46 protein-coding genes and 1 pseudogene are annotated in these 56,278 nt (G+C 64.1%); 8 read left to right on the plus strand and 39 right to left on the minus strand.

The genetic code is table 11. The features are described 5' to 3' along the window. Positions 1-125 precede the first annotated feature (125 nt). The 11 genes and pseudogenes from H3H37_RS25990 to H3H37_RS23635 all read right to left on the minus strand — a co-directional run. A pseudogene (locus H3H37_RS25990) lies at positions 126-391 on the minus strand (SDR family NAD(P)-dependent oxidoreductase); the annotation flags it as partial. A gap of 126 nt (positions 392-517) precedes the next feature. After that, positions 518-1,522, minus strand: coding sequence for an aldo/keto reductase (locus H3H37_RS23590; RefSeq protein ID WP_182167118.1), 1,005 nt, complete (start codon positions 1,520-1,522; stop codon positions 518-520). A 43-nt stretch (positions 1,523-1,565) separates the two neighbouring features. Next, positions 1,566-2,018: a MaoC family dehydratase gene (locus H3H37_RS23595; RefSeq protein ID WP_182167198.1), complete on the minus strand. Its 453-nt coding sequence runs from the start codon at positions 2,016-2,018 to the stop codon at positions 1,566-1,568. Positions 2,019-2,138: 120 nt separating this feature from the next. Beyond that, complete coding sequence (locus tag H3H37_RS23600; protein ID WP_182167120.1) at positions 2,139-2,699, minus strand: PaaI family thioesterase; 561 nt, start codon at positions 2,697-2,699, stop codon at positions 2,139-2,141. A 242-nt stretch (positions 2,700-2,941) separates the two neighbouring features. Then, complete coding sequence (locus H3H37_RS23605) at positions 2,942-4,081, minus strand: porin (RefSeq protein ID WP_182167122.1); 1,140 nt, start codon at positions 4,079-4,081, stop codon at positions 2,942-2,944. 56 nt (positions 4,082-4,137) lie between these two features. Further along, a complete protein-coding gene (locus H3H37_RS23610; RefSeq protein WP_182167124.1) occupies positions 4,138-5,166 on the minus strand; it encodes an alpha/beta fold hydrolase in 1,029 nt (342 codons plus the stop codon). Positions 5,167-5,178: 12 nt separating this feature from the next. Continuing rightward, entirely contained in the window at positions 5,179-6,135 is a 957-nt protein-coding gene (locus H3H37_RS23615; protein ID WP_182167200.1) for an alpha/beta fold hydrolase, read from the minus strand. 136 nt (positions 6,136-6,271) lie between these two features. Then, complete coding sequence (locus H3H37_RS23620) at positions 6,272-7,012, minus strand: haloacid dehalogenase type II (protein WP_229219011.1); 741 nt, start codon at positions 7,010-7,012, stop codon at positions 6,272-6,274. Then, positions 7,009-8,304, minus strand: coding sequence for an MFS transporter (locus H3H37_RS23625; RefSeq protein WP_182167126.1), 1,296 nt, complete (start codon positions 8,302-8,304; stop codon positions 7,009-7,011). Before H3H37_RS23625 ends, H3H37_RS23620 begins: the two co-directional genes overlap by 4 nt. Before the next feature lie 53 nt (positions 8,305-8,357). Next, a complete protein-coding gene (gene ilvD, locus H3H37_RS23630) occupies positions 8,358-9,998 on the minus strand; it encodes a dihydroxy-acid dehydratase (RefSeq protein WP_182167128.1) in 1,641 nt (546 codons plus the stop codon). 40 nt (positions 9,999-10,038) lie between these two features. Beyond that, on the minus strand, positions 10,039-13,539 hold the full coding sequence (locus H3H37_RS23635; protein WP_311197583.1) for an indolepyruvate ferredoxin oxidoreductase family protein: 3,501 nt from the start codon (positions 13,537-13,539) through the stop codon (positions 10,039-10,041). A gap of 145 nt (positions 13,540-13,684) precedes the next feature. Between H3H37_RS23635 and H3H37_RS23640 the strand changes: the two genes are divergently transcribed. Beyond that, entirely contained in the window at positions 13,685-14,629 is a 945-nt protein-coding gene (locus tag H3H37_RS23640) for a LysR family transcriptional regulator (protein ID WP_229219014.1), read from the plus strand. Between the two features lie 27 nt (positions 14,630-14,656). On the opposite strand, the gene pntB is transcribed toward H3H37_RS23640, so the two are convergent. The 4 genes from pntB to H3H37_RS23660 form a co-directional block, all read right to left on the minus strand. Continuing rightward, positions 14,657-16,087, minus strand: a complete 1,431-nt coding sequence (gene pntB, locus H3H37_RS23645) for a Re/Si-specific NAD(P)(+) transhydrogenase subunit beta (RefSeq protein ID WP_182167138.1) — start codon at positions 16,085-16,087, stop codon at positions 14,657-14,659. Between the two features lie 19 nt (positions 16,088-16,106). Continuing rightward, positions 16,107-17,690, minus strand: a complete 1,584-nt coding sequence (locus tag H3H37_RS23650) for a Re/Si-specific NAD(P)(+) transhydrogenase subunit alpha (protein WP_182167140.1) — start codon at positions 17,688-17,690, stop codon at positions 16,107-16,109. A 54-nt stretch (positions 17,691-17,744) separates the two neighbouring features. Beyond that, positions 17,745-19,382 (minus strand): AMP-binding protein, encoded by a 1,638-nt coding sequence (locus H3H37_RS23655; RefSeq protein WP_182167142.1) that lies wholly within the window; start codon positions 19,380-19,382, stop codon positions 17,745-17,747. Between the two features lie 81 nt (positions 19,383-19,463). Further along, positions 19,464-19,814, minus strand: coding sequence for a hypothetical protein (locus tag H3H37_RS23660; RefSeq protein ID WP_182167144.1), 351 nt, complete (start codon positions 19,812-19,814; stop codon positions 19,464-19,466). 287 nt (positions 19,815-20,101) lie between these two features. Between H3H37_RS23660 and H3H37_RS23665 the strand changes: the two genes are divergently transcribed. Next, entirely contained in the window at positions 20,102-21,352 is a 1,251-nt protein-coding gene (locus H3H37_RS23665; protein ID WP_182167146.1) for an NADH:flavin oxidoreductase/NADH oxidase family protein, read from the plus strand. 93 nt (positions 21,353-21,445) lie between these two features. After that, entirely contained in the window at positions 21,446-22,096 is a 651-nt protein-coding gene (locus H3H37_RS23670) for a winged helix-turn-helix transcriptional regulator (RefSeq protein WP_220456547.1), read from the plus strand. A 50-nt stretch (positions 22,097-22,146) separates the two neighbouring features. Here H3H37_RS23670 and H3H37_RS23675 read toward each other — a convergent pair whose 3' ends face one another. The 14 genes from H3H37_RS23675 to choxAB (H3H37_RS23740) form a co-directional block, all read right to left on the minus strand. Next, positions 22,147-23,148 carry an NADP-dependent oxidoreductase gene (locus H3H37_RS23675; RefSeq protein ID WP_182167148.1) on the minus strand — a complete coding sequence of 334 codons (1,002 nt, stop codon included), beginning with the start codon at positions 23,146-23,148 and terminating at the stop codon, positions 22,147-22,149. Positions 23,149-23,207: 59 nt separating this feature from the next. After that, positions 23,208-23,606 carry a hypothetical protein gene (locus tag H3H37_RS23680; RefSeq protein ID WP_182167150.1) on the minus strand — a complete coding sequence of 133 codons (399 nt, stop codon included), beginning with the start codon at positions 23,604-23,606 and terminating at the stop codon, positions 23,208-23,210. Positions 23,607-23,610: 4 nt separating this feature from the next. Beyond that, positions 23,611-24,687, minus strand: coding sequence for an alkene reductase (locus H3H37_RS23685; protein ID WP_182167152.1), 1,077 nt, complete (start codon positions 24,685-24,687; stop codon positions 23,611-23,613). A gap of 34 nt (positions 24,688-24,721) precedes the next feature. Next, the gene (locus H3H37_RS23690; RefSeq protein ID WP_182167154.1) at positions 24,722-25,519 is read right to left on the minus strand and encodes an SDR family NAD(P)-dependent oxidoreductase; all 798 of its coding nucleotides are present in this window, start codon (positions 25,517-25,519) and stop codon (positions 24,722-24,724) included. A gap of 80 nt (positions 25,520-25,599) precedes the next feature. Then, a complete protein-coding gene (locus H3H37_RS23695) occupies positions 25,600-26,208 on the minus strand; it encodes a TetR/AcrR family transcriptional regulator (protein ID WP_182167155.1) in 609 nt (202 codons plus the stop codon). Between the two features lie 33 nt (positions 26,209-26,241). Further along, positions 26,242-27,141 (minus strand): alpha/beta fold hydrolase, encoded by a 900-nt coding sequence (locus tag H3H37_RS23700; RefSeq protein WP_182167157.1) that lies wholly within the window; start codon positions 27,139-27,141, stop codon positions 26,242-26,244. Positions 27,142-27,271: 130 nt separating this feature from the next. Then, positions 27,272-28,987, minus strand: a complete 1,716-nt coding sequence (locus tag H3H37_RS23705; protein ID WP_182167159.1) for a methyl-accepting chemotaxis protein — start codon at positions 28,985-28,987, stop codon at positions 27,272-27,274. Between the two features lie 135 nt (positions 28,988-29,122). Next, positions 29,123-31,522, minus strand: a complete 2,400-nt coding sequence (locus H3H37_RS23710) for an efflux RND transporter permease subunit (protein WP_229219012.1) — start codon at positions 31,520-31,522, stop codon at positions 29,123-29,125. Further along, a complete protein-coding gene (locus H3H37_RS23715; RefSeq protein ID WP_182167161.1) occupies positions 31,519-32,658 on the minus strand; it encodes a WD40/YVTN/BNR-like repeat-containing protein in 1,140 nt (379 codons plus the stop codon). Before H3H37_RS23715 ends, H3H37_RS23710 begins: the two co-directional genes overlap by 4 nt. 86 nt (positions 32,659-32,744) lie before the next feature. After that, on the minus strand, positions 32,745-34,094 hold the full coding sequence (locus H3H37_RS23720) for a DUF1329 domain-containing protein (protein ID WP_182167162.1): 1,350 nt from the start codon (positions 34,092-34,094) through the stop codon (positions 32,745-32,747). A 17-nt stretch (positions 34,095-34,111) separates the two neighbouring features. After that, complete coding sequence (locus H3H37_RS23725; RefSeq protein ID WP_182167164.1) at positions 34,112-35,977, minus strand: DUF1302 domain-containing protein; 1,866 nt, start codon at positions 35,975-35,977, stop codon at positions 34,112-34,114. A 146-nt stretch (positions 35,978-36,123) separates the two neighbouring features. After that, entirely contained in the window at positions 36,124-37,308 is a 1,185-nt protein-coding gene (locus tag H3H37_RS23730; protein WP_182167166.1) for a thiolase family protein, read from the minus strand. A gap of 179 nt (positions 37,309-37,487) precedes the next feature. Continuing rightward, positions 37,488-39,095: a cholesterol oxidase gene (choxAB, locus tag H3H37_RS23735; RefSeq protein WP_182167168.1), complete on the minus strand. Its 1,608-nt coding sequence runs from the start codon at positions 39,093-39,095 to the stop codon at positions 37,488-37,490. Next, positions 39,079-40,722, minus strand: coding sequence for a cholesterol oxidase (gene choxAB, locus H3H37_RS23740; RefSeq protein WP_182167170.1), 1,644 nt, complete (start codon positions 40,720-40,722; stop codon positions 39,079-39,081). Before choxAB (H3H37_RS23740) ends, choxAB (H3H37_RS23735) begins: the two co-directional genes overlap by 17 nt. A 346-nt stretch (positions 40,723-41,068) precedes the next feature. Here choxAB (H3H37_RS23740) and H3H37_RS23745 point away from each other — a divergent pair, with 346 nt between their 5' ends. The 5 genes from H3H37_RS23745 (at position 41,069) to acuI (ending at position 44,982) form a co-directional block, all read left to right on the plus strand. Continuing rightward, complete coding sequence (locus H3H37_RS23745) at positions 41,069-42,028, plus strand: alpha/beta fold hydrolase (RefSeq protein WP_182167172.1); 960 nt, start codon at positions 41,069-41,071, stop codon at positions 42,026-42,028. Between the two features lie 76 nt (positions 42,029-42,104). Next, on the plus strand, positions 42,105-42,950 hold the full coding sequence (locus tag H3H37_RS23750; RefSeq protein ID WP_220456548.1) for an alpha/beta fold hydrolase: 846 nt from the start codon (positions 42,105-42,107) through the stop codon (positions 42,948-42,950). A 44-nt stretch (positions 42,951-42,994) separates the two neighbouring features. Continuing rightward, complete coding sequence (locus tag H3H37_RS23755) at positions 42,995-43,393, plus strand: helicase (protein WP_182167174.1); 399 nt, start codon at positions 42,995-42,997, stop codon at positions 43,391-43,393. A gap of 7 nt (positions 43,394-43,400) precedes the next feature. Continuing rightward, positions 43,401-43,979 carry a TetR/AcrR family transcriptional regulator gene (locus H3H37_RS23760; RefSeq protein WP_182167176.1) on the plus strand — a complete coding sequence of 193 codons (579 nt, stop codon included), beginning with the start codon at positions 43,401-43,403 and terminating at the stop codon, positions 43,977-43,979. Between the two features lie 16 nt (positions 43,980-43,995). Further along, positions 43,996-44,982, plus strand: coding sequence for an acrylyl-CoA reductase (NADPH) (gene acuI / locus H3H37_RS23765; protein WP_182167178.1), 987 nt, complete (start codon positions 43,996-43,998; stop codon positions 44,980-44,982). Between the two features lie 85 nt (positions 44,983-45,067). Here acuI and H3H37_RS23770 read toward each other — a convergent pair whose 3' ends face one another. The 10 genes from H3H37_RS23770 to H3H37_RS23815 all read right to left on the minus strand — a co-directional run bounded on the left by H3H37_RS23770 (position 45,068) and on the right by H3H37_RS23815 (position 55,213). Continuing rightward, complete coding sequence (locus H3H37_RS23770; protein WP_182167180.1) at positions 45,068-45,478, minus strand: type 2 periplasmic-binding domain-containing protein; 411 nt, start codon at positions 45,476-45,478, stop codon at positions 45,068-45,070. Between the two features lie 9 nt (positions 45,479-45,487). Continuing rightward, a complete protein-coding gene (locus tag H3H37_RS23775; protein WP_182167182.1) occupies positions 45,488-46,651 on the minus strand; it encodes a porin family protein in 1,164 nt (387 codons plus the stop codon). A 127-nt stretch (positions 46,652-46,778) separates the two neighbouring features. Next, a complete protein-coding gene (locus tag H3H37_RS23780; protein ID WP_182167184.1) occupies positions 46,779-47,783 on the minus strand; it encodes an NADP-dependent oxidoreductase in 1,005 nt (334 codons plus the stop codon). Between the two features lie 16 nt (positions 47,784-47,799). After that, a complete protein-coding gene (locus tag H3H37_RS23785) occupies positions 47,800-49,437 on the minus strand; it encodes a GMC oxidoreductase (protein ID WP_182167186.1) in 1,638 nt (545 codons plus the stop codon). Between the two features lie 3 nt (positions 49,438-49,440). Further along, a complete protein-coding gene (locus tag H3H37_RS23790; protein WP_182167188.1) occupies positions 49,441-50,133 on the minus strand; it encodes an OmpW/AlkL family protein in 693 nt (230 codons plus the stop codon). A 53-nt stretch (positions 50,134-50,186) separates the two neighbouring features. Further along, positions 50,187-50,996: an SDR family oxidoreductase gene (locus tag H3H37_RS23795; RefSeq protein WP_182167190.1), complete on the minus strand. Its 810-nt coding sequence runs from the start codon at positions 50,994-50,996 to the stop codon at positions 50,187-50,189. After that, positions 50,989-52,461: a class I adenylate-forming enzyme family protein gene (locus H3H37_RS23800; protein WP_182167192.1), complete on the minus strand. Its 1,473-nt coding sequence runs from the start codon at positions 52,459-52,461 to the stop codon at positions 50,989-50,991. The genes H3H37_RS23795 and H3H37_RS23800 overlap by 8 nt, the downstream gene beginning before the upstream one ends. Positions 52,462-52,499: 38 nt before the next feature. Beyond that, positions 52,500-53,408 (minus strand): alpha/beta hydrolase, encoded by a 909-nt coding sequence (locus H3H37_RS23805; protein WP_182167210.1) that lies wholly within the window; start codon positions 53,406-53,408, stop codon positions 52,500-52,502. 5 nt (positions 53,409-53,413) lie between these two features. Then, entirely contained in the window at positions 53,414-54,388 is a 975-nt protein-coding gene (locus H3H37_RS23810) for an enoyl-CoA hydratase/isomerase family protein (protein WP_182167194.1), read from the minus strand. Positions 54,389-54,505: 117 nt separating this feature from the next. After that, positions 54,506-55,213: a TetR/AcrR family transcriptional regulator gene (locus tag H3H37_RS23815; RefSeq protein WP_182167196.1), complete on the minus strand. Its 708-nt coding sequence runs from the start codon at positions 55,211-55,213 to the stop codon at positions 54,506-54,508. Positions 55,214-56,278 lie beyond the last annotated feature (1,065 nt).

Here is a 56,278-nt window from a genome sequence, read left to right on the forward strand (position 1 = left end):
AGTAAAGCCACGTCGATCACTCCGATCTCCTGTCGAAAGGACAGGAAGGATTGTGCTATGAACGTGGGTCAGATTCCGTTGCAAATTCGTGGGGAAGATGGGTCAATTTTCAATGCAAATTAACACTCTGCCCCTGCCGGGGCAACGCCGAGGCTGGCTGCATTCACCAACAAGTCGATACGCCCCTCGCGCCGGACCACGGTCGCGATGGCTGCCTGGACCGAAGCGTCGCTGGTGACATCCAACGCTAGCATTTCGTAGTTACTCAGATCAACCTTGATGCCAGGTGGCTGGCTCCATAGACCTTGTAGCCAGCCTGCCACAGTCGGGCCGCGATCGCCTCACCGGTGCCGGATGAAGCGCCGGTGACCAAGGCAATTTTTCCATTCATGGCGATTCCTTTCAAACATTGCGGGCACCTCAAAACGCGAACAGTCCAGGCCGACGGATCTCGCGGCGCGGCCTCCCTTCATGCGGTGCCCCCGTCCAGATCATGTCCTATCCATCACACCACGGCTCACGCCACAAAGCCGGAACCATCCGTGGCCAAGCGAATCGGCATCCTCCCGGGCCCAGCCGGTACCCGGCTGCCAGCGTTATCGAGACGGTTGATCTGTTCGGCAGAGAGCGCAATTGTCAAAGCGCCCAGGTTATCGCTCAACTGGCCCAGTGTGCGCGGTCCGATGATAGGCACAGCGCCATGCGTTCCAGCCCAGCTGATGGCGACCTGGCTGGCGCTGACGCCGAGCTCCGTGGCAACGGACAGCACCGTGTCCAAAATCTGCGTACGCTGTGGTGTGTCCTCGAACTGGAATACGCGCCCACCAAAGCCTTCGGCCCGGCCTTTTTCCCCCTGCCGATATTTGCCGGTCAGCATGCCTCCGCCCAATGGAGACCAAGTGACGATGCCAAGACCCAGCGCGTGCGCCGCCGGGAACAAATCGGCCTCCGACTCACGGTGCACCAGGCTATGCTCGAACTGCGCCGCCGCAATCGGCACCGCGTGGGTCAATTCAGCGAGGGTAACCGCGCGGGCCAGACGCCAGGCTGGGAAATTCGACAAACCGGCATAGAGAATTTTGCCAGCGCGCGCCAAATCCTCGAATCCGCGGACAATCTCCTCGACGGGCGTGACGCCATCCGGGTGATGCGCCCAATAAATGTCTATCCGGTCAGTCTTGAGTCGCTTCAGGCTGGCTTCAACGGAAGCGATCATCGCCTTGCGACTATTACCGGTCACTAGCCGGTTGGCATTGGGCGTAGCGCCGTTGCTGAACTTGGTGGCCAACACAAAATCCTCGCGTCGCCCCTGCAGAAGCGCCCCCAGCAATTCCTCCGATTGGCCGAACTGGTAAACATCCGCCGTATCGATAAAGTTGCCGCCGGCCTCGGCGTAGGCGTCAAAAACCGCCTTCGCCACATCCGGATCAGCCCCATAGCCCCAGCCTGTGCCGAAGTTGCCAGTGCCTAAGGCCACCTGCGACACCCTCAGGCCCGTCCTGCCAAAAACCACATATTGCATCAGTTACTCCCTTAATAAATTACATTCATCATATTAAGCGCGGCTACGAAGGGCGTCTTTGCACGATGAGATTGCCCACCGAAACCTGGACCGCCTCACCCCACTGGTTGAACGTAGAAGTGCGCATTTTGACCACTCCCTGCTCCGGCCGGGACTTCGATGGGCGAACTTCCAGCACCTCGCCTTCCACCCGCAACTCGTCGCCTGGCCGCACCGGCGTTGGCCAGCGCAGCTCCTCGAACCCTGCGCCGACTATGCCTCCCGCCGGCTGGAATTCGGTTTCAACGAGCAAGCGCATCGTCACCGCAGCGGTGTGCCAGCCACTGGCGGCCAGTCCCCGGAAAATCGAGACGCTGGCCGCGCCTTCATCGAGATGGAAGGGTTGAGGATCGAATTCCGCAGCAAATGCCTTGGCACGCTCGGACTCAATACGAATGCGCGTTCCGCCGGCAAAGCGCTGCCCCGGCGTGAAATCTTCAAGATAGAGGACTGTCATGATCGAACCTTTAAGCAAAGTAATGTGGCTGGCATCGCCAGCTTCTTGAAACACCGTGAAGGCGCCGACGCGCCACTTAAGCTCAACACGCCCCGGCGACACAGCGCCCATTAGGTGGCGTTAAGCCCGCTCATGCGCATACCTGGCGCTCGCGGCGGGATGGTCGAAGATCAGACAGGTCGTCGTCGCGTGCGCGTACAACTTGCCATCGGCGCCAACGATGCGGCCCTCGGCCGTGGCGACCTGGCGCCCGACATGGATCACCTTCCCCTCGGCCCGCACCAGCGGCACGCTATCGTCAAGCGCGCGTACCATGTTCACCTTGAGTTCCAACGTCGTATAGCCCTTCCCTGCAGCCAAGGTGGTGTGGATCGCGCAGCCAACGGCCGAATCCAACAGCGTCGCGAACCAGCCGCCATGTACCGTACCCAGCGGGTTATAGTGCCGCCGTTGCGGCCGCCCCTGGAACACTGCCGCGCCAGGCGCCATATGGATCGGCACGAAATCGAGCGTGTCGCCTATTGGCGCGGGAGGAAGTTCGCCGGCAAAGATCGCCTGGAAGACCTCCATGCCCGAGCGCCCGGCGAGCCGCTCCCTTGGCACCGCTTGGGGTTCCCGCAACCGTGCGCGCACTGCGGCCTCGTCCGCTTTCCAACCCGCGATAACCTGATCAACCGTCATCACAACCCTTTCTCCAAAATGCTGACATCTGTAACTGCCTTAACCACAATATAGCATATGATGAGAATAATATGACGATCATCATTGAATTTCGTGGGTACGCCAACTCCTCGAACTTCTTGCTTGCATTCAGACTATGCCCAGGGTTCCGCGCTGCAGAACATGCAACAGCTCGCAGCAAGGGCAACGGTCGCCCCGCCATGGTCGACCGTGCGGCCGCTGCCCTGCCCCCGGGCGCCGGATCAAAGGCTGTGATTAATGCCCAAGGTCAATGCACGGACGCGTGCGCCTACCGAAGTTGGTGCGACGGCGGTATCGTTTGAGACCAGCGCAAACGTGCCGGTGGCATTGTTGCGGGACTGGCCGTACGACGCGTAAAGCACGGAACGACGCGACAGGCGGTACAGATAGCTGAGGGAAAACACCGTTGACTTCGGCGCCACGCCAGCGGCCGCGTCCCGTGACATGCGCTGGACGTTAAGCTGCACCGTGCTGAGCCCCTTGGTTACTGCGCCCCCAAGCCAGACATCCTTGCTGTCGCTATCGGGCACGGGCTGTTTGGCATGGAAGTAACCACTGGCGACTGAGTAATCACCCACCGTATATTTTGCCCCCAGCACCAGATCCTTGCGCGTCCCGGTGGCGCCGGTGAACGCCAGCGGCGCTTGACTCACCACTGGCAACTCCAGTTCCTGGTAGGCCCCCGCCAGCAGCAGCGATTCGCCTTTATATTGCACGGAAACGGATTCCATGCGATTGGCAGCCTTGGGCGCGGCGCCCGGACCGCCGCTGCTTTCCGAACCCGCGCTGTACATGACGCGCGCCATGAAGCCTTGCAACGACGGACTGCTATAGAAGACCGCGTTGCTGGCCCGCCCGAAACGATCCGAGCCGGTGCCGGACAGCAGAATGGTTTGCTGCGCATTACCATACAACTGGAGCCGCAACGGGTCGGTCTCCAACAGCGCCCAGTACAGCGGCGTGTAGTCGCGGCCGATGGCGACCGTTCCCCAGCCCCCCTCCAGCGCGACGAACGAGCGGCGGTTGAACAGACCGCTCGCGGCGACTCCGCCAGGCGCGGCCGGCGTGGCCGAGGATGGATTCCCGGTGTAGCTCTTCATGGCCCCGGTGTCCGAGTCGAAGCCGGCCTCCAGCTGGAACCTGGCCTTCAATCCCCCCCCGAGGTCTTCCGTGCCAAGAAATCCAAGGCGGGAAGCGGACGCGACGCCGGATGTGACCGTGGTCGCTTTGGCGTTGCCGGTGTCGGAGTAACTCAGGCCGGCATCCACAGCGCCATAGAGCGTGACGTTCGATTGCGCCATGGCCGGTGCGGCCAAGGCCAGGCTGGCGGCAATGCCGGCGGTTTGCAGTACTGCTTTCATTGTTGTCTCCGTACGGAAGTAGTTAGTTTTGGTGGTTGAAAATGCGCTGCCGCTGATCAGGACGATGTTTTGCCCGTGCCCCGGATAAAGGCACCGATCTGTTTTGCCGCTGCTTGTGGCTGCTGCTGATGCGGACCATGGCCGGCGCTGGGATAGGTAATCAGGTTTAAGGTGGGGAGCTGGTTGTTCAATGCGTACCAGTTCTCGACCGGGAAGGCGAGGTCGTGATCGCCCCCCAGGTGCAGGATGGGGACGCCGGTATTCCTGAGCGCGGCGCCCACCGCGTCGGCCGGAAACACCGGATTACTGGGCAGCGTCGCCAGTTGGGCTAACGCCCACTCGAGCGGCACCTCGGGACTGCGGTCGCCCTTGCGTGCCGCGATGCGGGTGAACGATGCCTGCGCGGCGGCACGGCTGCCGGCGTCCGCCGGCTCAAAAAAGGAATGCGTGAACCAGTCCAGGTCACGGGTCGCTTGCTGCGCGAGGGAAAAGAACAACGGATCGGTGGTCTTGACCAGCGGGCCGGGCGGCGTGGTGCCGATCAACACAAGGTGCGAGATATCGGCGCCGTGGCCGGTCATGAAGATCTGCGCCACCATGCCGCCCAGGGACCAACCGCCAACGGCGAAGTCCTTCAAGCCCAGCGCGGTGACCAGATCCTGCACGTCCCCGGCCAACGACACGGCGTCGTAGGTGGCGGGCCCGGTCGACTGCCCCATGCCCGAGTAGTCGAAATAAATCACACGAAAGCCTTGCGCCGCGAGGCTATCGATGAAATCCGGGTCCCACCAGTCGAGCACCCCCATGAAACGGTGGCACAGCACGATGGGCTTGCCCTCGCCTACGGAACGGTAGGCCAACTTGCGTCCACCAACCGCCGCGAACCGCGTCGGTGTATCGCGCGCGCCCAAGGCTACGGTCCCGGCGATACCGCCGTCGCCGCCGCACCCAGCGAGGGCCAGCGCGCCGACCGCCGCAAGACCTTGGACGAAGGCACGCCGGCGCGCAGGCGCGCCTGCTGCCGCGGCGAACGGCCCCTTGGCGCGGACGTCGTCCTTGCCGTCATGAATTGTCTGCTCACGCATCCTGGTTCTCCTTCATTGCTGGCCGTTGATGAAGGCGGCGATTTGCTCCGCCGCCAGCGTCGGATACTGTTGGTGTGGACCGTGCCCGCTTCTCGGAAAGGTCATTTGCGTAACGGTGGGCAATTGACCGTTCAAGGCATACCAGTTCTCAACCGGAAAACCGAGGTCGTGGTCGGCACCCAGATGCAGGACGGGGACTGCGGTCGTCTTGAGCACCGCAAGCACCGCATCGGCCGGGAACACCGGGTTGCTGGGCAAGGTCGAAAGCTGGGCCAATGCCCAATTCAGGGGTATTTCCGGGCTGCGATCACCGCGACGGGCGGCGATGCGGGCGAACGAAGCCTGGGCGGCGGCGCGGCTGCCAGCATCATTCGGTTCGAAAAAGGAGCGGGTGAACCAATCGAGGTCATGCTCGGTCCGTTGCGCCAGGGAGAAGAACACAGGATCGGTGGTTTTAACCAGCGGCCCGGGCGGCGTGGTTCCGATCAGCAGCACATGGCTCACCTCGGCACTGTGGCTAGCCAGATAGATCTGCGCCGCCATGCCGCCTACCGACCAACCGCCGATCACGGTGTCCTTCAGCCCCAGCCCATCCACCAAATCCTTGGCGTCCCTGGCCAGCGAGACCACGTCGTACGTCGGACTGCCCGACGATTGCCCCATGCCGGTATAGTCGAAATAGATCACGCGGAAACCCTGTGCCGCCAGGGCGTCGATAAAGCCGGGGTCCCACCAGTCCATCACCCCTAGAAAGCGATGGCAAAGCACAATGGGCTTGCCCTGCCCGACCGAACGATAGGCCAGCTGACGCCCGCCGGTTTCGACGAAAAGGGTCGGCGTCGTGGCCGCGCCTGCCGCAGCGGCATTGGCCAGGCGCGGCAGAGCCAGGGTCGCGGCGCCTGACACACCGGCAAGCAGGATCTGGCGGCGCGATACCGGCCCCTTCACAGCCGCGTTGAGAGAATTCATGTGGTCCAAAGCATCACTCCTTCATACTAACAATATGATGACCGTCATATATAGAATTAAAAAACGCAAGGCGACGGGACTGCCGGGACGTTACCTTGGCGCCTGGTTGTTCAACGAATTTGACGAGGATGGGTACTCAACAGCGGAGCAAACCCGCCAGTTGCTCCAGATCCCTGGCATGGAAGGTGTTATCGGGATGCGGCGACACATCCTTGACCTGCGACGCGCCGTATTCCAGCGGACGTTCGATATAGGCGGTCTTCAAGCCGCACGCGCGGGCATGCGCCAGGTCATCCTGGTGGGCAGCGACCAGCATGACCTGGCCCGGTTCGACGTCGAAGATCTTCGCCACACCCAGATAGGTGGCCGGGTCCGGCTTATATTTTTGAAACACTTCAGCGGAGAGCACGCAATCCCACGGCAGCCCGGCCTGTTTAGCCATATTGGTCAGCAGACCGATATTGCCGTTTGAGAGCGTGCAAATGGTATAGCGTTGCTTCAGCCGCCGCAGTCCCGCCACCGTATCCGGCCAGGCGCCGAGCCGATGCCAAGCCTTATTCAAATGGCGCTTTTGTTCCTCGCTCAACTGCGTCACGCCGAATCGCACCAGCAGATCATCCAGTATCATGCGATGCAAATCGTCGATCAGCGTCCAGCCCAGTTCCCCAGACATGACCTTTTGCATAGCCGGCATGTAACCGGCCCGCCACGCCAAGGCGAATTGATCGGCATCCACATCCAGATGCATCGACCGCACCTCATCCATGATGCTCCGGTGCCAGTCAACGACGGTGCCAAAGACATCGAAGGCGAGGATCTTGATATCGTCGGCCATCGTCAGCGTCATGTTTTCCTCCCTGGACATATGTTGCATCATGCGGCCTCCCGCAACGTCACGGCGCTCCACACGGCGCCAAGCAGCAATAGTACGCCGATGATCCAGAAGCCCCCCGACAGGCTGCCGGTGGCGGCACTCACTTTACCCACCAGTACCGGCGCAGCGAACCCGCCCAGGTTGCCGACCGAGGCGACAATGGCGATACCGACCGCCGACGCGGCCGGACTCAGCATGCGTGTCGGAACCGTCCAGAAGATGGGCACGCCCGCCAGCACGCCGGCGTAAGCGATGGCGGCGCCGATCGCCATCCCCGCCACATTCCCGATCTGCATCGCAATCACGATGAAGCCCGCGCATCCGAGCGCAAATGCCGCCGTCAAGTGCCAACGGCGTTCCTGCATGAGGTCCGAACTGCGGCTCAGCAGTAGCATGGACACCAGCCCCGCGAAGTTGGTGGCGGACACCAACAAGCCGATCTTGGCGCTAGATCCGACGCCAGCCTGGCTGAACAAGGTTGGCATCCAGAACGAGATGCCGTAACCGCCGCAAATCAACAAGAAATACAGCCAGGCGCAGTTCCAACTCCAGACGCTGGCAAAACCCGCCTTCAGCGACGCGCTGGGGCGTTTGATTTTGCCAAGGCTGGCGATCAGGCGCTTGCGGTCGTTGGCGCTCAGCCATTCCGCCTGCTCAGGCGTATCGGACAGGCGCAGGTATATCCCCGCCGCCACCAGAATGCATGGCAGGCCGGTGGAGACAAGCAGCCACTGCCAACCGGCCAGTCCGTGGGCGCCATCGAGGAATTCCATGATGGCGCCGCATATCGGGCCACCGATCACACCCGAGATCGCCAATGCGGCCATGAACCACGACATGATGCGGCCCCGGTGCGAGAGCGGGAACCAATAGGTCAGAAACAACACCACGCCCGGGAAGAAGCCCGCCTCGGCGAAGCCGATCAGAAAGCGGATCAGGTAGAACTGAAAAGGCGTGGTCACATACGCCATCGCCGTGGTCGCGATCCCCCATGCGACCATGATGGTGGGCACCCAGCGGCGCGCGCCTATCCGTTCCAGGATCATGTTGCTGGGCACTTCAAACACGAAGAAGCCGATAAAGAACATCCCCGCCCCGACGCCAAAAGCGGCGTCGTCCATGGCCAGGGCCTTCCCCAGCTGAATCTTGGCGAACGAGATATTGATCCTGTCGATGAAATTGACGACGTAGGCAAGGAACAGGATAGGAATCAATCGCCAGGCGACCTTGCGGACCAAATGGTCGAGCGCTGCGTCCTGGGACGTGGGAATGGCATCTACTGCTAGGGTGGTCATGGTGTCTTCTCCTTTTGGATGATTTTTAATTGATATGATTGGTAAGGGCGTTGTTAGTCGATGACCGCCCCCTGACTCGCGGGCAACACGTGCTTACGGTAGCGCCGCATAAAGCCGTTCGGGACGGCGCGCACGTATGGCGTCCAAGCGGCGCGGCGGCGGGCCAGCGTGGCCTCGTCGACGTGCAGTGTGAGCGTACGGGCGGGGATATCGATTTCGACCAGGTCGCCGTCCTCGACCAGGGCGATCGGTCCGCCCGCGCTCGCTTCCGGGCAAACATGCCCGACACAGGGCCCTGAGGTTGCGCCGGAAAAGCGGCCGTCAGTGATCAGCGCCACCTTTTTCATGCCCGCCATCTTCAGCGCGACCGTCGCGCCCAGCATCTCGGGCATGCCTGGCGCGCCTTGTGGCCCCATGTAGCGCAGCACCACGACATGGTTGGCCGCGATGCGGCCATCGTTAACCGCCGCGATCGCGTCCTCCTCCGAGTTGAAGCAGATGGCCGGGCCGCTACACGCCAGCATGTCCTGGGCGACGCCGGCCTGCTTGATGATGGCCGTGTCGGGCGCCAGATTTCCACGCAGTACGGTAATGCCGGCCAATTTTCGGAACGCGTTTTCCACCGCCGGGATGACGGTCGGATTGCGCACCACCGCGCGTTCGATGCCGGCTGAGAGCGGCTGGCCAGTGACGGTCATGGCACTGGTGTCGAGAAAACGTTGTATTTGTTTGAGGACGGCGGGCATGCCGCCGGCCGCCCACAGGTCCTGCATGCCATAGGGGCCGTTGGGGCTGATCGCGAGCAGGGTCGGTATGTCGGCCGCGGCTTCGAATTCGGCCAGGCTGAACGGTACTTCGGCCGCATGCGCGATGGCCGGCAGGTGCAAGGCCGTGTTGGTCGAGGCGCCGATCGACATGGCCGTCGCCACGGCGTTCTTGAACGCCTTGGGGGTGAACATCTGGCGCGCGTTCAACCCTTCCTTGACCATGGCCACGATGCGCTCACCGGTGCGGCGCGCCGCCTCCAGTTTGTCAGCGTGCCAGCCCGGGATGTTGCTGCTGCCGGGAATACAGATGCCGAACGCCTCGGCCAGGCATTGGAAGGTGTTGGCGGTGCCCATGATTTCGCAGGCGCCACAAGTGGCACACGTGGTGGTCTTGGACAAATGGAAGCCGTCGTCGTGATAGTCGCCGTGATCGATCGAGCTCCGGGGATTGTGAGTGTTGCGGATGTCCATCTGGCCCGGTCCGCCGGCCAGATACAAGGCCGGCAAGTCCAGGCGCGCCATCGCCATCATCATCGCCGGGTTGATCTTGTCGCAGCCGGCGATGAAAACCACCGCGTCGTAAGGCTGCGAACGCACATGGGTCTCGATCATGTCCGCGATCAGGTCCCGCTGCGCCAGCACAAAGCGCATGCCGTCATGGGCCATGGCCACGCCGTCGCAAGGCGCCGGAACATTGAACTCGGCCGCCTCCCCGCCCGCGGCCAGGATGCCGTCGTGGACCTTGCGGGCCAGCCGGTCCAGATGCGAATGTCCAGTCGTCAACTCCGTGTGCGAGTTGGCGATGGCGATCAGCGGCCGGGTCTTCAGTTTATCGGTATCGTACCCGGCGCCATGCAGCAGTCCCTTGCGGAACATGTTCATGAACGGGCTGGGGCTGTTAGAAATAATGTCACTACGTTTAGACATGCGGTCTCCATGAATGTATTAGATCGGTGATGGGAGGAGTTCAGGCCGCGCCGGCGACGGACTGCCCGCCGCTTTGCCATGCGCCCCACAATTCCGTGCGTAACTTGTCGGCCTTGTCGGCGCTGGCCTGCCTGACGTGACCGTAACCACGCACGGCCTCGGGCAGCGCCGCGATCTTCGTCGCCAGCCCATGGTTGTCCTGGTTGAGCTCTAGCAGCAGGCGTTCGATGTCTTCTTCGTACTGGCTCAACAATCTGCGGGCAAGCTTGCGTTCCGCGTTGTTGCGGAATGGGTCGAGCCAGGTGCCGCGCAAACCCCGCAAGCGCGCCATCAAGCTGAAGACAGGCATCAACCAGGGCCCGGCCTCCCCCTTTTGCACCTGGCCACTGGGGTCGGTGCGCGCGAACGGCCAGGCGCCGATATGGAAGCGCAGCGCATAGTCGCCTTCGAACTCGCTGGCCAGCGCCGCCTTGAATTCCGGCGCGCTGTATAGGCGCGAGACTTCCCATTCATCTTTGACTGCAAGCACCCGATGGTAGTTGTGCGCCACCGCGAGCGACAGCGCCTGCCCGGTCCCAAGCGCCGCCTCGCGCTGGCGCACGCGCTCGATCAGCGCCGTGTAGCGCTTCGCCAAGGCGGCGCCGGTATGCGCCACCAGATGCGCGCTGCGGTGTGTGAGGATCTCGTCCAGGCTACGGCGCAGGCGCGGAACGAAATGGATGACATTGGCAGGTGTCCGCTGTCGCAGGAAGCGCTCCACCCCGGCGAGGTCATGCGCGATGCGCCGCCCCCACAGGAAGGCCTCCTTATTCATCGGGACCGCGACGCCATTCAGCTCGATCGCACGGTCGATCGCGCCCTGCGACAAGGGGATCAACCCGCGCTGCCAGGCGGCGCCCAGCATGAGCATATTGGCCGCGATGGGGTCGCCGATCAATGCGGTTGCCAGGCGCTGCCCTTCGAACAGCACCAAGCGCGCTCCCAGGATGGTTTGCATGCGCGCGGCCAATGCCGGCGCGTCCATCTGCCAGTCCGGATTGCGCGAAAATTCGGCTGTCGGTATCAGGTCGGACGACACCACGCCGGACGTGCGCGCCGGATCGAGCTTGGACATTGATTCATCGCCGGCCGCCACCACCAGATCGCAACCGATCAGCACGTCCGCCTCGCGTGCGCCGATGCGGGTGGCGTGCAACAGTTCCGGCCGGGGGGCCAACCGGACGTGGGAGCTGACCGCACCATATTTCTGCGCCAATCCGGTGATGTCCAAGTTGGAGCTGTAGTAGCCCTCCACGTGGGCGGCCATTGCCAACGTCTGGCCGATGGTCACCACCCCGGTGCCGCCGATACCACCGATCAATATGCTCTGCAGGCGATCCAACGGTGGGAGCACCGGGTCGGGCAATGTTCCGCTCCAGGCCGCCGTCATGGGTTTGCCCGCCGCGGCCGGCTTGCGCAACTTCCCTCCCTGCACGGTCACGAAACTGGGGCAAAATCCCTCGACACAAGAAAAATCCATGTTGCAGCTGGCCTGGTTGATACGCCGCTTGCGCCCCAGCTCGGTCTCCAATGGCTCGATCGACATGCAGTTCGACGCCACGCCGCAATCACCGCAGCCCTCGCACACCGTCGGGTTGATGAAGCTGCGCTGGTTCGGGGTCGGCAACTTGCCGCGCTTGCGCAAACGGCGGCGTTCGGTGGCGCAAGCCTGGTCGTACAGGATCAGCGAGACTTGCGGGTAAGCGCGGAATGCACGCTCCACCGCCTGCATTTCCTTGCGATGGTGCACCGTGACGCCGGCCGGCAGCGGTACCCCGTCATACCGCTCGGGCTCGTCGGTCACCACGGCCATCTTCTGTATCCCCTCGCCCGCCAGCGTGGCCAGCATCTGCGACGGCGACTGCCCGCCTTCCACCGGCTGCCCGCCAGTCATCGAGACAAAACCATTGACCAGCAACTTATAGGTCATGGGCACTTTGGCCGCCACCGCCTGGCGGATCGCAAGCAGGCCCGAATGGGCGAAGGTGCCATCCCCCATGTTGGCGAACACATGCTTCTCGGTCGTGAACGGTTGCTGGCCCAACCACATGACGCCCTCCGCCCCCATGTGCGAGGCGGTGGTGGTGGTGGTCGGATCCTTCAGCATGGCCATCGTATGGCAACCGATCCCGGCCAGCGCGCGGCTGCCCGCGATCACCTTGGTGGAGCGGTTGTGCGGGCAGCCCGAGCAGAAGCTGGGGGCACGCACCGGCGCACCGGCGGTCTGGCCCTGGGGAACGGCGATCGGCGTCAGCGAGCAGTGCGACAGGAACTGCGGCAGCACATCGGACAGCACCTTCGCCACCATCAACGGCGACAATTCAGCGGCATTGGGGAAGGCGCGGGCGCCGGCGTCCGGGTCGAACGAACCACCCGCCACATGCTTGCCGACGATACGCGGCGCGTCGGCCGCGCCATACAAGATCGTGCGGACCTGGTCCTCGAGCACGGGGCGTTTTTCCTCAACGACCACGATCAGGTCCAAGCCCCGGGCGAAATCGCGCACGATGACGGGATCCAGCGGCCAGATCATGCCTATCTTAAGCATGCGCAAGCCGAAGTCGGCCGCGCGCTCCGGATCCAATCCCAGCAGCGCGCAAGCCTGCAGCACGTCCTGCCAGGCCTTGCCGGCGGCGATCACGCCGATCCGGGCATCGCTGGAATCGACCGTAATCCGGTTCAACCCGTTGGCGCGCGCATACGCCATCACGGCGGCATGCTTGTGATGGTAGAGGCGATCCTCCTGGGCCAGCGGCATGTCGACGCCGCGCACGTGGTAGCCCGTGCCGAACTGGTCCACCGGCTGGCTCGGCGCCTCGGGCAAGGTGATCACCGGGGCGTCGGGGTCGACACACACGGAACCGCCCCCCTCGACCACATCGGTGACCACCTTCATGCCGACCCAGCATCCCGAATAGCGGCTCATCGCGATGCCATGCAAGCCATAGTCGAGCAATTCCTGCGTGTTGGACGGGAACAGCACGGGCATGCCGACGGCCATCAGCACACCGTCGGAGAAGTTGGCGATGGTGGAACTCTTGGCGCCGTGGTCATCGCCGGCCAGGCATAGCACGCCCCCCTTGGGCGAGGTACCGGCCATGTTGCCGTGGCGCAGAGCGTCGGCCGAGCGGTCCACGCCCGGCCCTTTCCCGTACCAGATGCCGAACACGCCATCCACGGTGGCGCCGGGGAAGATGCCGACATATTGCGCGCCCCAGATCGCGGTGGCCGCCAGATCCTCGTTCAGTCCCGAGCGGAACACAATGTTTGCCGCCTTCAGGGCCTTGTCGGCGGCCCACAATTCGATATCGTAGCGTCCCATGGGCGAACCGCGATAACCGGAAATATAGCCGCCGGTATTCCAGCCGGCCGCCGCGTCGCGCTGGCGCTGCTGCAGCGGCAAGCGCACCAGCGCCTGCATGCCGGTCAAATAAACCCAGCCCTTTTCCACTTGATACTTGTCGTCCAGCGTCGCGCCGGCTCGTTGCAATCCGCTACTCACACTGCCTCCATCCATTGTTGGTGTCCTGCGATCTCATGCGCGGGAATCTCTGCAAACAGTATGCGGAAAGGTTAAGATAGCGTCCAATGCATTGTTCGCGCCAGTTCAATGCGGAAAACGCAAGTTAAAAGGAACTTTCTTGGACATGTCGCTGAAGCTGCGCCAGCTATCGCACTTGGTGCTGCTGGCCGATGAATTACACTTCGCCCGCGCGGCGGAGCGCGCCTTCCTGTCGCAATCGGCGTTCAGCCGCAGCATCGGGGCCCTGGAAGAGGAGACTGGCATGCGCCTGTTTGACCGTGGCCCGCATTTCGTCAGTCCGACCCCAGCGGGCCAACATGTCATCGATCGTGCGCGGCGGCTGCTCTCGAGCTCCCACGACCTGTCGCGCGAAATCGCCATGCTGCGCTCGGGCGACCTCGGCAACATCGCCGTCGGCGCAGGGCCTTTCTCAGGAATTGCGTTGATGCCAAGCGCACTGGCCGAACTGCGCAGGCGCCATCCCCGCGTGCAAGCCAAGCTGGTCATTTCTGACGCGTGGTCATTGCTACAGCAGCTGAGGGATGAAAAATTGGATTTCTTCTTGGCCGAGATGCAAGGAATTCCAGCGAACGAACTGCTGGCTGTGAAACCGCTGGGGCGGCTGACTGGCGCATTTTTTTGCCGCGCCGCGCATCCGCTGGCCAATCAGTCCGGACTTCGCCTCGCCGATCTGGCTGGCGCCAGTTTTGTCGCGGTGCACATGCCCACTGAGCTTCGCAGGGTCTTGGGGAAGTTGATCGCCGCCGACGAACATGGCGAATTGCCGATCGCAGTGGAGTGCGAAAGCCTGGCGATACTGCGTGAATTCGTACTGGCCTCCGATGTTGTCCTGGTGGCCACCGAACGTGCCATGCAGATGGAACTGGCTGCGGGCACGATACGGAAATTGCAGGTGCTGGACATTGAAGCGCCGGGTGAGCCCACACCGCTGGCGACTAACTTCGGCATGGTCTCCCTCAGGGACCGAACGCCGACCACCGCCAGCAATATCCTGATGGGCCTGGTCCAGGCCGAAGCCGCCAAGGTGCTGGCGCCGGCGTCGAACTGAGCCGGCCCCTCGCTGGGGCCCGTTCAGCTATCCATGGCGGAAGGATTTCAATGCCCCCAGGACTTCGTCCAGCATCTTCTTCGCGTCGCCGAACAGCATGCGGTTGTTCTCCTTGTAGAACAGCGGATTGTCAACGCCCGCGTAGCCGGAAGCCATGCTGCGCTTCATCACGATCGAGTTCTTCGCCTTCCACACCTGCAGCACCGGCATGCCGGCGATCGGGCTCGAAGGATCGTCCTGCGCGGCCGGATTGACGATGTCGTTGGCGCCGATCACCATCGCAACGTCGGTATCGCCGAAATCATCGTTCAGTTCATCCATCTCCTGCACGATATCGTAGGGCACTTTGGCTTCGGCCAGCAGCACGTTCATGTGGCCGGGCATACGGCCCGCCACCGGGTGGATGCCGAAGCGCACATTCACGCCCTTGGACCGCAGGTGCTGCGTGATTTCGTTCACCGTGTGCTGCGCCTGCGCCACCGCCATGCCGTAGCCGGGCACGATGATCACGTTCTTCGCTTCGCGCAGCATTTCGCTGGTCTCCACGGCGGAAGCGGCCACCACTTCGCCTTCCGGCTGGGCCGCGCCGCCACCGGCGGCCGGCTTGCTGGCGCCGGCGCCAAAGCCGCCCGCGATCACGCTGAGGAAGTTGCGGTTCATGGCGCGGCACATGATGTAGGACAGGATGGCGCCGGACGAGCCAACCAGCGCGCCCGTCACGATCAGCAGGTCGTTATTGAGCATGAAGCCGGTGGCCGCCGCCGCCCAGCCGGAGTAGCTGTTCAACATCGACACCACCACCGGCATGTCGGCGCCGCCGATGGCCATCACCATGTGCACGCCGAACAGCAGCGCGATCACGGTCATCACGACCAGCGGCAGCATGCCGTCGGCCACTGCCTCGGCGCCCAGGAAACGCTGGCCGACGACGATCACGATCAACAGGCCGATCAGGTTGAGCCAATGACGGCCAGGCAGGAGCAGCGGCTTGCCGCCGATGCGGCCCGACAGTTTGCCGAACGCGATCAGGGAACCGGACAGCGTGATGGCGCCAATCAGCACGCCGACATAGATTTCCACTTCATGGATCGCCTTTTCCGCGCCCGACAGTTGCGCCAACACGGACGGATCGATGTAGTTGGCGTAGCCGACCAGCGTGGCGGCCAGGCCGACCAGGCTGTGCATCAACGCCACCAGTTCCGGCATTTGCGTCATCTGCACGGTGCGCGCCGCGTACAGGCCCAGCGAGCCGCCCGCGACCATGGCGATCACGATCCACGACAGGCCGGAGGCCGTCACGTGCGGGCCGAACACGGTGGCCAGTACGGCGACCGCCATGCCGATCATGCCGTACACGTTGCCGCGCCGCGCCGTTTCCGGGTGCGACAAGGCGCCCAGGCTCAGGATGAACAAGATCGTCGCGCCCAGATAAGCGACGGTGGTGAGACTTTCAGACATCGTTTTAGCCCTCTTCGAATTATTTGCGGAACATCGCCAGCATGCGGCGGGTGACGGCGAAGCCGCCGAACATATTGATCGCGGTCAGCACAATGCCGAGCATGGCCAGCCAGCGGATCGCGTCGGCCGGACGGGCCAGGGCCGCGTCCACCGGCGGCGCGATCTGCACCAGGGCGCCGATGGCGATGATGCTGGAGATGGCGTTGGTCACGCTCATCAGCGGCGTGTGCAGGGCCGGCGTCACGTTCCACACCACCATGTAGCCGATGAAGCAGGCCAGCACGAACACGGTGAAGTGGCCGAGGAAGGCGGCCGGCGCGAACGCGCCGATCGCCAGCAGCAGCGCGGCGGCCACGCCGAACATGGCGACCACGCGCCCGGCCGACGCTGGCTCGGACGGCGCGCCATGGCCGTGTGCCTTGGGCGCCGGCACGGCCGCTGCGGCCGGCTTGGCGGCCGGCGGCGGCAGCTTGGGCGCTGGCGCCGGCCAGGTGATGGCGCCGTCCTTGACCACGGTCAGGCCGCGAATCGCATCATCGTCCATGTTGACGTTGATGACGCCATCCTTGGTCTTGCAAATCTCCTCGGTCAGGCGCAGCAAGTTGTTGGAATACAACGTCGACGACTGCTTGGCCAGGCGGCTCACCAGGTCGGTGTAGCCGACGATGGTCACGCCGTGCTGCACCACGACCTGGCCCGGCACGGTCAGTTCGCAGTTGCCGCCCTGTTCGGCAGCCATGTCCACGATCACGCTGCCCGGCTTCATGCTGCGCACCATATCGGCCGTGATCAGCCGGGGCGCCGGTTTGCCGGGGATCAGGGCGGTGGTGATGATGATGTCCACCTCCTTGGCCTGCTGGGCGTACATGGCGCGCTGGGCCTGCTGGAAGCCCTCGCTCATGACCTTGGCGTAACCGCCGCCACCGCCGCCCTCCTCCTCGTAGTCGACCTTGACGAATTCACCGCCCAGCGACACCACCTGGTCGGCCACTTCGGCCCGCGTGTCGTTGGCGCGCACGATGGCGCCCAGGCCCACGGCCGTGCCGATGGCCGCCAGGCCGGCCACGCCGGCGCCAGCGATGAAGACTTTAGCGGGCGGGATCTTACCGGCCGCCGTCACCTGGCCGTTGAAGAAGCGGCCAAACGCATTGGCCGCCTCGATCACGGCGCGATAGCCAGCCACGCCAGCCATGGAAGTGAGCGCGTCCATCTTCTGGGCGCGGCTCAGGGTACGCGGCAGCGAATCGATCGCCAGCACCGTCACCTTCTTGGCCGCCAGTTGTTGCAGCAGCTCGGGGTTCTGGGCCGGCCAGATGAAGGACACCAGGGTGCTGCCTTCGCGCACCAGCGCCACTTCCTCCGGGTTCGGGCCCCGTACCTTGTAGACGATGTCGGCCTGCGCCCAAAGCTCGGGGGCGCTGGGGACGATGCGGGCGCCGGCGGCGCGGTAGGCATCGTCGCTGAAATTGGCGGCATCACCGGCCCCCGTTTCCACGGCGACCGAGAAGCCCAGCTTAATGAGCTTTTCGACCACCTCGGGCACGGTGGCGACGCGTTTCTCCTGCGGGTAAACTTCACGCGGCACAGCTATCGTTAGAGACATTGTTTTCCTGTTTATTCCGTTAAAGCTTGAGTCAACGACGATGCAAACGCCGGGCTACTCCGACTGGGTACGCAGCAATCGCCGTAGCGTCTTGCCGACCGCCGACTTCGGCAGACTGGGCACAAAATCAACATATTTCGGCTGCTTGTAGGCCGCCAGCCGAGCACGGCAATGCGCCCGCACCTGATCCTCGCTCAACGAGGACTCCGCCTCCTTGACGATGAAGAGCCGCACGGCTTCCCCCGTTCTCTCGTCCTGCACGCCGATGCAAGCCGATTCCAGGACACCCGGACAGGACGCCACCGCAGCCTCGATTTCATTGGGGAATACATTGAATCCGGAAACCAGCACCATGTCCTTCAGGCGGTCCACGATCTTAATGAATCCATCCCCGTCCGCGACAGCGATGTCGCCGGTGCGCAAATAACCGTCCGGCCAAAAGATGGCCGTATTGTCTTGCTCGCGACGCCAGTAACCACGCATGACCTGCGGACCACGTACGCAGAGCTCCCCCGATACACCCAGTGCGACTTCGTTGCCCTGCTCGTCGCGCAAGGAAACGTCGGTGGAAGGCAGCGGCACGCCCACCGTGCCGCTGAAGTTGGGCAGATGCAGGGGATTGAGCGTGACGATGGGGGAAGTTTCCGACATGCCAAATCCTTCCTTGATGTGCTTTCCGGTCAAGGCCCGCCATTTGTCCGAGGTCGCCCGCAGGATCGCGCTGCCGCCGCCCACCGCAAAACGCAGCGATGAGAACTCGAGTTGCTGGAAGCGCGGATGGACCAGCAAATTGGCGTAGAGCGTGTTGACGCCCGTGATGAAGGTGACGCGGTGTTCTTCGAAGCTGGCGACAAGACCATCGAGATCACGGGGGTTCGCCACCAACACGTTCTTGGCGCCCTCCGAGAACATACTCAAGCAATTCACCATGAGCGCGAAGATGTGGTACAGCGGCAGCGCAGTGAGGACCGTGTGGCGGCCATCGGCAAACAACTCTGGCGTCGCCGCCTTGAACTGCAAAATGTTGGCGATCAAATTGCCATGCGATAGCGCCGCCCCTTTGGAAATCCCGGTCGTACCGCCGGTATATTGGAGATAGATCAGATCGTGGGCGGCCAATTCGACGGGTTTGAACGCCAGCATCGCACCGCGCTCAACGGCGGTGGAGAAGCGCGTGTACTGCGGCAGGCTAACCTCGATCGGTGCGCTCGGCCCGGGTGTAGGCGCCATATCATCCAACTGCACGACTATGACCTGCCGCACCGGCGCCGTCTTCATCGCTTCAGCCAGCGTGGGCACGGCGCCAGCGAACACGATGACGGTGTCGACCTGCGCGTCCAGCAATTGATGGGCAAGCTCGGCGGGCGAATACAGCGGATTGACATTCACCTGCACGGCACCGCTGAGCATAACGCCGAACATGGCGACCGGGAATGCCAGGATGTTGGGGGCCATGAGCGCGACACGATCCCCCTTCACAATACCGAGTTCGCTCTGCAGGTAAGCGGCGAACTGGCGCGACAGCCGTTCGATGTCCTGGTAGCTGAGTTCGCCCCCCTGCCCCACGAAGGCAGGCTGGTCGGCAAAGCGCACCACTGATTCCTGAAACAGATGCGCGACCGACGTATAGCGGCCGCAGTCGATTTCCTTCGGTACGCGGTTGCCATAGATCTTGTGCCAGTTTCGTTCCATACGTCTCCTTGTTGCGGTCAGTTGACCGATATGATTGCCAGTAAAGTCTGTGTCCGCGACAGCGCGGTGGTGTGCGGCCTGTCAAGCGCCATCAGGCATGAGATGCGTGAGCACCGCCTCCCGCAATGCACGGGCAAGCCTGGCGTCGTCCAAGGCGCCGGCCAGGGCGAGCGCCCCCTGCAACGCTGCGGTCCTTTCCTGCGATATCCCCGGGCCATAGTCCAGACGCGGATCGGGCGCCCCGCGGCCGAGCAGGGTGATCAGTGCGTGGACGCGCCGCGTTGTGCCGCGCCTGGCCGCCTCGCCGCCGCCGACGGCACCGCCGCGGTCCGCAACGCGCTGTTCCAAAATATCTGCAACCGCGGCATTGATACGCTCGTGGCTTGGATGCTGATGACCGGAGGCGGTCCGTCTCGTCGAGGTGTGGCGCATAGGCTCAATATAATAACTTCATAGGACGGTCATCATATTTATAAATCCGCTGAGGATGCATGGGCTTTGATCGAATCACGCCAGCACATTACATTGACAAATATGACGAACACAATTTATTATACAAATCGTATAGTAAGTGGGTCAAGGAAAACATGCGTGAGCGCTGCCATTCCTGCTCCGGTAAGACTATCCGCCAGCCGCGCTTGATGCTGCCTCCCCCCGAGGCGAAAACCATGTCACCAGCGCAGCTTTACTCCATTTATCCAACCGTTGAAGGTAACAGCATGGCCGATTACTCCACTCCCTTGCCTCCCTTGTTGACCCAGTCCTTGCGCCTGCCGAATGGGAGCGTCATCCGCAACCGCCTTGCCAAAGCGGCGACCAGCGAGACCCTGGCGACCTACGCCAACAGGCCGACGCCGCGTCTGGTGCAGCTGTACCAGCGCTGGGCCGCTTCCGGCGTGGGCCTGATCATCACCGGCAACGTGATGATCGACCGCCGCGCCCTGGGTGAACCTGGCAACGTCGTCATCGAGGACGAATCCGATCTGCCCATGCTGGAACGCTGGGCGCGCGCGGCGACCGACCAGGGTGCGTCGATCTGGGTCCAGCTCAACCACCCTGGCAAGCAATCGACCAAGGGACTGAACGTCAGCAACCTTGCGCCGTCGGCCGTCCCCTTCAGCAAGGAGATGGAGGCGCTGTTCGAGACGCCGCGCGAAGCCACGGACGCGGAGATCAAGGACATCATCCAGCGTTTCGGACGCAGCGCGGCCATCTGCAAGAAGGCCGGCTTCAGCGGGGTGCAAATACACGCCGCGCACGGCTACCTGATCAATCAATTCCTTTCGCCCCACCACAATCAACGCAACGACGAATGGGGCGGCAGCACCGAGAAGCGGCGTCGCTTTCTGCTGGCCGTGTACGCCGAGATCCGGCGCCAGGTCGGGCCGCACTATCCCGTCGCCATCAAGCTCAACTCCGCCGACTTCCAGCGCGGCGGCTTCACCGAGGAAGAGTCGCTTGCGACGGTTCAGGCATTGGCCGACGCCGGCATCGACCTGGTGGAAATCTCGGGCGGCACTTACGAGACCGGCGTCGCGCAGCCGAAGAAAGCTTCCAGCCAGGCGCGCGAAGCCTATTTCATCGAATTCGCTGAAAAGGTCCGCGCCGCCGTGCGGGTACCGTTGATGGTCACGGGCGGCTTCCGCAGCGTGCGCGGCATGGATGCGGCGTTGCGTTCGGGAGCGGTGGATCTGGTCGGCATGGCGCGCCTGATGGTCATCGACCCGGACGCCCCGGCCGCGTTGCTGCAGGGACGGGACAGCGCGCAGCGCGTGCGCCCCATCAAAACCGGCATCAAGCAAATCGACAGCCTGGGCGTGATGGAAGTGCTGTGGTATGAACTGCAGATCAAACGGATCGCCGCCGGTGGCGAGCCCCGCCCCAACGAAAGCGGCTTGTGGGCCTTCGTCAAGTCGCTCGTGCTGAGCGGCTGGGGCACGTTCAAGACCCGGCGCCTGCGCGCGCGGTAGCGTGGTGCGCGACGCGACGTCCGCACGGCCCCGCCAGGCCGGCCGGGCGTCGCGCGGCTTGACTCCGTACTACATAGTTAGTATAGTGCGAAGATGGCAAATAAAACATATGGTCAGCTTTGTCCGATCGCCCGCGCGATGGATGTCCTCGGCGATCGCTGGACACTCCTGCTGGTACGCGAGCTGCTGCTCGGGCCAAAACGCTTCAAGGACTTGCTGGGCAGGCTACCGGCCATGGGGGCGAACCGTCTGTCGGAACGGCTGGCGATGCTGGTCGACAGCGGCGTCATCCGCCCTGCCGCCCAGCCCGCCCCGGCCTACGAACTGACCGAATTTGGCGAACAATTGCGGCAACCAGTGATCGCGCTTGGGGTATGGGGACTGGGACTGCCGGTTGACGCCCGCATCGATCCGGCCAGCGCACGCGCGGAACTGATCGCGCTCTGCCTGACCGGCATCAGCGATCCCGGCGCCAGCGCCGGTTTGCGCGAGGTGGTGGAATTCGAGGTTGGGGACGAGGTCTTCCACATTTCGATCGACGACGGCCGCGTGTCGGCACGCTCAGGACCGGCTGCGGAAGCTGCCCAGTTGCAGGTGCGATGCGACTTGGAGACTTTCATGGGCCTGGCGCAGGGACAGCTCAAACCGGCGGAGGCGGTCCGTGCCGGGCGCGCCATTCTGCTGCGTGGCAGCCAGCGCGAGCTCACCCAGGTCTTCAAAATACTGGCCTGCCGCCAACCCTGAACCAGTCCGACAGGCACCGGCGCCGCGTTGACGCGGCGCCCATGCGGCTGTCACTTCATCTGCACCACCACCTTGCCCTTCGCGCGGCCCTGCTCCAGATAGGCCAGTCCCGCCTTGGCCTGCGCGAATGGGAACACCCGGTCGATCACCGGACGGATACGCGACGCGGCAAGCAATTCACCTATCTTGGCCAGTTGCCGGCCGTCCGGGCGCACGAACAGGAATGAATAGCTGGCCGCGCGCTGTCGCGCCTGGCGAATAATCTTGCCGCTCATGAGCCCAAAGACGAATCGCATCAGGAAGTTCATGCCGCGCGCGCGCGCGAAGGCGGCATCCGGCGGGCCGATCAACGAAACGACCGAGCTGTTGGGGTTCAATATCTCCAGCGACTTGGCCACCCCGTCGCCCCGGATCGTGCCCAGCACGACATCGTAACCGTGCAGCACTTGCTCGAACTCCTGCTTCTTGTAATCGACCACCTCATCGGCACCCAGCTCCCGCACCCACTCCACGTTCGCGGTGCTGGTGGTGGTGCCCACCTTGGCGCCCAGCTGTTTCGCCAGCTGGATCGCGAACGTGCCGATACCACCGGAACCGGCGGGGATGAACACCTTCTGCCCGCGCTTGAGTTGTGCGCGCTCGTTCAGCGCCTGCCATGATGTCAGGCCGACCATCGGCACCGAGGCCGCCTGCACGAAATCCAGATTATCGGGCTTGAGCGCGGCGGCATATTCCGGCACGGCGACCAACTCCGCCAAGCTGCCGCCAGGCAGATCGAAGATACTGGCGTAGACCGCGTCTCCCTTTTTGAAACGGGTCACGCGGCTGCCGACTTCCACCACCACCCCGGCCAGATCGCTGCCCAGCGTGGCCGGCAGCTGAAGCTTGAGTATGGGCTTAAACATCCCCTTCGGTATCATGTAATCGATGGGATTGAGGCCAGCCGCGTGCACCTCGACCAATATCTCGTCCGGTTTGATCGTTGGCCGGGCCATGTCGGCGAATTCGACGTGATCGAGCCCCCCATAGCGTTTCAAGACTAGTGCTTTCATCCTAACCTTCTTAATTATTTGGTTGAGCACACTGCCTTGTGGGCAGTGTGCGTTCGAGCCTACCGGCGACGCCGGAGTACTTCCGACTGTTCACGGCCCACATAGAGCAACGCCAGGGCCCCGGCCACCTCGAGACAGACGGCGACCAGGATCGCCGGCGTCGCGTGGCCTGAGGCCAGTTCATACACACCGAGCCCCGCCAACATCAAACAGATCACCAGGCCGCCGCGGATCAGGGCGGTGCGGGCCGGCGAATGTGGCGCATGCCTGGCAGTGAAGAACATCACGGCCACCCCGGCATAGAACGCAGCGCCGCGCCGGCCGACCAGCGCCACCGCCGGGGTGAAGGCGACACCCCAATCGGCCAGCAGCAGATTGGGCGCCCACAACCAAATCGCGGCCAGCATCAGGAACAGCAGCGCGAACAGGTTCGCCAGCTTGTGGAAGCTCAGCTTCATCAGTTCAAGCCGCCAGCGCCGGATAGTCGGTATAACCGGCCTCCCCCGGCGTATAGAATGTGCTGGGGTCGGCCTCGTTCAGCGGCTGATCGCCACGCATGCGTTCAACCAGATCAGGATTGGCCAGGAATGCCCGGCCCATGGCGATCAGATCCGCCTGGCCTTCGACCAGGGCCCGTTCCGCGCCCGCCTTGTCGTAGCCGCCGGCGAGGATGAAGGGACCGTCGAACGCGGCGCGCAACGCCGCCTTCAACGCCGCCGGCACTGGCGGCGCGCCCAACGCCGAGTGGTCCAGCAAATGCACATACATCAGACCCAGCGCGGACAGCTCCTTGACCAGCGCCAGATACTGTTGGTCCACGCCCTCGAAGCCGCCAGTGGCGTTGAACACCCCGTAAGGCGACAGGCGAATCCCGACCCGCCCGGCGCCGATCTCGTGCGCGACGGCGCGCGCCACCTCGAGCACCAGGCGGTTACGCCCCTCGGCGGTGCGGCCGTATTCGTCGGTGCGCTGGTTCACGTTTTGGTTCAGGAACTGCTCCAGCAGATAGCCATTGGCGGCGTGCAGCTCGACCCCGTCGAAGCCGGCGGCGATGGCCAACCGCGCGGCCGTGGCGTACTCGCGCACGACCGCCTCGATATCGGCCGCGCCCATCGCGCGCGGCGTCGAATGCGGCTGGCTCCCCTGGCTATCGGTCCACATCTCGCCCGGGCACACTTCCGCCGACGGGCCCAGCACCTCGGCCCCGGCCGGCAGATTGGCGACATGCCCCACCCGGCCGGTATGCATCAGCTGCACCACGATCTTGCCACCGCGCGCGTGCACCGCATCGGTCACTTGCTTCCAACCTTGCACGTGGCCGTCGTTGTACAGGCCCGGTATCCGCGGGTAGCCAAGGCCATTTGGCGATGGTGAGGTGCCCTCTGTGATGATCAGCCCGGCGGTGGCACGCTGGGCATAGTAGGTCGCCATCAGGCTGTTGGGCGTGTTGTTGTCAACCGCACGGCTGCGCGTCAGGGGCGACATCACGGCGCGATTGGCAAGTTGGGTGCCACGCAGGGCGTAGGAATCAAATAGCATAATTGTTCATCCAGTTAAAGTGTTGTTGTAAAAATCAAGCCGCCAACAGACGGCCGGCCACCTGGCCCGTTTGGGACGCGCTAAAGAGCGCGGCGCGCGCCGCCTCGAAGCCTTCGATCAACTGCGCGTCGGCCACCGATGGCCACGTCATGTCCTCGCCCTGGTCGAGCGCCGCCAGGGCCGCATCAACCATGACATCGGTCGCCATCACGGTTTGGGGATCGAGCGCGGAAAGCGGCACGCCGGAGTTGTCCCACACTTCGGTGGCGGTGGCGGCCGGCAGCACCACCTGGACCCGCACGCCCGTGCCGGCCAGTTCCTGCTGCAGACCACGGCTAAAGGCCAGCACATAGGCTTTGCTGCCGCTATAGACGGAGCTGACCGCCAGGCTGTTCACGGCCAACACCGAGGCGATATTGATGACCACGCCTTCTTTGCGCGCCACCAGGCCGGGTAGCACCGCGTGGGTCAGGCGCGTGGGCGCCGCGATGTTCAGCGCGATCTGGGCCAGGGAATCCTGCAGGGCGCCCTGCGCGATGGGCGCGAGCCGGGCGATGCCGGCATTGTTGACCAGCACACTGATGGCGGCATTGCTGGCCAGCAGCTGCTCGACCGCCGCCAGGCCCGCCTCGGTCGCGAGGTCGGCCACCAGGCAGTCGACCTGCACCCCATGCGCTTGCTCGATGCGGGCGGCCAGCGCCCGCAGCCGTTCCTCGCGCCGCGCCACCAGCACGAGTTGGTATCCCCGCGCGGCGAGCCGCTCTGCGTAGACGGCGCCGATGCCGGATGAGGCGCCGGTCACCACTGCGATTTTTCCGGAAGTAACAGACATGATCAGATCCTTTAAGTTGAATATAAATATGATGATCATCATATTTTGATGCAAAAAAAAACCTGAGGCGAACACCCGCCTCAGGCTACCGCAGTCGTCAAATGCTTCAACATGGCCGCGCACAACGCCTCCGACAACTTGGGGTCGTCAACCGCACGCGCAACGGTGGCGGCGCCGATCAGGGCGCACACCAGCGCCATCGCCCGTTCATGTGCCTGCGGCTGGCCCCAGTCAGGCGACTGGCGCGCGAACAGGTCGATCATCTCTTTGATATGCACGGTCGCGGCCCGCCGCACCTCCGGCGCCTGGCGCGGCATTTCCGAGCCCAGCGCGGAGACCGGGCAACCGGTCTCCATCGCGGCAATATGGTCGGCGGACAGGTAAGCCCGCATCATCGCTTGCAGTGCCTGCCCTTCCGGCGCACCGGCGGCCACCCGCGCCACCTTGGCGACCGCATCCGCGCCGGCGCGGTCGCCCGCCTCCGCCAACAAGGCATCGCGCGAGTCGAAATGCGCGTAGAACCCGCCGTGCGTGAGGCCGGCCTCCTTCATAATATCGGCCACCCCCGTGCCGTCATAGCCGCTGCGACGGATGACACGCGACGCCACCTCCACGATGCGCTCATGGGTGGCTTCCTTGCGGCTCACGGCCGGACGTTTGGGGGCTTTTTTCTGCATGATCGTTATCATATACCATTTTCTTCCGTGGCGCTTGCACCGCCCCTATTGCGCCAGGAACGTCAACGCCTTGCGCACGAAGTCGGCGTGATGCTGGAATATCCCGCCGTGGCCGGCGTCGGGATAGATGATGAGCTGCGCGCCCGGGATGCGACGCGCCATGTCGTGGCTCAGCGCGGTGCGCACCATGATGTCGTTATCGCCGTTCGCGATCAGGACCGGCATGCGCAAGCGGTCCAGTTCCTGCGGCGCATGCCTGCCCCACGCATGGATCGCCATGAGTTGGCGCACAAAGGCGCGCAGTGTCGGCCCCTTGTCGCGATCACGCTGACGTTCCCGCAACCTGGCAAGAAAGTCGCGCGCCGCCCGCCGCCCATTGGTGGTGGAAGTAAAGAACAAATAGGTCTTGGGATCGCGCAACGTCAGCAACCCCTTGAGCACCAGAGGCCACGATATGGCGCCAACCTGGTCGATACCGCGCCCGCCGGCGGGCCCGGTGCCCGCGAGGATCAGCTTGCGCACCAGTTGCGGCGCTTTCAGCGCGATGTCCTGAGCAACGAAGCCGCCCAGCGAAAAGCCGAGCAGATCGACCTGCCCGATGCCCAGCGCGGCAATTAGCGCGATGGTGTCGTTCGCCATCTCGTCCACGGTGAGCGGCGCCTTGCCGCCCGACAAGCCGATGCCGCGGTAGTCGATCGCAATCACGCGGCGCTCGCGGGCCAGGCCGTCGACGACGCGCGGGTCAAAGTTATCCAGCACCGCCCCCCAGTGGTTGAGCAAAACCAGCGGCGCGCCGCCTGCCATGCCCAGCTCACGGAAAGCAAAGGTGGTCCCGGCCACGTCGACCAGTCTGTTACGCGCCCCGGCGAAGGAAGCGGACACGTCGGCACGCGCAAGGACGGCATGCTCGGCCGGACTGGTGGCCAACAGCGCTTCGAAGGTCATGATCGTTACTCCTTTTAGTTCAAGTATATATGATGATCATCATAATTTACAGCAAAAAACAAAACAACACCAACTCGCCCGGCCGCGCGCGTGAGACGGGCGTCGTTCAAAACCCAAGATTGGACGAGGTCTAGGCGTGGGCGGCCGCTTGGACGCTCAACCAGGGCGGCACGGCGTCGCCCATCCGTGGCGCCGGCAAGGCGGTCGCCGTCGTCCCAGCCGCTTGCGCATCGTCCAATTTAAACAGGTAGACCGCCGTCATCAACTCGCCCGCCAAACGTTGCAGAACTTCAGAGGCGGCCGTAGCCTCCTCGACCAGCGATGCATTTTGCTGCGTCACTTCATCCAATTTCCGCATCGCCACGTTGATCTGATCGAGTCCGGCCGCTTGTTCCGCGCCAGCCGCGCTGATCTCGCGCATCACATCCGTGACCAGCCCGACCCCGGTAACGATTTCGTCCATGGTGACGCCGGCCTGCTCGACCAGCTTGCCGCCGGCCGCCATGCTGGCCACCGAGCCGCCTATCAGCGACTTGATCTCCTTGGCCGCGCTGGCCGAACGATGGGCCAGCGTCCTCACTTCGGCCGCGACGACGGCGAAGCCACGTCCTTCCGCGCCGGCGCGCGCCGCCTCCACGGCCGCGTTCAACGCCAGGATATTGGTTTGAAACGCAATGCCATCGATGACGGCGATGATGTCGACAATGCGCTGGGCCGATGCGTTCATCGCGCTCATGGTCGAGACCACCTGGTCGATCACTTCCCCGCCCTTGCGCGCGATCTCGGAGGCCGAGATCGCCAGTTGATTGGCGTGACGCGCGCGTTCCGAATTTTCCTTGACCGTCGCGATCAAACCAAAGATCGACGCCGTGGTCTGTTCCAACGTCGCTGCCTGCTGCTCGGTGCGCACCGACAGATGGCCGTTGCCGATCGCGATCTCGCGCGAGGCGGTGGCGATGGTATCGGTGCCAGAGCGCACCCTGCCCACAATGTGCGCCAGGCTGCCATTCATGTCCTTGAGCGCCAGCATCAATTGCCCCGTCTCGTCCGTCGAGCGCGCCTCGACGGTGAATGCGAGATCGCCATCGGCGACCCGCCGCGCCACCTTCACGGCATTGCGCAGGGGCACGGTGACGCTACGGGTGAGCCACCACGCACCCGCCCCACACACCAGCAGGGCAAGGGAGGTCATCGAGAACATCAGCCCATACCCGCGTTGCCGGGCGCGATCGCCGTCGTCGGTTGCCGCTTTCGCGTAGGCCTGGTTGAGCGCGATCAGCGCATCGAGCTGGGATTGGATGCGCTGGCTCTGGCGGCGCAGCAGGCCATCGAAGTTAGCGAACTCCACCGTACCCACCATCATGCGCCGCCAGTCGTTCTCGTCGGTCAGGCGTTTGAGCGCGTCGACCGTGGCCGCGTTGGACTCCAGGTAAATCTTCCAGTCCGCTTGCAGTAACCGCCATTTGTCCCGCTCCTCCTGGGCCTTGGGCAAGTGCTGGTACTGATCGAAATAGCGCTGCGCCTGCGCGTCGGCGTCGAGTTTGGTCTTGAGCACCTCAGAAAAATAGGCCTTGCCCTCCTCAACCCCGACGGATTTGTCCTCCATCGCGTCGTAGGCGGCCGCGTTGAAACTCATCACGTTGCGGTTCTCCGATATCGAGACGAGCTGCCAGGTCCGCATGCGCAGCAGATTCAGGATCGCGGGCAGGCGCTCGCCGCTCAGTGTGCCCAATTGCTCACCAACGCTGCGGGTCGCCAGCCAGCCGGACCCCGCGACGATCAACAGCAGCAGCATGACCGTCCCGAAAAACACCATCAGCTTCACTCTGATCGAAAAATTGCGCATACAACTACTCCTCCTTGTTTGACTTGGTTTTGCATTGCCATCGCGACGGGGCGCGTTCAATTCAAGAAAAAAAACCAGACCTGATCACAGGCCTGGCAAACCATCTGCGACAGATGGAGGGAGACATAACTTTGCTTAGCCGCTCACCGCCGGCGTACTGGTGCGCGCCGCGCCGGACGCCCCCAGCAGCGATACCAGCGCCGGCAGCATGACGATCGCGCCGACCATATTCCACAAGAACATGAACGCCAGCAGCAGCCCCATGTCCGCCTGGAACTTGATGTCCGAGAACACCCAGGTCGCGACTCCCAACGCCAGCATCACGCCGGTCACCGCGATCGCCGTGCCGGTGGTCTTAAGCGTTTCGAAATAGGCCTGCTTGAGCGTGTGGCCACGGTCCAGGTAGTGTTCGAGGCGGTTGTAGATGTAAATGCCATAATCGACACCGATCCCGACCCCGAGCGCGATCACGGGCAAGGTGGCGACCTTGACCCCCAGCCCGAGTTTGGCCATGATGGCTTCGCACAGCACCGAGGTGATGTACAACGGCAGCATGACCGCGACGGTCACGCGCCAGCTCCTGAACTCCCACCAGACCAGCAAGGCGACGATGCCATAGACCAGCAGCAGCATTTGCACCTCGGCCTGCTTGATGACGATATTGGTCGCCGCCTCGATGCCGGCATTGCCCGCCGCCAGGACGAAGCGCATGTCCTGATTGCTGTGTTCGGCCGAGAATTTCTCCGCCGCCTGCACCACGCGCGACAGCGTGGCCGCCTTGTGATCGGACAGCGACAGCATCACGGGGACCATCGAACAATCGTTGTTGTTCAGATCGCTGGGCAGGGAGCGGTGCGCCTCGTTGCTGATATAGCGATCACGGCTGATCGCCGACCATTTCAGGTTGCCACCATTGCTGGCGGCGATCATTTTCTTCATGCCGGTGAACAGCGACACGGTCGATTCGACCCCCGGCAGATTCTCCATTTCCCACTGCAGGCGCTCGACCGCCGCCGCCACCGGATACGACGCGCACTCGCCCGGCCTGGTCGTCACCATGACCACGAACACGTCCGGACTGGACGAGTAATGTGCCACCGTGTACGCGTTGTCCCGGTTGTAACGCGAGGTGCTGCGCAGCTCCGGGGCGCCGGGATCGAGGTCGCCGATCTTCAGGTCGCGGCTGCAGGTCCAGGCCACGCCCAGTATCACCAGCGCGATCAGGGCCACCACGCGCGCCACGCGCGGCTCGGTGACGCGCGACAAGGTGCGCGCCACCCGGTGCGCGCTGCGCGCCTTGCGCTCCTGCTTGCGCAGGCAGGCCGGCGAAACACCCACGTAGGACATCAGGATGGGCAGCAGGAACATCTTAGTGAAAATGATCACGAACACGCCCACGCTGGCGCCGATGGCCAGCTCACGGATCACGCCGATGTCGATCACCATCAAGGTCGAGAAGCCGACCACGTCGCACAGCAGCGCCACCGAACCGGGAATGAACAGCAAGCGGAACGTGGCCTTCGCCGCCGCCATGTTCGAGCGGCCGCCATGCACCTCGGACGCCATGGTGTTGATGTTCTGCACCGCATGGCTGACGCCGATGGCGAAGGTCAGGAAGGGAATCAATATCGAATAGGGATTCATACCGAAGCCGAGCAGGCTGACTATCCCCATCTGCCAGATCACCGCCAGGCTGCAGCACAGGATCGTGACGGCCGTGCTGCGCAGGCAGCGCGAGTACGCGTACAGCAGCACGCAGGCCAGCACGAAGGTGATCGCGAAGAACAAGCCGATCGCGCGGGCGCCGTGGATCAGGTCGCCGACCACCTTGGCGAAGCCGGTCACGTGGATCTTGATGCCGCCATTCTCATACTTTTGCCGGATCAGCCGTTCCAGCCTGTCGGAAAACTGGCCGTAGTCCAGCTTTTCGCCCGTCTGAGGGTCCAGTTCAAGCAAAGGCGCCATGATGATGGTCGAGCGGTGATCGTTGGCCACCAGGTTGCCGATCTGGCCGGAGCGGACCACATTGGTCTTCACCTGTTCCAGCTTGTCCGGCGAACCGTCGAAGCCGTCCGGCACGATATGGCCGGCGGTCATCCCCTCCTCTGTCACCTCGAACCACATGACGTTCGGCGTCCACAGCGAGCGCATGTTGCTGCGGTCGACGCCTGGAATATAGAACACCTCGTCGGTGATCTTACGCAGGGTGTCGAGATAGTCCTGGCTGTAGATGTCGCCCCGTTTGTTCTCGACGGCGATCCGCACGACGTTGCCAAGCGGCCGCAGTTCGTTCTCGTACTTCAGGTAATTGGCGATGTAGGGATGCGACGCCGGGATCATGTTCTGGAAGCTGGCGTCCGATTTCAGCTTCAGGATCTGAAAGCCAAGCAGGACCGATACCAGCACGAAGAACAGGATCACCTTCAGCCGATGGCCGAACAGAATCGGCTCGAACAGCCGTTCAACGCGGCCGACGTTCTCGTGATGGACGACGGCTTGCACCGGGGGGCGCGGCAAAGGCATCTTCCGGCTCATGGCTGCCCCGCTCCGGTGGCGCCCTGCACGCTCACGCGCCGGGTTCCGCTGGCGCCCGCGACGAGGTAGGCGTCCTTGCCGGCCGGCGTCATGGCGGCCACCGGCATGCCGGCACCCTTTCCTCCCGGCGTAAAGCGCAGGCCCTGGTCTTGACTGCGCCAGAACCTGCCGTCATAGGTGAGCAGCGTGACGCCGCCGTCCGGCGCGACAAGGCCGGACACCAGCGGCTTCTTCTCCGCCAGCGCGACCGCTTGCCAGTGTGCGCCGTCATCCACCGAACGGAACACCCGGCCGCCGAAGCCGAACGCGATCAGGACTTCCCGTCCCGCCGCAGGCACGCCCAGCACGCCGTAAAGCTGGCCCGGATAGCCTGTGTCTAGGGTGGCCCAACTGGCGCCGCCATCGATGGAACGGTAGACCCGCCCCGCTTCGCCGGCGATCAGCAACGCCCCTTGGCCCGTGACCGAGATCGCGTTGTAGTGCAGGTTGTCGGGATTGGCGATGTGTTCGCGCCAGAGCGCCCAGCTGCGTCCGCCGTCGAGCGTGTGGAAGAGCTGGCCGAACGAGCCAACCGCGATGCCCTCCGACGTGTTCCTGAACCAGACATCGAACAGGGGACGCGACGGCCCGAATTTCGCGCCGGCCTGCGCGTCCTCGAGCGCCCGTTGCGCTTCCTGCGTCGCGGAATCGGCGCCGGTCACCGCGCGCGCCGCCTGCAAACGCCGCTGCGCCTCGGCGACCACCAGCGCATTGGCGCGATTGCCGTCGAACTGCTTGGTCCAGCGGCCACCGCCGTCGTCGCTGTGCAGGATGACGCCGTCGTGGCCGACGGCCCAACCGTTCTGGGGCGTGGGGAAGAAGACCGCCGTCAGGGTCACGGACACGGGCACTTCGGCTTGCCGCCAGGAGCTGCCCTTCGTGTCCGAGTAGAGGATGATGCCGTGTTCGCCCACGGCGACCAGCCGGCCGCCGGCGCTGACGACGTCCAGCAGCATCGCGCCGGACGCCTTCGGCGCCCGGAACGCCGGGGTATCGAGTCGGTCGCCATCGGCCTGCGCCAGCGGCGCTGCGACAGCGATCGCAAAGCAGGCGAGCAGCCGCAAGCCCATGCGGCCAATCTCAGTTGTATGAATCATGAGAATACTTGTAGATTAAGTCATCGGAAGGGAGCAGGCGTGGCCGCGCCACCGCGAGCGGATGGCGCGGCCGACTGGACGCCGCTTTAGTTCGCGAACCGGCGCATGGCGTCGGTGGAGAAGGCGGCGACGTCGAATTTCTCGTTGTACTTCATCGGCTTGGAGGCGTTGATCAGATTACTGACCATGTAGCGGCGGGCCTGCAGGTCATATTGCACGCCGCACGCCACGCCGATGGTCTGCGCATCGTAGAATTGCATCGCGTGCATCTCCCGCACCCGCCACAGCTCCTTGCGGCCATCGTAGATATCGACGTGGGCGAGCTGCCAGCTATCCTCGTCCAGGTAAAACACCCGCTTGCCGTAGATATGGCGCTTGCCCTCCTTCAGCGTCGACTCCACCACCCAGACGCGGTGCAACTCGTAGCGCACCAGGTCCTGGTTCATATGACCGGGCCGGACCACATCGTTCGCCTGCACGTTCTTGTCGACCAGGCGGTAGTTGTTGTAAGGGATGAGCATCTCCTTCTTGCCCACCAGCTTCCAATCGAAACGGTCCGGCGCGCCATTGAAGCCGTCGTAATCGTCGGCGGTGCCCAGGCCGTCCTCGCCCGGGCCGGGGGAATCATAGGAAATCTCCGGTGCCCGCATCACGCGGCGCGATCCTGGATTGTAGGTCCACGCGAGGCGGGGCTCCTTGACCTGGTCCATGGTCTCATGCAGGAGCAAGGCGGTGCCTGCCTGGCTGGACGGCGCCGTATCGCCACGCAGGTAATAGAACAGGCGGTTGGGTTCCGCGTTCTTCACATACGCGGCCGAACCCAGGTATTCGATCCGCGACACCGGGGTGAAATTGCCATTGGTCTGCACCGGGAAAATTTTGCTGTAGCGAACGAAGCCCTCGCCCCGATAGCGCGCGAGGTAATTCCAGATCGCCTCCAGGCCGCTTTTCGGCATCGGGAACGGCACGCTGGAGTTCTTCACGTTGCGCAGGCCGTTGCCGCCTTCCGCCAGGGCCGCCTTGGCGGCCTCCGCCTTTATGTTGTCGTACTCGTGCTGCGGCAAGGCCGCCGTGCGATGGCTGGGATAGACCACCATCTTGTAGGTCGGCATGCGCTTGAGCATTTCGATCTGGCCGGGCGGCAGCTTGTCCTGGTATTGCGCCACATTGGCCGCCGTCACCGTGAACAGCGGTTTGTCGGCCGCGAACGGATCGGCATAGGCGGCGGTCGCGTCGAGGCCGGCCGGACGGGTGGCCAGCCCGCCCTCCCATTTCGGAATGGCGCCATCCTTGTTGCCGGCCTTCTCGGCGCCCGTCGGCGTCAGGTCCTTGCCCAGGTGCTCGAGTTCCTGCGCGTTCAGCGCGGCGAACGCGCCGCCGGAAGCGGCGGCCAGGCCGGCCAGCAAAGTCAGCGACCACAGTGGTTTGCGATGCATGTTTCGTCTCCTTGATTTTAGAAATTGATGCCCACGACCGCCGAGTAGTAATCGCGGTCATGCAGCACGTCGTACTTGGCGCCGTGGTTGTAGCGCGTATAGCTGACGTCGGCGTAGTAGCGGTTGTTGTAGTCGGCGCGCAGGGCAAGGCCCAGCACCTGGCGATCCTCGACGAAGGTGTTGTCGGCCGAATAGCCTTTCACGTCCTGCGACCAGAACAGCCTGGGCTTCAAGTTCACGCCGGCGAACACATCCGGATAGCTGAGTTCGGCCTGCAGGCGGTAGCCCCAGGCGTTGCTGGTAAAGAAGCCCTTGTCCTCGCAATTGGCCGGATTGGGGTTGCCGGTGAACGCGCACGGGATGGTGGCCGTCTGCGCGAGGCCGAACACCGACGCGCGGCCGTAGCGGGTGGTCGTGGCCGGGTCACCCATGCCCGACCAGTGCTGATACGCGAGCTCGCCGATCAAGGTGAGCGACTCGGCCGCCGCCACCTGCGGGAAGATCTTGACCGTCGACACCTGTGCCTGCGCCTTGTTCTTCAGGTCGTAGCCTTGCATCGCGCCGCCGGCCGGCGTGGCCGCGAGGCGGGCCAGCGGGCCAACGCCCAGGGCGGCGCCGGCCGTCAGGTCGGTGGTGTTGATCTGCACCGGAACGTCCTTGGTGAAGCTGGCCTCGCCCGACAGCGACCAGCCGGCCACCGCCGTCGAGGCGCTCATGCCCAGCACCCGAATATCGCGCGCGGCGTAATCCCATTGGAATTGCAACGGACCGGGGCCGCCGGCCAGCGCCAGCGCGCCGGACCAGACCGACGCACCCGGCGAAGGCGATTTCACCAGACTGTAGATCGGGTTGCGCGCATGGTAGTTGGCGAAATAGACGCCCAGGTCGGTGTCGATGGCCGCGACCTGGTAGCGCGCGGCCAGGCCGAACTGGCCACTGCTCTTGGGCTTGTTGTCGGGCGCGCGGCCCAGGCGGAAATTGAAAGGTGGCAGCCCCGGCGCGGGCGGCACGCCGTTGTATTGCAGCTGGTCCGGCAAGGGGTCGCCGCCGGCGACCGCGCCGCCCGGGCAGTTCAGGAAGTCGCTGAGCGACCAGTAGGTGCCGCAACCGTCGAGGATGTTCTTCTTCCAGGCGAATTGATAGAACGCCTCCAGGTTCACGCCGTTCGGCAGACTGAGGGTGGCCGACGCCTGCGGTATCGGCAGCAGGATCTCCTTGACCTGCGCGCCGGGGCGATTGGCCGCCGTGATGTCGAACGCGCCGAACTGGTTGATGCCGGGGATGAACAGGCTTTCCCCCCAGTTCACCACGTGGTTGCCCAGTTTGACGCTCAGCGGCATGTCCTTGGCGACCTCGACGGTGCCGAACCCGTAGGCATTGTCCAGCGCGATCCCGGAGAACTTCGACAAGGTGTCGAAGCCCGCGTCGTCCAGCGCGGTGTCCGCCGCATAGCCGTTGGCGAAACTGCCATGAGCGACACGTTTGCGCTCGCCGGCGTAGTCGTACCAACCCTTGGCGCCGATCACCACCCCGAAGTTGTCCTTCTTGAGTTTGACTTCGCCGTTGAATTTCGCGATCGTCGAGAACGCGGCGCCCTTGCCATAATTGAGGTTGCCATCGTCGTTCTGACCGATGCTGCGACCGCCATTACCGATTCCGATCAGGGCCGGATCGGCTTCGCGCGCGCGCCAGCTGCTGCCGACCGACGTGCCGAACGACCATTGACCATCGATACCGTTGTCGAGGCTGAAATCGCCGGCGCTGGCCATGCCCGGGTGGGCGGCCCCGATCAGCGCGATCGCCGCCGCGCATGCCTGCGCCGCCGCGCCGCGCTTGAACCGGGTGCGCGCCAGATGCCCGCGCGCCGTATGAACTTGTTGCATGTTGGTCTTCCTCCGTCTTTTTATAAAATGCGATGAAAAATTTGCTGCGTTGAATCCCGTTGTTGCCCCCGTTGCTGGTCGCGACCCGCCCTCCCCGCGCGAACCGCGCTATTCCTTCCAGTGGCGCCCGCGAACACCGGCCGCCCTCAGATCCGTTCGAGACACAGGGCGATGCCCTGCCCGCCGCCGATGCACAGCGACACGACCGCCTTGCGCGTGTCCGTGCGCCGCAGCGCGTGCGCCACCTTGGTGATCAGAATCGCGCCCGTGGCGCCGATCGGATGGCCGTGGGCGATGGCCCCGCCATCGACGTTGAACTTCGCCGGGTCGATCTTGAGTTCATCGCGCACCACCAGGGCGATCGCCGCGAACGCCTCGTTGACCTCGAATCGATCGACCTCGTCCGTCCGCCAGCCGGCACGATCGAGCGCCTGCAGGATCGCCGGCAGCGGGCCCAGGCCGAACATGCCCGGCTCGACCCCGGCCAGGCCGATGCCGCGTATGGCCAGCATCGGCTCCAGGCCGTGCTCGCGGGCCGTCTGCGCCTCGCAGACGATCATCGCGGCGGCGCCGGCATTGACGCCGGGGGCGCTGCCGGCCGTGATGGTGCCGTCGGGACGGAAGGCCGGTTTGAGCTTCGCCAGCGTTTCCACCGTGGTATCGGGACGCACCGCCTCATCGGCGGCGAAACTGGAGACCACACCCTTGGCGCTGGTCAGGGACAAGGCCTCGATCTCCGCCTCGAACCAGCCGGCGGCCTGGGCGGCGGCGAAGCGCTGCTGGCTCTGGGCCGCGAATGCATCCTGGTCCTGCCGGGTGAGGCCGAACTTGCGCACCAGATCCTCGGTGTGCCAGCCCGAATGCCGCCCGGAGAAGGCGTCGTTCAGGCCGTCGTTCAGGACGGCGTCGATCGCCGCGGCGTCGCCCATGCGCGCGCCCGCCCGCATGGCCGGCAGCAGATAGGGCGCACGCTCCATGTTTTCCATGCCACCGGCGACCACGATGCGCGCCAGGCCGGCCGCGACCTCGGCGTAGGCCGTGGCGACCGCCTGGGCGCCGGAACCGCACACGCGGTTGACCGTCATCGCCGGCACGCCGATCGGCAGACCGCCATGGATCGCTGCCTGGCGCGCCATGTTCATGCCGCCGCCCGCTTGCAGCACGGCGCCCATCACCACCGCGTCCACCGATGCGGCATCCAGCCGGGCGCGCCGCAGTGTGGCGGCAATGACGTGCGCGCCCAGCGCGGGCGTCGGCGTGTTCTTGAGCGAGCCGCCAAAACTGCCGATGGCGGTGCGTACGGGGGAACAGATAACGATGTCTTTACTCATGGTGATGATCCTCTTGATTACACGACCCGCCCTTGCCAGCGGGCCGAACCGCGACCGCCGCCAACGAGCGGCCTGACAAGCACAACGAAAGTCATGCGCTATACATATAATATAGCATGCGACTATACAAAAGATATAGTTATTTGCCGGGTATGCAAATATGAGACGAACCGGGCGCCTCAAGCCTTGGCGGGGATATGGGACATCGCATGTTCGGCCAGCGCCGCGATGGTCAGACTGGGATTCACGCCCAGGTTGGCGCTGAGCATGGAGCCGTCGCACACCAGCAGGTTGCGGTAGCCGAATACGCGGTGTTGCGCGTCCATCACGCCGCGCGCGGGCGCGTCCGCCATCGCGCACCCGCCCATGCAATGTCCGGTGCCGGGCAGATTGAACAGGATCTCGCCTTGCATGGCGGTGGCGATGCCGCCCAGGGCCTTGGCGCCTTTGGCGACGAAATCGTTGCCTTCGGCGAGGATGGTGGGGATAGGCAGCGGTCCTGCTTCGCTGCACAGCTGCCGGACAAACGGCCAGTACCAGCGGCGTTTGAAGCGCATGTTGATGTGGACATCGACCGCCTGCATCACCAGCAGCAGCACGGTCTGGCGCGCGAAACCGAGCGGATTGTGCACGTCCAGCGCTTGCAGCGGATGGGTCAGCAGCGTCCAGAGCCAGGTGAACACCCGGGTCCAGCCGGCGCGGCCGCCGCATAGCAAGGTCATCAACAGACCGATGGCATCCGACCCCTCGGGGAAACGCGCCGCCTCGATATGGGTGCGTTCGTCCACATAGATCCCCGAACCGACCGTCACACCCGGCGACATGCTCTTGTCATCGCCCGGGAAGCGCACCCCGAGCAGCGATTCGGCATTGGTGCGCACGCGCTGGCCAAGGTCGTCGCTGATGCGTGGCAGCGAGCCGTTCTGCTTGAGCCGGAACAACAGCTCGGTCGTCCCCAGCGACGACGCGGCGAAGACGACGCCGCGACAACGGAAGCGCCGCCGCCGCTTGGCGAACCAGGCGGTCGAACATTCGGTCAACACCTCGTAGCCATCTGCACCGTCCTCTTTGCCGTTGAGCGGCCGCACGTCCACCACCCGGGTTTCCGCGTACACTTGCGCGCCGCGCTTCTCCGCGAAGTAGAGGTAGTTTTTGTCCAGCGTGTTCTTGGCGTTGTGCCGGCATCCGATCAGGCAGCCGCCGCAACCGACGCACGTCCCGCGCTCGGGGCCTTCGCCGCCGAAATAGGGGTCGGCGTAGGTTCTTCCGCCCGCCTCCCCCTCGGGCGCGAAAAAGGTCGCGACGCGCGCCCGGTAGAACGTGCCGCCCACGCCTTGCAACTGCGCCATCCGCTTGAGCCGCAGGTCGGCCTCGCCCAGAATCTTGTTCTCGGTCACGCCCAACATCCGTTCGGCCATGACGTAGTACTGCGGCATGATGCGCTGCCAGTCCTTCAGCCCGGCCCAGGAACCCTGGTCCCAGATGTTGTCCGGCGCCCGCAACAACACGTTGCCGTAGGTGATGGAACCGCCGCCGACGGCGTTGCCGCACATGACCATCACGTGGCGGAACAGACGGATGTTGTAAAAGCCGAACAATTTCAAGCCCGGCCGCCACACCCAGCGCCGCACATTCCAATTCGTCTTGGGAAAATCGGCGGCCGTCCAGCGCCGCCCCATCTCCATCACCCCGACGGTATAGCCCTTCTCGGTCAAGCGGCAGGCGGAGACGCTGCCGCCGAAGCCGGAACCAATAACGATGTAATCGAAATCAAACGGTGCAGGCATCGCGATCCGATCCTTGCTCGTGGCAGTCGGCCTTGGCGGGAATGTACGACATGGCGTGTTCGGTCAGCGCGGTGATCGTCAGGCTAGGATTCACCCCCAGGTTGGCGCTGAGCATGGAACCGTCGCAAATCAGCAGGTTCTGGTACCCGAACACACGATTTTGCGCATCCATGACGCCGCGCTCGGGCGAGTCGGCCATCGCGCAACCGCCCATGCAGTGCGCCGTGGTTGGAATGTTGAACAGGATCTCGGTCAGCAAGGTCATGGGGACGCCGCCGAGCGCCTTGGCACCCTGCGCGATGAACGCATTGGCTTCCGGGATGAAGGTCGGAATCGGCCCGCCACTGGTGCTCAACTGCTTTCCAAACGGCCAATACCAGCGGCGCTTGAGCCGCATGTCGAGAAAGGCATCGACCGTCTGCATCACGACAAACAAGATGGTCTGGCGGGCGAAGCCGGACGGATTGTGCACCCGCAGGGCTTGCAGCGGATGCGTCAACAAGCTCCACAACCAGGTGAGGATGCGGGTCCATCCGGCCCGGCCGCCGCACATCAAGGTCATCATCAGCGCGAGTGAATCGGAGCCCTCCGGATAGCGCACCGCGCCGATGTGTGTGCGCTCGTCGATATACACGCCGGCGCCGCCCGCCACCCCGGGCGACATGCTCTTATCATGTTTTGGGAAGCGCACGCCGACCAGGGATTCGGCATTGGTGCGCACGCGCTTGCCCAGGTCGTCGCTGATGCGCGGCAACGAGCCCTGCTGTTTAAGGCGGAACAGCAACTCCATCGTACCCAGCGACGAGGCGGCGAACACCACGCCACGGCAACGGAAGGTGCGCCGCTGTTTGTTGAACCACACCGTCGAGCGCTCGGTGACGACCTCATAGCCGTCGCTGCCATCGGCCTTGCCGTTGAGCGGCCGCACATCCACCACCTTGGTCTCGGCGAATACCTGCGCACCGCGCTTTTCCGCGAAGTAGAGGTAATTCTTGTCGAGCGTGTTCTTGGCGTTGTGGCGGCACCCGATCATGCAACCACCGCAGCCGATGCAGGTCCCCCGGTCCGGGCCCGCGCCGCCAAAATACGGATCGGCATAGGTCTTACCGCCGGCCTCGCCCTTGGGCGGGAAGAAGGTGGCGACCCGGCCGTGGTGGAAGGTGTTGTGTACCCCCTGCAACCGCGCCATCTTTTCGAGCCGGAAATCGGCCTCGCCCAGCAATGTGTTCTCGGTCACGCCCAGCATTTTTTCCGCGACCGCATAATACTGCGGCATGATGCGCTTCCAGTTCCGCAGGCCAGCCCATGTGCCCTCGTCCCACACTTTCCCGGGAGGGATCAGCAACGCATTGGCGTAGGTGATCGAGCCGCCCCCGACCGCGTTGCCGCTCAGGACCATCACGTGGCGGAATATCCGCATGTTGTAGAAACCAAACATCTTCAGGCCGGGTTTCCACATGTAACGGCGCGCATCCCAGCTGGTTTTGGGGAAGTCTTCGGCCTTCCAGCGCTTGCCCATTTCCATCACGCCGACAGAATAGCCCTTCTCGGTCAGCCGGCAAGCGGACACGCTACCGCCGAAACCGGAGCCGATGATGATGTAGTCGAAATCGAACGCGGTCGTCATTGCGCGCTCCCTGCGCCCGCGCGACGGCCAGCCGGCCCGCCCGCCTGGTCGAAAAATTGATTCATGATGTGTCTCCTCCTTGTGATCTGGTACATGAACAGGCGCTTGCATAGCCGCTTGCTACGCCGGCCCTATTTACTATATCATTGATATAGCACGTAAAGTATATCTTTTGTATATTCACGACGCTGTTGCACTTATCCCATCGGTACGCCTCCGCGAGCGCCAGCGCAACATTCGCGGCTTGAACATATTACAGTCATCATATATGATGACTGTAATATTTTAGTGCGGCGCACGGACGGCCGGTCGGAAACAAGCAAAACTTAACCTGGAGAACCACGTCATGCGTTACGCAAAGCACTTGAAGCAAGCGCTTCTACAAGCAGCCATCCTGGGCGCCACGCTGGCCGTGCCATTGACGGTCATGGCCGGGGACGCGGCACCCGCCGCCGAAGCACCCATCGCAGCACGCACGTGGGCCAACGTTCCAACGCAAATGATCTCCGCTGCCGGCACCCAGTTCGCCTACCGCGAACTGGGCAAGCAAAACGGCGGCACGCCGGTGGTGCTGCTGAACCATCTGGCCGCCGTGCTCGACAATTGGGATCCGCGTGTTGTGGATGGCATCGCGGCAAAACATCACGTCATCGTGTTCGACAACCGCGGCGTCGGCGCTTCCGGCGGCACGACGCCCCGGACAATGGAGGAGATGGCCGACGATGCCATCGCCTTCATCCAAGCCATGGGCTTCGAACAGGTGGACCTGCTGGGCTTCTCGATGGGGGGCATGGTGTCGCAGGAGATCGTCCTGAAGAACCCGGGGCTGGTCCGCAAGCTGATCCTCGCCGGCACCGGGCCGGCGGGTGGCGTAGGCATCGGCACGGTGGCGGGCGTCGCCAACGTGGACATCCTGCGCGGACTGGTCACGTTCCAGGACCCGAAACAGTTCCTGTTCTTCACCCGCAGCCCCGACGGCATCGCCGCCGGGGAGGCGTTTCTTGCCCGTTTGAAGGAACGCGCGCAGGACCGCGACAAGGACATCGCCGTCTCGGCCTACCTGGCGCAACTCGCGGCCCTGAAAGCCTGGGGTGACAAGGCGCCGGCGGACCTGTCGGTGGTGAAGCAGCCGGTTCTGGTGGCGAACGGTGACCAGGACCGCATGGTGCCGACCGTCAACTCGCGGGATTTGGCGCAACGGCTGCCCAATAGCACGCTGGTCATCTATCCCGATGCCGGGCATGGCGGCATCTTCCAATACGCCACCCAATTCGTGCCGGAGGCCCTGGACTTCCTCGCACGCTGAACCATCAACCAGCACCGGGCGTCCCCTACTACGGCGCCAACCACCCGACCACCAACACTAGACAGGCAATAAGATAATGACTGACACCCATAACACCGCCCCCACGCGTTTCGTGAGCATTGCCGGCGACCGCTACGCCTACCGGCGCTGGGGGAAGACGGATTCCCTCCTGCCGCCCATCCTGCTGCTGCAGCACTTCCGCGGCGGCATGGATCACTGGGATCCCTTGCTCACCGACGGCCTCGCCGAGGGGCGTGAAGTCATCCTGTTCAACGGCCGGGGCGTCGCCTCGTCCAGCGGCACGCCGCGCACGCGCATCGAGGACATGGCCGACGACGCCGCCGCCTTCGTGCGCGCGCTCGGCTTGCAGCAGATCGATCTGCTCGGTTTTTCGCTGGGCGGCTTCCAGGCGCTGGACCTGACCTGGCGTCATCCACAGTTGGTGCGCAAGCTCATGCTGCTTGGCACGGGCCCGCGCGGCGGCGACCCGGAAATGGAAACGCGGGTACTGACCACGGCCGTGAACGACGTGCCCACGCTGGAAGACTTCCAGTACCTGTTCTTCGGCCGTTCGCCGGCTGCCCAGCAGGCCGCGCGCGAATTCTGGCAGCGCCGCCATCAGCGCGTCGACCAGGACCCGCCCTCCTCGCCGCAGGTCGCGATCGCGCAGATCGAAGCCAATCTGCACTACCTGCCGCGCGTGGTGGAAGATGACCCGTTCGCCTACCTGCGCACCATCCACCAACCGACCTTCATCCTCAACGGCGTGCACGACGTGATGGTGCCGACCATCAATTCCTTCTACATGGCGCGCAACATGCCCAACGCCCAGCTGTTCATCTATCCGGACGCCGGCCACGGCGCCCAGTTCCAATGCCCGGAGCGGTTCCTGTACCACGCGGTGCGCTTCCTGGCCGAGTAACGGCGACGCCCCCCATTTCCACTTTCCAGCAAAAAGATACCACCATGCTCAAGTTCAAATTCCTGCTGTGGGTTTTCAACCAGCTCCTGCAACGACAGATCAAGAACAACCCCGAGTGCGCGCGCTATGTCCAAGGCAAGACGCTGGTGTTCCAGATCCGCACCGCCTCCGGCGCCGGCCGCTACTATGAGATCCGCGACGGCGCCATCCGTTCCTTCAGCGGCCTCGCCGCGCGTCCCCAGTTCACCTTCACGTTCGCGGACGCGGCGAAGGGCTTCGCCATCCTGTCGGCCAAGGACAGCCAGCCGGCGTTCATCCGGGCCGTGGGCAGCAAGGATCTGGTCGTCAGCGGCGACTTCCGCGAGGTGATGTGGTTCCAGGGTCTGAGCGCCTTCCTGCAGCCTGCCAAGGTGGTCGCGCCGTACGACCGCACCGTGTTCTAAGCGCATCATGAAGCTTTCCGCACGCCGCTCCAAGCAAGCATCGCGCGCGCGCATCGTGGAGGCGGGCGCGCGCGCCATCCGCCGCAGCGGCTATGACGGCGTCGGCATCGCCGCGATCATGAAGCAGGCCGGTCTCACGCATGGCAGCTTCTACACCCACTTCTCCTCGCGCGAGGCGATGCTCGCCGAGCTGGCCGACCACGCCGGCGCCGAGGCGATCGCCCTGTTCACCCGCATCGCCGAGGCGGCGCCGGCCGGGCAATCCACGCAGGCGCTGCTGCACGCCTACCTGTCGCGGCAGCACCTGGAGCATCCGGAGGACGGCTGCCCGATCGCCGCCCTCGGTTCGGAAATGCCGCGCCAGGCGCCGCCGGTGCGCCAAGCCATCACCGGCCGCATCAAGGAGATGATCGATGTCGTGTCGTCCCAGGTCGCAGGCAGGGACGAGCACGGCGGGCGCGAACACGCGCTGGTGATCACCGCCACGATGATCGGGGCGGTCGTGCTGGCCCGCGCGATCGACGACCAGGCGCTGTCGGAAGCGGTGCTGGCGGCCACCCGCGCGCATCTGCTAGCGCATCCATAATCCAAGGAGAACCACCATGACTTTCAAAGCACTGCTCGCCACCAAGGTGGGCGACGCGATCTCCACCGCGCTGGTTGAATTCGACCAGGACCAGCTGATGCCCGGTGACGTCACCGTCGCCGTCGACTATTCGACCGTCAATTACAAGGACGCGCTGGCCATCAGCGGCCGCGCGCCGGTGATACGCCAGTTCCCGCTCATTCCCGGCATCGACTTCGCGGGCGTGGTGGAAGCGTCGTCGCACCCGGACTTCGTGGTCGGCGACCGCGTGGTCGCCAACGGCTGGGGGCTGAGCCAGACCCACCACGGCGGCTACGCGCAAAAGGCGCGCGTCAGCGGGGATTGGCTGGTCAAACTTCCCGCCACCCTTTCCACCCGCGATGCCATGGCCATCGGCACCGCCGGCTACACCGCCATGCTGTCGGTGCTCGCGCTCGAACACGCGGGCGTCACGCCCGATATGGGCGATGTGCTCGTCACCGGCGCCGGCGGCGGCGCCGGCTCGATCGCTATCGCCCTGCTGTCCCAACTCGGCTACCGCGTGGTGGCCTCGACCGGCCGACTGGCGGAGACGCCCTACCTGCGCGAGCTCGGCGCGGCCGAGGTCATCGACCGCGCGACGTTGTCCGAACCGGGCGCCGCATTGGGCAAGGAACGCTGGGCCGGTGCGATCGACTCGGTGGGCAGCCACACGCTGGCCAACGTGCTGGCGCAGATCCGCTACCGCGGCGCGGTGGCCGCCTTCGGTCTGGCGCAGGGCGCGGACCTGCCAGGCTCGGTGCTGCCCTTCATCCTGCGCAACGTGACGCTGGCCGGCATCGATTCGGTCAACGCGCCGCAGGAGTTGCGGCGGCGAGCGTGGACGCGCCTGGCCACCGACCTGGCTCCGGAAAAACTGGCGCGCGCCACCCGGACGGTAGGCCTGGCGGACGTGCCCGGCCTCGCCGTGCCCGTGCTCGAGGGCCGTGTGCGCGGCCGCACGGTGGTGGACGTGAACGCGTAAGCGATGGCATGCCGGCCTCGGGCGCCGGGCTATCGATCAGCCGGCCCGGGTACACCAGGGCGCCGTGGCCGGCGCCCCCTGATCCTTACTGCACCGTGAGGATCACCTTGACGGTGTCGTCGACCTGGGCTTTTTCGATGTAGCCAATGGCGTTGACATCCGACGCGACCGCCTTCTTCACGTCGGCACTGGACGCGAGCTCCCTTGGCGCGATGGCCTTGCCGGTAAACACCAGCTTGGACCAGATCGTCTTCACTTGCGATGTATCCTTGTCCAGCACTTTCCTGTAGAACTCGCTGCGCAACGGTCCGTCGGTGTGCTCGATCGGCGTAAACATGGCGGATTTCCCAAGGAAGAACTGGCCCGCCTGCTCGCTGAACATCCGGGTGGCCGGGTTCTTGGGATTGACGATGACCACGATCTCGGTGGCGAAGACCGGCACTGTGGCCAGCCCAATTACTGTTGCCAATAGCAACTTTCCAATCGGCGTATTCATGCGCTCTCCTTAGAAGACGAAGTCAATGGCCGCCGCATATACGGTGACGGGGCCGCTGAATCCAGGTTTGGTATTGAGGAAGTAGCCCACCCCGTCACGCGGCTTGACGCGGTCCACCTGCAACTTGAAGGCAGCCGACTTGTAGAAATCCCAGCGCACCCCGACCGAATCGGTCGACTGCAACGGTGACTTGACCGCACCGTTGACTACCGCGCTCAGTGGCGCCAACGGGCCGTTGGTGGGCAACGCCGCGACCGCGCGCGGGCTATCCTGCTTCACATTGCCATGGACGTAGAACGGCACCCACTTTCCCCATCGATAGCCCAGCATGACGTACCAGGCGCTGGTGTCCGGCGCCAGCGCCGTGTCGACCTTGCGCTTGCCATACTCCGCCTGGGCCAGAACATCGTGATAGTCCATCGTGAAACCGGCCGAGGCGAATGTGCCGCGGTTATCGATAGGATTGAGCTGGTCCGCCACTGCGCCGAACCCCACCTGCCTGAGCGCGTCCAGCATGGCGGTGATGTCGGCGCTATGCAGGCTGATCCGCGCGCGCGAATAGGCGACCCGGTAGGTGAACGGACCTTGTTCCAGTTGCAGTTGAGCGGCCATGACGTTGGCGTTGGCGGAGGTCGGCCCGGCCGTCGTGTTCCTGGCCGAACCATACGCAAATTGCGCCGTGGCCGTGGTTTCACCGAAACTGTGTTGATACAGCAGGTCGCCGCCGTCGGCATAATCGAGCGGCACCTGCCGGTACATCTCGGTCGGCGGACGCAGCATGGTGCTGGCGTAGCCGATGTTGACCGAGTCGGACAACATGTAGATCGGCATGCCGATACGGCCCAGGCGCGCGGAGACATCGTCATTGATCTTATATTTGACGAACGCCCAGTTCAAATCCGCGCCGTACTGATCCCGCTCGCCCGATTTACGCGCCAGTCCTTGCGCGGTGAATGACCAGGCATCGCTGAATCTGGCGTTGGCCTGGATGCCGAAGTTCGAGTCCACGCCGGTACGGGCATCCTTGCCGGCCCCGGAGGCCTGGTCGACACGACTGAACTCACCGCCATCGGTATTCGTCCTGGTCAAGGCGGCGGTGCCGAATCCGCTGACCGTGACGTGCGGCGCGTCTTGCGCCTGGGCGCGGCAGGCAAAGGCGGCCATGACTGCCATGGTCGATAATCGAAGTGCTTTTCTTTTCACTATGGTCTCTCTGGTGGTAAAAAATCTCTGGATATGACGATCATCATATTTTAAAGCTAAGCCTGATGCTCGGGCGAACCGATGTGCTCAACCCACGCTAAGCAGGCATCTTGAGCACGACCTTGCCTTTTGCGCGGCCCGTGTCGACATAATCGAGCGCCGCCAAGGTCGATGCGAATGGAAAGACCCGGTCCACCACAGGACGGATGGCGCCGGCATCGATCAGTTCGGCGATGCGGCGCAATTGCCCGCCATCGGCGCGCATGAACAAGAACGCGTAGCCGACTTGATGGCGCCTGGCCAGCGCCCGTATGCGGTAGCTGAGCATGCCCATGGCCGCCCTGACGAACCACGGCGCGCCGCTGGCCGTGGCGAAGGCCGGATCGGGCGGCCCGGAGATCGAAATCAGCCTGCCGCCCGGCTTTAGCACGCGCACCGATTTCATCAGCGTGTCGCCCCCGTGCGTATCGAGCACGACGTCGTAATCGTGCAGCACGGTCGCGAAATCCGTTTGTTTGTAATCGATGACGACGTCCGCACCCAATCCTTTAACCAGGTCGCGGTTGGCGGCGCTGGCGGTGGTGGCGACGTACGCGCCCAAATGCTTCGCCAGCTGGATGGCAAAGGTGCCGACACCGCCGGAGCCGGCGTGGATCAACACCTTCTGCCCCTGCTGCAAGCCCGCCTTCTCGACCAGGGCCTGCCATCCCGTCAGGCCCACCAGCGGTATCGATGCGGCTTGTTCCATCGTGAGCGTGCGGGGTTTGAGCGCCAGCGCATCCTCGTGCACCGCGATCAATTCGGCGAACGTGCCGATGCGCTCCTGCCTGGGCCGTGCGTACACCTCATCGCCAACCTTGAACTGCCGTACGCGCGCGCCGACCCGCTGCACCACGCCCGCCATATCATTGCCGAGGATCAGCGGCAAGCGGTAAGGCAACACCAACTTCAGCGCGCCACTGCGTATCTTCAGGTCCAGCGGATTGATGCTGGCGGCGTGGATACGGACCAGCACGTCCTCGGCCCCCAGTTCCGGCTCCGGCATCTCGCCGGCGTGCACCACGTCGCTGCGGCCATAGCGGTCCATGACAAATGCCTTCATGTTTGCTCTCCCCTGTCTAGTGCGCGGATTCGGATGTGCTGGTTCGCTGCGCAGTGCGGCCTAGTGTACGCTCCGGGATGTGGGCCATGGCGTACTCGGCCAGCGCGGTGATCGTCAGCGCCGGATTGACGCCCGGATTGGCCGGCATCGCCGCGCCGTCGCAGACCAGCATGTTCTGGTATCCGAATACCCGCAACTGCCGGTCGATCACGCCGCTCGCCGCGTCGGCGCCGACCACCGCGCCCCCCAGCACGTGGGCCGTGGTGGGAATGTCGGCCAGCGCCTCCAGCACATTGCTCTGGGCGATGCCGCCTGTGCGGCGCGCCAGCCACTGGGCGGCCTGGTTCGCCACCTCGATGTAGGTCGGGTTGGGCTTGGCGCGGTCCTGCTCGGTGACCAGCCGGTAGCCGCGCCCCAACCAGCGCTTGCGGGGACGCAGCGCAATCGCGTTGTCCAGGGTCTGCATCACCAGCAGCGTCACCATGTGCCGGCTCCAACCCACCGGCCAGACCGTCTTCAGCCATTGCAACGGATGGCGCGCGATCGCGGCCAGCCACTTCAACGGCCGGGTCAAGCGGCTGCCATCGCCGACCAGCACGGTGTACATCAGGCCCATGGCATCGGCCCGGCGTCCATAGGTGAGGAACTCGATGTGGGTATTCTGATCCACATGCACGCTGCTGCTTGCGGTGACGTCGTTCCAGGTCTTCAGATCCTGCGGCAACCGCACATTCAGCACCGACTCGCTGTTGGTGCGCACCAGCTCGCCGAGACGATCGCTGATGCGTGGCAGCGCGCCGCCCTGCTTGCAATTGGCCAGCAATTCGTTGGTGCCCAGCGCCCCTGCCGCGAACACGACACCGCGCGCGGTGTGGGTGCGGCGCGCGCGCGCGAACCAGGCGCCGGGGCGTTCGGTGGTGACCAGATAGCCGTCACTGCCGTCGGCCGCACCCAGCGGCCGGATATCGACCACCTCGCGCTCCGCCAGTATCTGCACCCCCCGTTTCTCCGCGAACCACAGGTAGTTCTTCACCAGCGAATTGGCGGCGCCGACACGGCAACCGACCATGCAGGCGCCGCAGCGGGTGCAGCCGGTACGGTCGGGCCCCTCCCCGCCAAAGTACGGGTCCTTGACCGTCTTGCCCGGCTCCCCGAAGAACACGGCGGTGGGGGAGCGCGCGAAGCCGTCGGGATGACCGAAATGCCGCGCCATTTCCCGCGCCAGTTGCTGATTGGTCGAGTCGAACGGGATGGTCGTGGCGCCCAGCATGCGCTCGGCCGTGTCATAGTGCCCCGCCAACTCCCGCTCCCAGTCGCCCAGCCGGCGCCATTGCGGATTGACGAAAAACTCCGGACGGGCCCGGTAGAGCACCCCGCCGTAGACCCTGCTGCCACCACCCACGCCGGATTGGCTCGGGAAGAACACATGACGGAACACCTTCATGCGCATGACGCCATGCAGCCCGATGGCGGGGGCCCAGAGGAATTTGCGCAACTGCCAGGTCGACTCCGGCAGATCCTGATCGCGGAAACGACGGCCGCGCTCGAACACGCCGACGCGGTAGCCCTTCTCCGCCAGCCGCAGCGCCGACACGCTGCCGCCGAAGCCCGAGCCGATGACCAGCCAGTCGAAGTCAAATGGAGGCGTCGTCATGGCTCAGAAGCGGTAGCCGATGGTGGCCCCGAAGATGCGCGGCGCATCCTTCAGGTCAACGTGCCGGCTGATGGTGCCGAAGCCCGGCGTCTGGGTATCCACGGTCGCCGTCGTTTTCAGGTGAAACGAGGAAAACTCGACGTTGATACACCATTGTTTGTCGAGTGGGTACTCAAGCCCCACCCTGCCGTAAGCTCCCCACGAACTCTTCAGGTCGATCGAACTGCCGGCGCCTTGCACTGCGGCGTTATAGCCGGGACTGCTCTCCTGCTCGGTGAAAAAGGTATAAGTCACCCCACCGGCCACATAGGGCCGGACGACGGAAAAGCCGGGGATGGTGTAGCGCACCATGGCGGTTGGAAACCAGATGCGCGCCTTCGCCACGGTGCCGACCGGGGCGGCCACGCCGGCGCCCACCGCGGTCAAGGTCGGCGGGATGCCGGCCTGGAGTTGCGCGGCCCAGTTGTCGCCCAGGCGCCGCTCATAGCTGATCGCGAACACGTCCAGGTCCTTGGCGTCGATCTTCAAACCTGGCGGCGTGGTGCCCGGTGGCCCGGTCAGATCGCCCGATTGAAGATTGAAGCGGACTTTGGCGTAGCCGATCCGGACCGCGTTGTTCTCTGGTTCGTCGGCATGGGCGGCGCCGCAAATCGCCAGCGCCACCGCTGCGGCGGCGAGGAATCTCTTGTCTTGCATGGTTTGTCTCCTGGGGATGGGTAGAAATTGTTTTTATGTGAATGATCAAAACGTCAGTGCGCCAATCTCCGCACCACCAGGCGCGTCAGCGCGGCCGGCGCGATGCGCGTCGCGAACGACAACAATCCCGCTTGCAGTCCGACGTTCCAGTGGGTCTGGTGGATCAGGCGGCGCGTGGTGGCGCAGCGCCACACCGTGGCGGCCACGTCGGCCGGCGTCAACCGGATGCCGAGCGATTTGGCGCTGGCGATGCGCTCGAAACCGGTGGCCATCCCGGTCCGCACGAAGCTGGGCCAGATGTCGCTGACGCGGATGCCGAACCGGCTCCATTCCAGGTCCAATCCCTCGGTGAAGCCACGCACGGCGAACTTGGTTGCCGAGTAGGTCACCAGGTCAGGTTGGCCATAGATCGCCGTGGCCGAGGCCATGTTGATCACACGCGCGCCCGGCGTCTGTGCCAGATACGGATAGGCGCTGTGGCAACCGATCACGATGCTGGCCACGTTCACGTCCAGCATGGCGCGGTGCCGGGCCAGCGGCACGGTCTCGAACGGTCCCGCCGTCAATATCCCAGCGTTGTTGAGCAATACGTCGAACCGCGCACCGCTATGCGCCCAAAAATGCGCCAGCGCCCGGTCCCACGCAGCCGGGTCGCCGACGTTGAGGTGGCCGCAGCAGGCGTTCCCCTCCCCCAGCGCGGCGGCGAGGTCGGCCACGCCTTCCACGTTCACATCGTACAAACCGACGAACCAGCCACGACTGGCGAACAACTCGGCGCAGGCCCGTCCTATCCCTGACGCCGCACCAGTCACGAAGATCGCCGGCCGCTGGCCGACACCGGCCAATTGCGCCACCTTATCCATGCTCCTGCCTCCACAAGGCGCGCAGCTTGAGTTTATCGACCTTACCGACCGCGTTCTTCGGCAGGCGGCCGACGATGTGGATGGCGGCCGGCCGCTTGTAGCGCGTCAACCGCGCGGCGCAATGGTCGTTCAAGGCTTCCAGCGTGCAGTCTTGTCCGGCGCGGCAGGCCACGTAGGCGACCACAATTTCGCCCAGCGTCGGATGCGGCGCGCCGATGACCGCCGCCTCCAACACGGCGGGGAACGCGGCGAGCGCATCCTCGATCTCCTTCGGATAGATGTTCTCTCCGCCACGGATGATCATTTCCTTCAGCCGGCCCACGATGGACAGGTAGCCGTCGGCATCGATACACCCCAGGTCACCCGTCCGCAGCCAGCCGTCGACGATGGTCTTGGCGGTCTCCTCCGGCTTGCCCAGATAGCCGCGCATGACGTTCGGTCCCTGCACCACCACCTCACCGGTCTCGCCGGCCGGCAGCAGGCGGCCGGCCGCATCGGCGATCGCGACGCGCTGGCCGGGGAATGGCAAGCCCACCGTTCCGGCCTTGCGCTTGCCGTCCAGCGGGTTGATGGTCGATGCGCAAGTGCCCTCCGACAAGCCATAGCCCTCCACCACGGGAAAGCCATAGCGCGCCTCGAAGTGGGTCAGCAATTCAGCCGCCGCCGGCGCCGCGCCGCAGATACCGTAGCGCAGGCTGGAGGTGTCCGGTTTCACGTGTTCCGGCAACGCCTCGAGCAAGGCGTAGATGGTCGGCACCGCCGAAAAATAGGTCGGCCGCAGTCGCTCGACGTCGGCGAAGAAGGTCTCGATGTCGAACCGGGCCCGGATGGTGACCCGGCTGCCGGCCGACAGCGGCGTCAGGATGCTGGCCACGATGCCGTTGACGTGGAACAGCGGCAGCACCAGCAGGCAATGATCGCTCGCCGTGATCCGCATGGCGTCGCGCGACATCTGCGCCATCGCCTCGAGGTTGGCGTGGTCCAGCATCACGCCCTTGGGCAGGCCGGTCGTGCCGCTGGTGTAGATCAGCAGCGCCAGGGCGGCCGTGTCCTCGACCGGCGGCACCGCGTGGTGCGCCCCGAACTGCACCTCGCCGTGCAGCGCGGTTGCCGGTATCGTTTGCACGTGCTCCAGCACTTTGGCGCCACCGCCATTGACCAACAGCCTGGCACCGGAATCGGTCATCTGATGGATGGCCTCCTGGGCCGTCAGGTTGGGATTGATCGGTGTCACGGCAGCGCCCAGCCGCCACGCGGCGAACATCGCCACGACGAATTCGACCTGGTTGGGCAACATGATGGCCACCACGTCCCCCTTGCGGATGCCGAGTTCGTCGAACAGCCCGGCGGCCACCAGCACCCTGGAATAAAACTCGCCATTGGACAGGCTGGCCGTCGCGTCGGCCACACAATGGGCTTGCGGCGCCTGCGCCGCGCGCAGGTCTGGAAGTTTGGAAAATCGCATGATTACACTCTCAAAAAGACGTTGTCGCGGCGCGCCGCTCAGCGCGCCAACAAATGCCGCGCCAGGAACTCGGTCTGATCCGTCACCGCGCGCTCGAAGTGTTCGCCAAGATAGAAATCGAAGTGGCCGCAGTCGTACAGCTTGATCTCGCCGCGCGGCGCCCGTTGGGCCATGGCGATGGTGCGTTCGGGCGGCGTGACCGTATCGGTCCGGCTGACGCAGAACAGGATCGGCGGTTTGACCTTGGCGGCCCTCCGTCCCGGACGGTAGCTGACGATCTCGGGGATCACCCGGGCGGCGACCCGGTTGACAAAGGCCATCCCCTTGGGCATCAACGCCAGATAACCGGGCAAGGCGTCATGGGCGTTCATCAAGGCCGGCTGGCCGGGCAGCGCCGCGATCGGCACCATCACCGGCGGTTTGCCGAACCAGCGCGCTAGAAAATCGCGCATGACCACCGGCGTGATCTGCAGCGTTGCCTTCAGCCCCAGCGCGGTGGCCGATTCGAATCCATCCGTGAACGGGCACTGGCTGATGGCCGCCTTCAGCTCAGGATGCCGGCTGGCCACCTGGATCGCGTGGCCGCCACCGAAGGAGCTGCCCCAGATCGCCACCCGACTGCCATCGAGTTCGGGCCGGTCCTTGACGAAATCAAGCGCCGCATCCCAGTCAGCCAGCTGACGGCTCACCGACATCAACTGGCGCGGCACGCCACCACTGTCGCCAAAATAACGGTAGGTGAAAGCCAGCGTCGCGATGCCGGCCGCGGCGAAGCGCTCCGAATAGGCGTCCAGGCGCATTTCGCGCACGGCGCCCAGCCCGTGTCCCAGCACGACCACCGGCGGCCGCTCAACACCAACCGGCAGATACAGCCATGCCGAACAATAGGCTTCTCCGGATTGGAAACGAATACTGCTACGGGTGAATTGATGAGGAGTCTGTGCCATGGGATTCACTTGACGGTTTGACTGCCGGTGAAGGGAAAATGCCCAAGCTCCAACGCCTGCGCGAAGATGGCGGGATCGTACAGGGGCAAGTCGCCCTCGCGCTCGGTGCGCGCCATGTATTCGATCATCAGCGACTGCGAACTTGCCCCCGACAGCGCCGACATGAATTCGGTGCGCTCCACATGCAAGCCATCCTCCAGCGACATCGAGCCGCCAACGTAGACCGCACGCTTGATGGCGCGGATGGCCTCGCGGGGGCGCGCGCCCAAGTACTGTGCCAGCGCCAGCGCGCGCTCGATCAGCGCATCGGGCGCCACGACCTCGTCGACCAGGCCGATCTCCAGTGCCCGCGCCGGCGATGCCGGACGTCCTTCGAGCATCATCATCAGCGCGCGATGGGCGCCGACCAGGCGCGTCAAGCGCTGCGTGCCGCCACCGCCTGGCGGAATGCCCAGCAATACCTCGGGTTGGCCGATGAAGAAGTCGCCATCGGCCATCAAGCGCACGTCGCAGGCTTGCGCCAGTTCGCTGCCGAGTCCCAGCGCCGAGCCATTCAGCGCGCCGATGAATACGACGCCGCAGCGGTTCATGCGCATGAAGGTGTCGTGGAGCTTGTCGAGCTGCATGGCGCCTCCCAGCGGCGTGTAGGCCGCCATGGGCGCCACCAGCGGCATGCGCCGCACCGTGGCCGCGCTGTGCGCAACGGCAGACGTCATGCCACGTGCGATGGAAGGAATGGTGGTGCCGCCCTCCTGCAACCACGGCACGTCCGCATGGCCGATGAAGCGGCCGGGATGCGTCCCGGTTAGGACCACCGCCTTGACCTGGTGATCGGACTCCAGTTCGTCAACCAGGTCAGCCAGCGCCTCGGCCATCTCCAGTCCCATCACCCCTTGCGGTCCACCATCCAGACGCACCATCAAGACCGCACCATGGTTGTCCACCTCCAGCCCCCCGGGGCGGATCCTCGTGTTTTTCATGCCCTGTCTCCTTGAATGAATCAACTTCTACCGATTAATAACAGTGTTATGGCAAACAATAACACTGTTATTTGCAGATTTCAAGATTGAATTCACGCGGTGCGGACCGTCGCTCGACTATTTGTTGCGAAGCTGGACGATTTTGTTATTTTGCGCCGAAGACCAGAGCGCCCCGGCGGCGGCGCCCGAAGCTTCGGCCTTGTCACGCTTGGCGCCCATGCCGACCACCAGGTTGACGCACATGGGCACCAGCACCTCGACAACGGGGTTGGCCATATGGGCGAAGTGCCCGCCAAGGTCGAGCATGATGAAGCCGTGCAGCGCGCTCCACAACTGCAGCGCCATGAGATCGGGATCGACATTGCGGACGCACTTAGCAGTCACCAGCCGCGCGCACCCCTGCAGCAGAAAGGTGTAGGCCGCGCGGAACGATGGCGATTGTCCACTCAATATGGGTTCGGCGTCGCCGCGGGAAGGACTGTAGCGGCCATGGATCGACAGGCCGAACATCAGGTCATAGAGATGCGGGTTGCGCCGCGCGAAGTCATGGCAGGCCAGCGCCATCGCGCACAGGTCGGCCATCGGATCGTCGGTCAGCGCCAGCCGGCCGAAGACGGACGCTTGCTGCCGGAAGCCGTCGTCGGCCACCGCTTGCAACAGCTCCGGCACACCGCCGAAATACGTGTACACCCCCATGGTGGAAAGTTGCGCTTCTGTCGCCACCGAGCGCGCCTTCACTTCAGATGGTCCGCTCCGTGCCAGCAAACGGATAGCAGCTTCAACAAGGCGCGTGCGCGGGTCCTGCAGGGAGAGATCAACGGTCATCTGAATTGAGAGTGGAGCTATAACAACGTTATCATAACATGCCCCCTTGCCCGCTTCGAGACGCGCGTTGTGGCGTGAAATACCGCACCATCAACGCTCTCTGATGTTCTCTTTAAGTCAATGACTTAAAGCTATCTCATCACTCCTACTCGATTATCAATTGGCGCTCCAGGCACTTGATTTCGTTGATGCTATTCGAACATGCCACGGGCAATGCCATCAGAAAGACCATCAACTCGTACATCGACGCCCGATGCCCGGTGGGTCAGGCAGACAATCAGAACCGATGGGGGCGGACTTGGGGACCACTCTTGTGCGGCGGGTCGCCAGTCATTTCATTGCCCAAACGAGCCGGTGATACCTGATGCACCGGTATAACTGGATACGGCCACATCAGTTCAATCAGGGATTGGCACCGGCCGTCACCGAAGAAAAACTTAACGTAGTGTCCGGGATGGGTTGACCACTACAAAGGCGGCGGACCTTGTGGCATTGGTCGAATATTGCATGCGCCCCGCAAGGCAATGTTAATCCTTGAAGAGCTGCGAAAAAATCTGGGCGAAAAATTTTTGAGGGAATGACCGATCTAGTGCTATGGGGCGGGCTGGTGCCTTTGGCCTTCCGCTGTGGGGTGGGGGGCGTCCGGCCGTGCCAGCGGGCCTGCAGCGCGGCCATTCCTGCCGCCGGGCCGGTGTGCTGGGCGGGCAGCAGCCACTTGGCGCTGTGCTTCCGGCCAGAGCGGGCCACGGTACCATCCAATTGATGGCCCAGTTAGCAGCGTGTGCTACGCGGCTGCTGCGGAACGTATGCGTTGACAGGCGGCCTCCGCCCCTAATCGGACCTTCGTGTTAAGTTGAAACCGCCGGTGTTTTTTATATCTACGCCAAAAGACATATAAAACTAGACCGCCGAAGAATCCGTGAATGCCAAAACCTAGTTGTTCGTTTGCTCGCAGAATTGACCCACTCCGATTGACCCACCTTCCACTGCCTGGCAAACGCTGCCACACGGTCGTATGACCCCTCATAGCCCAGCTCCTTAAGTTCCAAGTGGAGCTGCTTCAAA

It is taken from the genome of Rugamonas brunnea (assembly GCF_014042345.1).
GTDB classification, from domain to species: Bacteria; Pseudomonadota; Gammaproteobacteria; order Burkholderiales; family Burkholderiaceae_D; genus Rugamonas; species Rugamonas brunnea.

Excerpts from the sequence above, each read along its gene's own strand:
- H3H37_RS23590 (WP_182167118.1), bottom strand. The coding sequence starts at position 1,522 with ATGCAATATGTGGTTTTTGGCAGGACGGGCCTGAGGGTGTCGCAGGTG.
- H3H37_RS23595 (WP_182167198.1), bottom strand. The coding sequence starts at position 2,018 with ATGACAGTCCTCTATCTTGAAGATTTCACGCCGGGGCAGCGCTTTGCC.
- H3H37_RS23600 (WP_182167120.1), bottom strand. The coding sequence starts at position 2,699 with ATGACGGTTGATCAGGTTATCGCGGGTTGGAAAGCGGACGAGGCCGCA.
- H3H37_RS23605 (WP_182167122.1), bottom strand. The coding sequence starts at position 4,081 with ATGAAAGCAGTACTGCAAACCGCCGGCATTGCCGCCAGCCTGGCCTTG.
- H3H37_RS23610 (WP_182167124.1), bottom strand. The coding sequence starts at position 5,166 with ATGCGTGAGCAGACAATTCATGACGGCAAGGACGACGTCCGCGCCAAG.
- H3H37_RS23615 (WP_182167200.1), bottom strand. The coding sequence starts at position 6,135 with ATGAATTCTCTCAACGCGGCTGTGAAGGGGCCGGTATCGCGCCGCCAG.
- H3H37_RS23620 (WP_229219011.1), bottom strand. The coding sequence starts at position 7,012 with ATGATGCAACATATGTCCAGGGAGGAAAACATGACGCTGACGATGGCC.
- H3H37_RS23625 (WP_182167126.1), bottom strand. The coding sequence starts at position 8,304 with ATGACCACCCTAGCAGTAGATGCCATTCCCACGTCCCAGGACGCAGCG.
- ilvD (WP_182167128.1), bottom strand. The coding sequence starts at position 9,998 with ATGTCTAAACGTAGTGACATTATTTCTAACAGCCCCAGCCCGTTCATG.
- H3H37_RS23640 (WP_229219014.1), top strand. The coding sequence starts at position 13,685 with ATGTCGCTGAAGCTGCGCCAGCTATCGCACTTGGTGCTGCTGGCCGAT.
- pntB (WP_182167138.1), bottom strand. The coding sequence starts at position 16,087 with ATGTCTGAAAGTCTCACCACCGTCGCTTATCTGGGCGCGACGATCTTG.
- H3H37_RS23650 (WP_182167140.1), bottom strand. The coding sequence starts at position 17,690 with ATGTCTCTAACGATAGCTGTGCCGCGTGAAGTTTACCCGCAGGAGAAA.
- H3H37_RS23655 (WP_182167142.1), bottom strand. The coding sequence starts at position 19,382 with ATGGAACGAAACTGGCACAAGATCTATGGCAACCGCGTACCGAAGGAA.
- H3H37_RS23660 (WP_182167144.1), bottom strand. The coding sequence starts at position 19,814 with ATGCGCCACACCTCGACGAGACGGACCGCCTCCGGTCATCAGCATCCA.
- H3H37_RS23665 (WP_182167146.1), top strand. The coding sequence starts at position 20,102 with ATGGCCGATTACTCCACTCCCTTGCCTCCCTTGTTGACCCAGTCCTTG.
- H3H37_RS23670 (WP_220456547.1), top strand. The coding sequence starts at position 21,446 with ATGGCAAATAAAACATATGGTCAGCTTTGTCCGATCGCCCGCGCGATG.
- H3H37_RS23675 (WP_182167148.1), bottom strand. The coding sequence starts at position 23,148 with ATGAAAGCACTAGTCTTGAAACGCTATGGGGGGCTCGATCACGTCGAA.
- H3H37_RS23680 (WP_182167150.1), bottom strand. The coding sequence starts at position 23,606 with ATGAAGCTGAGCTTCCACAAGCTGGCGAACCTGTTCGCGCTGCTGTTC.
- H3H37_RS23685 (WP_182167152.1), bottom strand. The coding sequence starts at position 24,687 with ATGCTATTTGATTCCTACGCCCTGCGTGGCACCCAACTTGCCAATCGC.
- H3H37_RS23690 (WP_182167154.1), bottom strand. The coding sequence starts at position 25,519 with ATGTCTGTTACTTCCGGAAAAATCGCAGTGGTGACCGGCGCCTCATCC.
- H3H37_RS23695 (WP_182167155.1), bottom strand. The coding sequence starts at position 26,208 with ATGATAACGATCATGCAGAAAAAAGCCCCCAAACGTCCGGCCGTGAGC.
- H3H37_RS23700 (WP_182167157.1), bottom strand. The coding sequence starts at position 27,141 with ATGACCTTCGAAGCGCTGTTGGCCACCAGTCCGGCCGAGCATGCCGTC.
- H3H37_RS23705 (WP_182167159.1), bottom strand. The coding sequence starts at position 28,987 with ATGCGCAATTTTTCGATCAGAGTGAAGCTGATGGTGTTTTTCGGGACG.
- H3H37_RS23710 (WP_229219012.1), bottom strand. The coding sequence starts at position 31,522 with ATGAGCCGGAAGATGCCTTTGCCGCGCCCCCCGGTGCAAGCCGTCGTC.
- H3H37_RS23715 (WP_182167161.1), bottom strand. The coding sequence starts at position 32,658 with ATGATTCATACAACTGAGATTGGCCGCATGGGCTTGCGGCTGCTCGCC.
- H3H37_RS23720 (WP_182167162.1), bottom strand. The coding sequence starts at position 34,094 with ATGCATCGCAAACCACTGTGGTCGCTGACTTTGCTGGCCGGCCTGGCC.
- H3H37_RS23725 (WP_182167164.1), bottom strand. The coding sequence starts at position 35,977 with ATGCAACAAGTTCATACGGCGCGCGGGCATCTGGCGCGCACCCGGTTC.
- H3H37_RS23730 (WP_182167166.1), bottom strand. The coding sequence starts at position 37,308 with ATGAGTAAAGACATCGTTATCTGTTCCCCCGTACGCACCGCCATCGGC.
- choxAB (WP_182167168.1), bottom strand. The coding sequence starts at position 39,095 with ATGCCTGCACCGTTTGATTTCGATTACATCGTTATTGGTTCCGGCTTC.
- choxAB (WP_182167170.1), bottom strand. The coding sequence starts at position 40,722 with ATGACGACCGCGTTCGATTTCGACTACATCATCATCGGCTCCGGTTTC.
- H3H37_RS23745 (WP_182167172.1), top strand. The coding sequence starts at position 41,069 with ATGCGTTACGCAAAGCACTTGAAGCAAGCGCTTCTACAAGCAGCCATC.
- H3H37_RS23750 (WP_220456548.1), top strand. The coding sequence starts at position 42,105 with ATGACTGACACCCATAACACCGCCCCCACGCGTTTCGTGAGCATTGCC.
- H3H37_RS23755 (WP_182167174.1), top strand. The coding sequence starts at position 42,995 with ATGCTCAAGTTCAAATTCCTGCTGTGGGTTTTCAACCAGCTCCTGCAA.
- H3H37_RS23760 (WP_182167176.1), top strand. The coding sequence starts at position 43,401 with ATGAAGCTTTCCGCACGCCGCTCCAAGCAAGCATCGCGCGCGCGCATC.
- acuI (WP_182167178.1), top strand. The coding sequence starts at position 43,996 with ATGACTTTCAAAGCACTGCTCGCCACCAAGGTGGGCGACGCGATCTCC.
- H3H37_RS23770 (WP_182167180.1), bottom strand. The coding sequence starts at position 45,478 with ATGAATACGCCGATTGGAAAGTTGCTATTGGCAACAGTAATTGGGCTG.
- H3H37_RS23775 (WP_182167182.1), bottom strand. The coding sequence starts at position 46,651 with ATGGCAGTCATGGCCGCCTTTGCCTGCCGCGCCCAGGCGCAAGACGCG.
- H3H37_RS23780 (WP_182167184.1), bottom strand. The coding sequence starts at position 47,783 with ATGAAGGCATTTGTCATGGACCGCTATGGCCGCAGCGACGTGGTGCAC.
- H3H37_RS23785 (WP_182167186.1), bottom strand. The coding sequence starts at position 49,437 with ATGACGACGCCTCCATTTGACTTCGACTGGCTGGTCATCGGCTCGGGC.
- H3H37_RS23790 (WP_182167188.1), bottom strand. The coding sequence starts at position 50,133 with ATGCAAGACAAGAGATTCCTCGCCGCCGCAGCGGTGGCGCTGGCGATT.
- H3H37_RS23795 (WP_182167190.1), bottom strand. The coding sequence starts at position 50,996 with ATGGATAAGGTGGCGCAATTGGCCGGTGTCGGCCAGCGGCCGGCGATC.
- H3H37_RS23800 (WP_182167192.1), bottom strand. The coding sequence starts at position 52,461 with ATGCGATTTTCCAAACTTCCAGACCTGCGCGCGGCGCAGGCGCCGCAA.
- H3H37_RS23805 (WP_182167210.1), bottom strand. The coding sequence starts at position 53,408 with ATGGCACAGACTCCTCATCAATTCACCCGTAGCAGTATTCGTTTCCAA.
- H3H37_RS23810 (WP_182167194.1), bottom strand. The coding sequence starts at position 54,388 with ATGAAAAACACGAGGATCCGCCCCGGGGGGCTGGAGGTGGACAACCAT.
- H3H37_RS23815 (WP_182167196.1), bottom strand. The coding sequence starts at position 55,213 with ATGACCGTTGATCTCTCCCTGCAGGACCCGCGCACGCGCCTTGTTGAA.